We start from the raw sequence: 57478 nt of genomic DNA, 5'->3' as shown, positions 1-57478 counted from the left end.
GGACGAGATGATCGCCCGCCGTCGAACGATGCGCGAGCGATACCGTGAACTGTTCTCTGAGGTCAACGGGGTGGAGATTTTCGGAGGCACAAACGATGCAGACGACAACTGCTGGTTGACCTCTATTGTCGTCGATTCATCTGCGACAGGTTGGACTCCGGCCGAGTTGAGCACTGCACTTCTGGAAGACAACATCGAGAGTCGCCCGCTGTGGAAGCCCATGCACCTCCAGCCCGTTTTCGCAGGCGCTCGTTCGGTGACCAACGGCAATTCGGAGCAGCTGTTCAAGACCGGGCTGACCTTGCCGAGCGGGTCTGCGCTTGGCGGGGGAGAGATTGATCGTGTGCTTACGCGCGTGCGCGATTTCATGGATAGCCACCGATGAAAGCAGTGCGCGCACAGCGTCGATATGACAGCGTGAAGCGGGCGTTGGATATCATTGGCGCCGTTGTGGGGCTCACATTGTCGTCCCCGGTGCTGGCAGTCGTCGCAGTGCTGGTCGCGACGGAGCTTGGTCGCCCGGTTTTGTTCAAGCAGGAGAGACCAGGTAAAGATGGCCAAGTCTTCCTGCTGTATAAATTTCGCACGATGAAGAACATTGATGTTGCACGAGGCTTAGTTACAGACGCTCAGCGCCTGACCACGTTGGGTCGAAAGCTTCGGTCAACCAGCCTTGACGAACTCCCTACTCTGGTCAATGTACTGAGAGGAGATATGAGCATGGTCGGGCCGCGACCGTTGTTGGTGCAATATCTTGATCGCTACACACCGGCCCAAGCACGACGCCATGAAGTACGGCCCGGCATCACGGGTTTGGCGCAGTCGAGCGGGCGCAATTCCCTAAGTTGGGGCGACAAGTTCGCGTTAGACGTGCAATACGTCGACAATCGAAGCTTCGGTTTGGACATGCGGATCCTCGCGAAGACGTTTCTTCCAGTGCTCAAGCGCGACGGGATTGCGTCCGAGGGGCAGGATACGGTCGAGGAGTTCATGGGCACGCCGAACATGGACAACCAGAAAAAATGACAACGTCGTTGGTCGTGGTTGGCGCTGGCGGGTTTGGCCGCGAGACCCTTGACGTCATCGAAGCGATCAACCGTGTCGCCAAAGTGCCAGTCTTCGACCTGCTCGGAGTTGTTGATTCAGATCCCAGCTCCATAAACCTTTCAAGGCTCCGCGCGCGAAATATTACTTATCTAGGCAGTGAATCTGACTGGTTGGCGTTGGGTAATCGGCCTCAGTACCTGGTTGGTATCGGCAATCCAACGACCCGGCAACGCGTACATGAGCGCTTTGATGCCGCCGGCCTGGTCGCTGCGACCGCGATTCATCCGAACGCAACAGTTGGCTCAATGTCCCAGATCGCGGAGGGTACGGTTATTTGCAGTGGGGCCGAAATCTCAACCAATGTCAAGATCGGCAGACATGTCCACATAAACCCGAATGCCACCGTGGGGCACGACTCCATCCTGAACGAATTTGTCTCGGTGAACCCCGCCTCGACAATTTCAGGCGAAGTATCAGTCGGCGCAGGAACTTTGATCGGCGCAGGTGCCACGGTGCTTCAGGGCCTCGCAATCGGTTCCCGCGTAGTGGTCGGCGCTAGCGCCTGTGTGGTCAAAGACGTTCCCGATGGAATCACCGTCAAAGGTGTGCCCGCCAGGTGAAAGTCGTAATCGTCAGCCAGTACTATCCACCCGAGCCGGTGCCGATCCCACACGCACTGGCGCAGGAGTTGGCGGAACGCGGGCATGATGTTCGAGTCCTGACTGCATACCCGAACTATCCCGAGGGCAAGTTGATGTCGGGGTATAAGCAAAGACGAGTCCACGTCGAGAATGACGGAAACGTTCGTGTTCGCAGGATTCCTATCCACATAAGCCATTCACGCAACCCACTTGGACGCTTGCTTAACTACGGCAGCTTTGCACTTAGTTCTCTTGCCGCTGGGCGCTTCACAATAGATGCGGACGTCGTGTATGTGTACGCGACCCAGATGACCGCTGCGATTGCCCCGTCGTGGTGGTATCGACATAGGAAAACCCCGTTTGTCCTGCACGTACAGGACTTGTGGCCGGAGTCCATCACGGGCTCGTCCTTGATACATGGTGGCGGCAAACTGATCAATTGCGTTCTCACGCCATGGCTGCGGCGAATGTATAGCAGAGCCGCAGCTACTATCGCTATCGGACCCACGATGGCACGCATGCTCGCTGAGCGAGGCGCGCCTGTCGAACGGGTGCATACCGTGTACAACTGGGGCGATGAAGTGGCTGTCGATTCGTCGCGGAGATTGGAGTTGGGCGATCCCAACGATCACAAATCATTCCGGTTGATGTATGCAGGCAACGTCGGCGAACTTCAAGACCTCGAGGTAGTGCTGCGCGCTGTTGCTTTGGTGCGCGACCTCGAAGGATTCAGTTTTGAGATCGTAGGGTCCGGTGTTGCGGAACAAAACATCAAGGATCTCGCTGCCGAACTTGACCTACACAATGTTGTATTCCGGGGGAGAGTCGCCAGTGCGCAGATGGGGATGCATTACGCGCGTGCGGATTTTCAGATGGTGCCGCTCAAAGATCTCGAAATATTTGGGGCGACCATACCCTCAAAGCTACAGGCCAGCCTGGCAAATGCAGTCCCAGTGATCACCACCGTAAGTGGTGATGTGCGGGAGTTGGTGCTGGACAATCGCCTCGGACTGTACAGCCCTCCGGGCAATCCAGGGCTGCTGGCGGAGACATTCCGTACTGCGTACGCGATGTCGGATATAGACAGACGCCAGATGGCTGAGAGAGCCCGCGAGTTTTACGCTGCGAAAATGTCCATGAAAAGTGGAGTCGACAAAATTGAGAGGATATTGGCCTCTGCCGTCCGTCTCTCTAACAGAAAGAAAAGTGATGCCAGAAAGCTATGAAGGCAAGCAGATCCTCGTCACCGGAGGAACGGGGTCCTTCGGGCACACGGTGGCCGCAAAGCTCCTTTCCCAAGGCGCAGACCAGGTTCGAATCCTGAGCCGTGATGAAGCAAAGCAGGACTTCATGCGGCACGAGATGCACGACCCACGTCTGCACTTTTACGTTGGCGACGTTCGCGATTACCTCAGCGTGGAGCGGGCGACGCGCGACGTGGACTATGTCTTCCACGCAGCGGCACTGAAACAGGTTCCGTCGTGCGAGTTCTTCCCCATGGAGGCTGTGCGTACGAACATCCTCGGCAGCGAGAACGTCGTGCGCGCCGCGGAGAACTGTGGTGTGAAATCTCTCGTGTGTTTGAGTACGGACAAGGCGGTGTACCCGGTCAACGCGATGGGGATGACGAAGGCCATGATGGAGAAAGTCGCGCGTTCCCATGGGCTGAATAACCCGAACGCGACGACCAATGTTTCGTGCGTGCGGTATGGAAACGTCATGTACTCGCGCGGATCCGTCATTCCGCTGTTCATCGGGCAGTTGAAGGAGGGGAAGAACCTCACGGTTACCAACCCTGCGATGACGCGGTTCATGATGTCGCTCGCAGACTCGGTCGACCTCGTCGACTTTGCCTTCCACAACGCAGATCAGGGCGACCTTTTCATTCGCAAGGCAAGGGCATGCACGGTGGGCGATCTTGCACAGGCCGTTATCAATCTCTTCCGCTCTTCAGCCACCGTCGACGTGATCGGCACACGGCATGCCGAAAAGCTCTCAGAGGCGCTCGCGAGCCGTGAGGAGTTGGCCCGTGCTGAAGACATGGGCGACTATTTCCGCATTCGCGCTGATAATCGTGACCTGAATTACAGCACTTATGTCGATGAGGGCGACGTGACTCAGACGCAGTACAAGGACTACGACTCACACACGGTTGAGCGAATGACGGTGGGCGAGGTAGAAGACCTTTTGTTGACGTTGCCGAAGCTGCGCGCTGAGCTCGTCAGCGCGGGGCTCCCGACTACCAGGATGAGCTAGCCGATGACCGAAGTTGCCATGACCGGAGCGAACGGGTTTCTCGGTTGGCACACTCGGGCGGCGCTTCGTGAGAGCGATGCAGAGGTCCGACCCGTCAAGGTTGGTTCGGGTTTCGACCTGGCCTCAGCTGCGGCGTCAATATCCGGCACATCACGGCTGCTTCACATTGCCGGCGTCAATCGCGGCTCGGATGACGAGGTCAGGGACGGGAACGCGGGCTTCGCCGACCAGATGGCTGAGGCGCTCCGTCGCGCCTCGGAGCCTCCTGCCGTTGTGGTGTTTGCGAACTCCACGCAGGCGACCAATGGAAGCGTTTACGGAGACGCTAAGGCCGCGGCGGCCGCGACGCTGGGTGCTGCGGCGCGCGCAGTTGGCGCTGAGTTTCACGATGTGATCCTCCCGAACCTGTTTGGCGAACACGGGCGACCTTATTACAACGCGGTCACCTCTACGTTCTGTCAGCTGCTTTCCGAGGGGAAAGTGCCCACGGTGGATCACGACAAGGAGTTAACGCTCCTGCACGCTCAAGATGCTGCGGACCTACTCTTGGGTGAGGCTGACGATGAGGCGGCCTACGTTCGCGAGACAGTCAGTGGACTGCTCGGTCGCCTCGGCGAAATTGCATCCATTTATCGCCGTGGCGAAATCCCCGACGTGGCGAGCAAGTTCGACCGCGACCTGTTCAATACATACCGTTCGTACACCTTTCCTGGGCAAGCGCCCGTCCGTTTGACGCGGCATGCCGATTCACGTGGATCGTTCTTCGAGATCATTCGCTCGCACGGGGGAAGTGGCCAGTCGTCTTTTTCCACGACGTCACCGTCGATCAGCCGCGGAGACCACTTTCATCGAAGGAAGATCGAGCGTTTCACGGTCCTGGCGGGAACGGCCACGATAACGCTCCGCCGACTCTTCACAGATACCCTGTACGAGTTCGCGGTTACTGGTGATGAGCCCATGGCTGTCGACATGCCCACCATGTGGGCGCACAAGATCACGAACACAGGTTCAGACGCTCTTTTCACCTCGTTCTGGACTAACGATATTTTTGATCCTTCGGCGCCCGACACGATTGCGGAGACAGTGTAACTATGGTTGATCGACTGAAGGTGATGACCGTTGTTGGCACGCGGCCGGAGATTATCCGCCTGGCGGCGACGATCAAACGTCTCGACCGATACACCGACCATGTGCTCGTGCACACGGGCCAGAACTATGACTACGAGCTGAACGAGGTCTTCTTCGAAGACCTGGGGCTGCGTAGACCTGACCATTTCCTCAACGCAGACACCAGCTCTCTCGGGGCGGTGCTGGGTTCCATCCTGACCAAGGTCGAGGCAGTGCTGAAGGCGGAGGCGCCAGACGCGATGGTCGTGCTGGGCGACACCAATAGCTGCATCTCGGCGCTGATGGCGAAGCGGATGAAAATACCCGTGTACCACATGGAGGCGGGCAACCGATCCTTCGATGAGAACGTGCCAGAAGAGACAAACCGTCGAATGGTTGACCACATCTCTGACTACAACCTCGTCTACACGGAACACGCGCGTCGCAATTTACTGGCAGAGGGTGTGCACCCCTCGCGTATTTTGCTGACCGGCTCGCCCATGCATGAGGTACTCGAAGCAAATGCGGATGCGATCAACGCGAGCGGCATTCTTGAGCGACAGAACCTCGAAACGGGAGGCTATTTTCTCGTCAGTCTTCACCGCGAAGAGAACGTCGACAATCCCGAGCGCCTCGCCTCGGTACTTGGCGCACTGGGCCAACTTGCGGATGACTATGGCCTGCCGGTGTTGGTATCCACTCACCCCCGCACTCGTAAGCGCCTTGAAGATCAGTCGGATGAACTCAAGAACAAGCTGATCTTCCATGCGCCCTTCGGCTTCAACGATTACGTGCGCCTGCAGAAGTCGGCGAAGCTCGTGCTCTCCGACAGTGGAACCATCAGCGAAGAGTCTTCTCTCCTTGGATTTCCCGCGGTTTCGCTTCGCGATGCCATCGAGCGCCCTGAGGCGATCGACACGGGTGTCACGATAACAGCGGGGGTGGAAGCGACAAGCGTCCTGGATTCAGTCGCGATGACTCTGAGCCAGTTCGAAGCCGATGGGCCTGCCGCCATTCCGGTGGATTACCGCGGTACGGATGCTTCGCGACGGGCGGTGAGTTTTATTCGCTCGACGGTAGGAACCCACCACGCCAGAAGTAGTATTCGAAAAGTTCCACGCGCTTGATCCGCCGCGTCTTAGGTTTCGCCACAGGCCCAACGGCCCGCGCTGTTGTTGCGCGGGGTATTTCAATTCTGACGAGCTTCCTGCTGACGATTATCGTCGCCCGATTACTCGGAGCCGAGGCCGCGGGCTCATACTTCATCGCATTTACGAGCATCGCGGTCATCGCCACATTTGGTCGCTTTGGCGCAGACAACCTGGCTCTAAAGATTTGTGGTGGTGATTCTCAACGAGTACGAGCCGACTTGACTTACAGCGCGCTAGTAGCAGTGACGGCGAGTGCCGTAGGCATAGCGGTAACGCTTGTTGTAGCAGCGCTGTCGAAGTTTTCGCTGCCAGGCCTCGACTCGAGTTGGCTTCCTGTAGTCGCCGCAACAGCCATTCCGCAGGCATTTGCAGTCATCGCAGGCGCAGTGCTCCGGGTTCAGGGGCGGTTGGCCCTTGGAATCGTGGCAGAGCTCGGGTCGATCCCTGGTCTGTCGATCTTGTTCCTGCTGCTGGCCGAAGCATTGGGCTTCCTCGACCTCGCGGTTGCGCTGCTCACCCTCGCCGCTGCCTCGTGGATTACTGCGCTTTGGGCGGTGCCTGCCGCAATTTCATCTGTGCGTGCTATACCACGACAGCCGAGTACGGAACTTACGGGTGCCTTCGTCAGGTTCCTCCGCTGTCGCATTCCGCAAATGTCATCAATGATGGGCACATCGCTCCTCTTCTACGTGTTGTCGTGGGCGCCTCTGTATGCGCTTTCGTTTATGAGCACGCTCGCCAATGTTTCCTATTACACGGCGGCAGCTCGTTTAGCCAACTTGATATCGCTCGTCCCATCCCTCCAAGTGTCGTATTTAGCCCCCGTATTCGCGCAACTGTTTTGGAAGAAAGACTTGGCCGCGTTGAACGCACTGTGTGCGCATGCCACTCGCCAAGTGGGCGCATGGGCACTTTTGCCAACCGCAGCACTCTCGCTGGGAGCGCTGCCGATCACCGTTGTGTTGTATGGGCGAGATTTTCAGGGCGCTGCTGCACCCCTGGCGATACTGACCGTGGGGGCCTTCGCGGTCGCGCTCTTGGGGCAGGTCAATCAGTTGATGCTTTTGTGTGATTTGGAAGCTCTTGCCCTGATTTTAAGCGCTGCCCTACTAGTGTTCTGGGTGAGCGCGGGCGCATGGATGGCTTTGCAGTTCGGTGCGGTCGGAGTGGCGTGGTTTGGAGCGGCAGCGAACGCTGTCTATGCGCTCGCGGCGGCTCGGCTATTGAGAACTCGAAGTGGAATTCGTTCTCACTTCACGTTCTCGCGATTAGCGTAATGCGAGCGAATCAGCCTTAACAGGTGGAATGCCAGAAGCCGTAGGGGCCCGCTCGGGCCGCGTGGAACGTTCAAGCCCGACGCCTGCCGACGCGACTACCACGGTCCCTACGTTCACCATTACTGCGCGATCGCTTCACCGCCACGCCGCGGTAAAAACCCAAGAGTAACGTCGGATAGGCGCTTGAACTAGCGAAAGGCGCTGAATCGCATTCCAGACCAAGTCATATAGACGTGGCCCACGACTCCGGGCTTGAGAATTTCGACCGCGAAGAAAAAGACAATTGTTGGTCGCCAAACTTGCCTGCGGATGGTGTCGAGCAACGCCTTCGCGGTCGACTGCGGCCCGTTGGAACCACAGTTCGCGTAGTTGTCAAGCATCTTGACGTCTTCGTAGCAGTCGCGGACGCGCCGATGAATTCTGGCGGACTTCTCGGGCGAGAAAAATGACTGCGAGAGCGATGTAACCAAGATACAACGGCCCGCTAATAGCAAGTTGTAGGTTCTGCATCATAAAGAACAGCGATAACCACGTGTAGCCAAAGAGCGTCACTGAGAGCCAGTCACCCTGCTCGATCGCCTTGCGCCAGACAAGTGCAAGAAAGACGCCTTGGAGCGCGACCACCAGCGGCACCAGAATCCAGGGAATATCATTTGCGAGCCAGGCGAGTCCAGTGCTCCACAGGTCCGTAGCAGACCAATTGAACTTTACCAACTGGTCGGTAATGACGTAGTGATGTACGCCGAGAATTGAGTCGAACAACGGCCGTAGAGCTCCTGAATGGGAATAGCCGCCACCGAATTGCCAATGCCCGTCGAGGGCACGCCCCAAGCCTTCGTAAGACTGGCTTGCATAGGACGAGAAATACACGCTAATTGAGTCCCATAAAGTTGGAGGGCCCGTTGGGGGGCAGGAAGACACTCCTGGCGGACAGACGCTGAGCAAAGGCGCACCGCTGCGGGACAGCTTCCGTAGCGCAAATACGACGAGGTACAAGGCTGCTGCGCCAGCAAGCACGGCGATGTCTTTCCACGAAAAGTAAAGCCTGCGGCGCATTCTTGAGACTAGCCAAGAGCAGATGACGAGGACTGCTGCGGAAATTACTTGGAAGTCTCGACCGACGAGAATTCCTGAAGTGACGGGGACAGCAATGGCGGCAAGAAAGAGAAGTAAGTGCTTTCGCCTCTCGAACCAACTCAGCGCCAGAAACGGAATCGCGCACATAGTAAACGGAGTCGCGAGTACCTGTATCGCGATGAACAACAGCCGAGAATTGGTTCCTTCCGCGATCTTCTTGCTGCCCTCGCTGAAGGCCTCGCCCTGGTTGAAAAGGGCCTCGCCGATCTGCCACAGGTGGAATCCCGAGTAGATCTCGCTGAAAGGAATGAGCAGCAGGAGAGACAAGACAACCCCGATGAGGACTAATCGCGGTACGCGATCAGTTTGGGTCGGCGTGATCGAGGTAACCGCTGTGCCTTTGGCGACAAAAAAGCCGAAGACCGTCGCCAACAGAGTGCCTAAGACGAGCAGGCTAACAAACAATAGATTGTGTCTCGTGTAGGGAATTGGCCACCCAGACGCGTACATGACAAAGCTGATAGCCCACCAGGCAGAAATGAGAGCGATCGGCAACAGAAGCAGCCAATAACTCACTCGGCCTTCGAATGTGGTAACGCCTTGGGTTCGACGAATCCACGCAAATAGTCGTGCTCCGGTCGCCCACAATTTGGCTCTTACTGATGACAATCGCGTTTCCCTGACCGCTATAGCGCTGGTCGGCACTCGTTTATTATTGAGTCGAGATCAGCAATGCTAAACGCGCAGTGCTTAGGCAAGTGTGCCTTGCATTCCGAAAGCGGAGCTTAAGCCACGCTGATTGCATTGCCCTTTACGTACTGTTCGATTCTTTCGACCGCTTTATTCGTAGAAAGCTTAGTTTCATAGAATCGTCGGGCCCTTCTCTCCCAGTGCGTATAGATTCCATCATGGAAATCGGCATAAAGGGTGCGAATTGCATTTGCTACGCCAGCAGCATCGCCGACGGGCACGCTAATACCCGCGTGAGAGTTTTCCACAATTGTCCCAGCGTCCGAGGACGCTTCTACGCAGACCACTACCGGTAGACCGAGCCCACAGTACTCCACAATTTTCGAGGGAAACGAGGGAGGAGTGACGCCAGCGACTGTGATAGCTAACCCGACGTGGGCTCGCTGCAACAAAGCCCGGTAGTCGGTACGAGGAAGTGCGCCAGTGAATTCAACGCGCTTGAGATGCAGGCGTTCTGCTTCGCTTTCTAACATCATGCGCTCGGTCCCATCTCCCGCGATCGTTATGTCGATATCTTCGCCAGTATTTTGAAGCAGGGCGGCAGCGGCAAGGAGGGTATCGACTCCTCGCCCCTTGGCTAGCTGGCCCCCGAAAACGACAGTGAATCGCTCAAACTTGGCTGGGCGCTCGGTTGCCTCGTCAGACCCGGACGAAGACCAGGGCGGAATAACGATCGTCTCAGATCGCAGGTCAGGATGGTAACTCCGAAAGAATCGTTCGTTTGCGGGTGTCATTAGCGCTACGACGTCAGCTCGGCTGATCGCGATTCGCTCTAGTGCTTTTAATGGTTTTGTCGGCCAAGCGCGAGAAATACGCCCGATTTCCAGCTGGTGAATTGGAAAGAAGTCCCAGAGGATGAGCATGAGTTTTTTCGCGATCGTGTGCTTTCGCACGCGGGAAGGGAACCCCCAGCTGAAAGCGGCAATAGATGTGTAAATACACAGGTCATACGTTGAATGACGAACAAGGTTAAATCCAGCGAAGTGCAGCCCAGCCCCGGATTGTACGTATCCAAGAACTTTCTGCAGAGTGCTCGTGCGATTCTTCGTCGAGCCCACGCTCCATGCCCGCAGTCGCGGTCTAGCGGTTGGAATGCGACCCCGGGCGCGACCTCTGGTTGGCTCAAAGACGATCACGTCAACGTAATGACCCGCTGCTGCGAGCTCCCTGCTGAGATCATCCAGGAGCCAGGGGTTAGCGCCTTCGCCTGCATACATGCCAGCGACAACGAGAACTTTCACCATTAACTCCCGGACATCGGCTAAACGGCGTCGCGATCAATATTCTCCGGCGACGACGAATCTTGGCGTGACCGAGCATAGCCCGGGGTGGCTCTACGCGATCGTTGGCTTGTTCGTTGCCATCGTCGCTTGCGGGACTGGCTCGGTGAGCATGTCTGGCTGGCGAGCGAGGACATTTAGCTGTAGCGATAGTCTGGTTGCCCCGTATGGCGGCTGCAATCCGCGAGTTTGGGTAGCGCGTGAAGCGCTCAGCTTTACTCTGCTTGAATAGCCGAATGCACGTTCCCAACCATGCCCCCGGCCCACGGCACATGCGGCAGGCGCGTCGGCTCGTCACTCGGTGGTGGCTGTGGGCGATCGTGTTTGTTGTTCTCGTGGTGGGGGTCGGCGGGGCGTGGGTCGGAGTGCGGGGGTTAAAGGCGAAGTCAGAGCTCGAGTCCGCTCAGGCGCTCGTCAGCCAATTGAAAACGCAGGCGTTGAAACAGGACATCCCGGGTGCTACCAAGACGTTCAAGAAACTCGTTGCGCATTCGGAGAAGGCACACGAACTGACGAGCGACCCTATCTGGCGAGTTGCGGAGTTCGTGCCGACACTCGGGCACAACCTCACGGTGGTTCGAGAACTCGCCGATGTGACGAATGACGTGGTTGTCCATGCGGTTGGCCCTCTCATCCGGGTCGCTTCGGCGGTGACGCCGGCGTCGCTCGCGCCCAAGGATGGGGCGATCAACCTCAAGCCGATTCAGAATGCAATCGCACCGTTGAAAACCGCGAACAAGGCAATAAAGTCTGCGGCCACGGCGGTCGACAACATCGATACTGCGGGGACAATCAGCCAGCTGTCCGCAGCTAAAGAAAAGCTGAGCACGCTGCTGGATTCTGTCGCACCACTCATGCAGACTGCGCAGACCGTGCTGCCACTTGTTCCCCCTGCGATGGGCTCCGACGGGCCGCGTACTTACGTCGTGATGTTCCAAAACAATGCGGAGGCCAGGGCACTTGGCGGCACGGCGCTTTCCTTTGCATCGATCACGATAGACAAGGGCAAGATCTCGCCACCGGTGACAGTGCCCGCGGGCTTGCTTAATTTCCCGATGTACAACTCATCGGTGATTCCCGTGCCAGACGGGGTCTCCGAGGTATATCTCGACGCTTTTGGAACGTTTATTGCAAACGCAACTGTGCGCCCCAGCTTTGTCTCGGCGGCAGCGATCACCAGCGCCATGTGGAAAGACAAGTTCGGTGCAGTACCCGATGGCATCATCTCAGTTGATCCCGTCGCACTGAGCTACTTCCTGCGGGCAACGGGGCCGATCCCTTTGACTAGCGGTGACGTTCTCACCGACAAGACCCTCGTTCCATTGCTGCTCAACGAGGTCTACCAGCGTTACAACTCAGGCAACGTTGAAAAGGACAATGTGGCGCAGAATGCCATCTACAGTGAGGCGGTTTCAGCGACCTTTGCACACCTCTCCGGCGGCAAGTTCGACGCCAAGGCGCTTATCGGCGCGATGGTGCAGGGTTGGTCGGAACAGCGCCTGCTGTTCTGGAGCTCGCACAAAGATGAGCAGGCGCAGTTTGCCAAGCTGGGACTCAATGGAGAACTCCCCAAGAGCGACAAGACCACGGATCGAGTCGGGGTGTACTTTCAAGACGCCGTCGGATCCAAAATGGATTACTACCTGAGTCAGAGCGTGCACCTCAGCCAGGCAGTCTGTCGTGCCGATGGCCGCGCGAACTATCGAGTAAGCATCGACCTGACCAATACCATCCCCGGCAATGCGGCCAAGTCGGTATCTCCGTCAATCCTCGGCAACTGGAAGCACGAAAAGTTGAAACCGGGAGAGCAGCGGATGGACGTCATCCTTTATGCCCCTCCAGGCTCGACGATCACCGGTGCGACCGTCGATGGCGCGGCCGTCAACCTCAAGAAGCTGCACGACACCGACTATCCGGTGGGCAAGCGGCAGGTCATATTTCCGCCCGGTGCGACGGCAAACGTGACCTACGACGTCATTGCTGCCAAGCCGGGAGAGAAGACGCTGGCGGCGGACGTAACTCCCATGGTGCACCCGACCGCGATCGACACGGTTCCGCTCGATTGTGCGACTGTGGCGAAGTGACACTCGTTCCAGGGCCGGGTGCGGCCACACCTCGATAGGACTGGTCACATGTTCGTAGCCATCACCAACACCCCGCGCCCGTATGCGTGGGGTTCGACATCCGCCATCGCCGGGTTGCTGGGGCACACGCCGTCGGGCGGGCCGGAGGCGGAGCTCTGGCTGGGGGCGCATCCCGGGTCACCGAGCCAGATCGTGGATCCGTCTGCGGTCGGCGGTGCTCGCACCATCGCCGAGTGGATCGAAGCCGACCCGCAGACCGCTCTCGGGCGGTTCGCGTCGAGCAAGCGACTGCCGTTCCTGCTCAAGATCCTTGCTGCCGCGCATCCGCTATCGCTGCAGGCGCACCCGAACCCGGAGCAGGCGCTCGCCGGGTTTGAGCGGGAAAACGCCCTGGGCATCCCGCTCGACGCACCGCACCGCAACTACCGCGACGCGTCGGCGAAGCCCGAGCTGATCTACGCGCTGAGCGACACCTTCGATGCCCTGTGCGGGTTCCGACCGCTCGGGGAGGTGCGCGCCCTGCTCGAGCTGCTGCTCGATCTCGACGCCGCCACCGAGGAGCCGCAGCCTCAGCCGCTCGAAGACCTTCTCGCCCAGCTCGCCTCGGATGACGCCCTCCCGCAGACCTTCGAATGGCTGATCTCGAGCGGCGCCGGTGTGCCGACGCTCGTCTCGCTGGTGATGCGCCTCGCGCCGCTCTCGGCCGAACCTTCCCTGGCGGTCGCAGCGGCGCTCGCCGCCGAGTACCCGGATGATCCCGGGATCGTGATCTCCCTGCTCCTCAACCGGGTGACGCTCGCGCGCGGTGAGGCGCTCTACCTGCCCGCGGGCAACATCCACGCCTACCTTGACGGGCTCGGCGTCGAACTCATGGCCGCCTCGGACAACGTGCTGCGCGGTGGGCTCACGCCGAAGCACATCGACGTTCCCGAATTGCTCGGCGTGCTCGACTTCACACCGGTGCCCGTGCCGTATCTGCGAGCCGAGGGCGCAGGCCCGACCACAGAGCCACAGCAGGATGCGCTGACCCCCTCCGCCTCGGATGATGGGCTGACGCCTGGTCCCGCGGCGGCTCCTGCGAGCGGCATCGAGGTGTTTCGGCCGGACGTCGCCGACTTCGTGCTAGTGCGCGTGTCGGGTGCGGACCTCGACGCGGGCTATGCGCTCACGGGGCCCGGAATCGCCATCTGCACGGCCGGCGAGCTGTGGATCGGTGGTGCGGCGTCATCCGTTGCTCTGGGACGCGGCGAGTCGGTGTACATCACGCCGGACGAGGGGCGCCTGTCATTCAGCGGCAACGGGGAACTGTTCCTCGCGACGACGGGCGAGTAGCCGCCTCCCGAGCGTGGGCGCAGGCGCTAGCCTGAGTCCATGACCTGGCTAGTGACCGGCGGCGCCGGCTATATCGGCGCACACGTGGTGCGGGCCCTGCGAGACGCGGGGATGCATCCGGTGGTTCTCGATGATCTGTCGAGCGGCCACGCGGCGTTCGTTCCGGGGGACGTGCCCTTCGTGCGCGCCTCCATCCTCGACGGCCAGGTGCTGATGGAGACGCTCGATCAGCACAGAGTGACGGGTGTCATCCACGTGGCGGGCTTCAAGTACGCCGGAGTGAGCGTGCAACGCCCGCTGCACACCTACGAGCAGAACGTGACGGGAACGGCCACCCTGCTCGCCGCGATGCAGGAGCAGGGCGTCGATCGCATGGTCTTCTCCTCGAGCGCCGCCGTGTATGGAACCCCCGACACCGACCTCGTGACCGAGGAGACGCCGAAGCGGCCAGAGTCGCCGTATGGCGAGTCGAAGCTGATCGGCGAATGGCTGCTGCGCGATCAGGCCGTGGCGGTGGGCCTGCGCCACACCTCGCTGCGCTACTTCAACGTCGTGGGATCCGGTGATCCCGCCGTCTACGACACGAGCCCGCACAACCTGTTTCCGCTCGTCTTCGACGCGCTCGTCGGCGGCCGAACGCCGCACATCAACGGCAACGACTATCCGACTCCCGATGGCACGAACGTGCGCGACTACCTGCACGTGGCCGACCTCGCGGCGTCGCACGTGGTCGCGGCGCAGCGCCTGGAGGCCGGCGACAGCCTCGAGCCCGCATACAACCTGGGCAGCGGCGACGGCGTCTCCGTCGCGGAGATCATGACCGCGATGGCCGAGGTCACCGGCATCCCCTTCACCCCCGAAATCGCACCGAGGCGCGACGGGGATCCCGCGCGAATCGTGGCCTCGGGCGAACTCGCCGCGCGCGACCTGGGCTGGCAGATGCGTCACTCGCTGCGCGAGATGGTCGAGAGCGCCTGGGATGCCAGACGGCGGGCCGAGCAGAATGCGGATGCCGACTAGGCCCCTCGAGACAGGTGTGCGCCGCCCCTGCGGCGCGCTTGCTTCGCAACAATCCGGACGCGAGGACGCATCCTCGGCGCGTCGCCAACCCTCGATGCACAGTTGAGGCTTTACGATTTGCGACTTGACGCAGGGGAACTACACCGGTGTAATTATCTCTAACGCGTTGCGCAAGTCGTACGTTTCGCGGAGGGGAGACTGTGCTATGGCGCTCAACGTTGAGGAGCCCGGAGCCTACGGGGCGAGGAGCGCGCAGGCGCGGGCGGCGCGGTTGCTCGCCGGCCAGTCGAACGAAACCGCAGGGAGGCCGCCTGTCGGCGTTCCCGATGACTGGTTCGTCGATCCGATCCGCAGGGGAGTGCCCGGAGTTCGTCGTCCGGTCGAGGATGACGATCCGCTGGCCTGGCAGAGCGACGCGCTCTGCGCCCAGACCGACCCGGAGGCCTTCTTCCCTGAGAAGGGCGGCTCCACTCGTGACGCCAAGAAGATCTGCGCCTCCTGCGAGGTGCGCGCGCAGTGCCTCGAATACGCGCTCAAGAACGACGAGCGATTCGGCATCTGGGGCGGACTCTCGGAGCGCGAGCGGCGCAAGCTGCGCAAGCGGGCCTAGGCGTCGCACGCTCGAAGGCCTCGATACGCTCGCTGCGCGAGCACTCGACCCGCGGCCATCGAGGCCGCGGACGGCAGCGTGTCACGGGAGCCTGATGGGGGAGCGAGCATAGTCTCGTAGGAATGCAACAGAGAGTCACCGCGATCATCGTCGCCCGCACGGGGGCGGCGTCTCTGGAGCGAACCCTCGCGGCGCTCGCTAAACAGACCAGGCAACCCGACACCGTGATCGCCGTCGATGCCGCTTCGAACGACGGCAGCGCCGAACTGTTCGCCGCATACGGTCCGACACAGTTCGTGACCACCGGCGCGAAGACGACGTTCGGCGAGGCGATCTCGCGGGCGCTGCACGTGGCCGCGGAAGCGGCATCCGAGAACGATCTGCTGTGGCTGCTCGGCTACGACAACGCTCCCGCCCCGGATGCGCTCGCGCAGCTGCTCGCCACCCTCGAGGTGGCGCCCTCCGTCGCCATCGCCGGACCGAAGCTCATGCGCGCTGACCAGCCGGACTTCATCGCCAGCTTCGGCGAATCGATGACCCGCTTCGGCGCATCCGTTCAATTGGTGGATGGCGAACTCGACCAGGCACAGCACGACGCGCGCAACGACGTGCTCGGCGTCGCAGCGGCCGGGATGCTCGTGCGCCGGTCGGTCTGGACCGCTCTCGGCGGCTTCGACCCGGGCCTTCCATCGATCGATGCTGGACTCGACTTCTCCGTGCGGGCGCGGCTTGCAGGGCATCGGGTTGCGCTCGTTCCCGGCGCGCGGGTGGCGAGCGCCGGCGGCCCTCAGCTTTTCGGCAGGCGGTCCGTCTCGGAGCGACGCCGGATGCGCACCGCACGCGCGGCGCAGCTGCATCGGCGTCTCGTCTATGCGCGCGGATGGACGCTCCCGCTGCACTGGCTCAGCCTGCTGCCGCTCGCCGTGCTGCGAGCGATCGGCCAGCTTCTTGCCAAACGCCCTGGCGCGGTCGGTGGAGAGTTCTCTGCCGCCCTCGCTGTGGCATTCGGCGCGACCCACGTTGGTGCCGCGCGCAGGCAGCTGCGGCGCACGCGGGCCCTCGGCTGGGGCGCCATTGCTCCGCTCCGCCTGCCCGGCCGCGAGGTTCGCGAGCGGCGGGCGCAGGCGCGCGAGGTCGCGACCGGATCCCAGGGACGCGCGGCTGAACGCGAGGCGAGGGTCGGCTTCATCTCTGGCGGCGGGCTCTGGATCGTCATCGTCGCGGGCATCCTCGGCGTCGCGGCCTACGGCACTCTGCTCGGCAACGTGGCCGTCACCGGCGGCGGGCTGCTGCCGCTCTCCACCGAACCGGGCGAACTGTGGCGCAACGTCGGCTACGGCTGGCGCGACATCGGACTCGGCTTCATGGGCCCATCCGACCCCTTCGCCTACGTGCTCGCGGTGCTCGGTTCGCTCACCTTCTGGGCGCCATCGTTCAGCATCGTGCTCGTCTACGTGCTGGCGCTCCCGATCGCGGCGATCGGCGCCTGGTTCTGCGCGCGGCGACTGACGCAGCGTCGCTGGCTCCCGGCGATCGCCGCACTGCTCTGGATGCTCGCCCCGCCGCTGCTGGGATCTCTCGCCACGGGTCACCTCGGCGCCATCCTCGCGCACCTGCTGGTGCCGTGGCTCGTGCTCTGCGCGATCAACGCCACGCGATCCTGGGCGGCGGCCGCTGGGGCGGCGCTCCTCTTCGCCGCGATCACGGCGTCCGCGCCATCGCTCGCACCGGCGCTGGTGATCGCCTGGGTGGCCTGGCTGTTCGCCCAGCCGAAGAGCGCGCACCGCCTCATCGGAATCCCCATTCCCGCCGCGTCGCTCTTTCTGCCGCTCGTGCTGCAGCAGTTCAACCGGGGTAACCCCTTCGGACTTTTCGCCGACCCCGGCGTCCCCACCGCCGTCGGTCCCGTCTCCGGCTGGCACCTCGCGCTCGCCGCGCCGGCTCCGGGCCTCGACGGCTGGCAGGGCGTCTTCGATGCGATGGGCTTCTCCGGCGCCGGCGCGCCGCTGCTCGTGGCCGTTCTGCTCGCGCCGCTCGGCGTGCTCGCGATCCTCGCCCTGTTCGTGCCGGGCTCCAGGCGCTCGATCCCGTCGATGCTCGTTGCCCTGCTCGGCTACCTGAGCGCGGTCGCGGCCGTGCACATTGTCATCACCCGCGTGGGTGCCGAGGCGACACCGGTGTGGGCGGGTGCGGCACTGAGCCTCTACTGGCTGGGACTGCTGGGCGCCGTCATGGTCGCCCTCGACGCGCTGCGCGCCATCGCGCCGCCCTTCGCGATTCTCGTGAGCCTGACCGTGGGTGCGCTCGCGGTGCCGCTGCTGAGTGCTGCGTATCTCGGAATCTCGCAACTGCGATCGAGCGGTGAGCGCCTCTTGCCGGCGTTCGTCGCGGTGGAGGCGGCAGCGCATCCGTCGATCGGAACCCTGCTCATTTCACCGCACGCCGACGACGGCATCACCGTCGATGTGCAGCGCGGAAGCGGCACCACTCTCGACGACCAGTCGACGCTTCACGCCACGGCCACGACGACGAGCAAATCGGATGCGCGCCTCGCGAGACTCGCCGGAAACCTCGCGTCCCGCAGCGGGTACAACGCCTCCGCGGACCTGCGGGATCTCGGGATCGGCTTCGTGCTCCTCTCGCGCGCGAACGGCGACGACGCCGTGCGCGAGCGCATCTCGCAGGCGCTCGACGGAAACGACCTTCTCGTACCGGTCGGAACCACAGACAGCGGATCGCTCTGGCGCACCACGGCGCCGACGAGCGCAGCGGTTGTGCACCCCAGCAACACCGATACGCCCTATGGGGCGGGCATCCTGCTCGGGCAGGGCCTCATCTTCACGGTGACACTGCTGCTCGGCATACCCACGGGCCGCCGCCGCCGCAAGCAGCGCGCAGGGGATCCGCTCAGCGAGCCGGCCACGACCTTCGATGAGGAAAACGATGACTGAGCACATCGACGGTGCCGAGGACGCGGTGACGGAGCCGGGCGCCGAGTCCGAGGTCGCGCAGCCGGCAGCGCCTCGCAGCGCTCGCGGTGCGGTGCTGGTCGGGGCGCGCATTCTCACCGGAACCATCGGGGTCGTCATCGGGGTTGCCGTCGTTGCCGCCGCGGGCTGGCTGCCGCTGCCGAGCATCGCGGTCACGCCGTCCGCCACCACGGTGACGCCGGTGCCCACGGACCAGCAGCGCGTGTGTGCCGGGCCCATCCTGCGCCTCGGAAGCGACACGGGCGAGGGTGCGACCACCGCGTCGTCGATTGGAACGCCCCGCGTGGAGTACGCGGCGAACGAGGGTGCGCCCACGGCGAACCAACTGGAGAGCACCGACAGCACCACGGGCGTCACCCCCGTGCGCATCACCCTTCCGCCGACACACTCGCCCGGGTCACGTCTGCCGCTTCTCTCCGCCAGCCAGACCCAGACCGTCGACCGTGCTGACGTGGTCGGCCTCGCCGCCGCGGAGTGCCGTGAGGCCAGCGGTGACGCCTGGCTCGTCGGCGGTGCGACCACGACCGGCCGCACCAGCATCCTCACCATGAGCAACCCCGGCCAGGTCATCGCCACCGTCGACGTCACCATCTACACCGAGAGCGGCGAGGTCACGGCCGCGGGAACGGATGGGATCGTGGTGCCGCCGGGTGGTCAGCGCGTGCTCTCGCTCGCGGGTTTCGCCCCGGGTGCGGCCGCCCCGGTCGTGCGGGTGCAGAGTCGCGGCAGCCTCGTGGTGGCGAACCTCCAGCAGTCCATCGTGCGCACGCTGGAGCCCGGCGGGGTGGATGTCATCGGCGCCGTCGCAGGGCCCACCAAGACCACCGTGATCCCCGGTATCGTGCTCGCCGATCCGGAGTCGATCGCCGCCCGGGCCAACGCACCGGGATACGACGATCTCGGCTCCGTGCTGCGCGCCTTTGTGCCAGGAAAAGAGGATGCGCACGTCAAGCTCACCATCACGCGGGAGACTCCGGCGGGGGCAGCGGCCGGGTCCGCGGCGCCCAAACCGACGAACGTGAACATGACGCTCGACGCGGGCAAGGTCAGCGAAACCTCGCTCGGGGCCTTCGATGCGGGCGTGTACACGATCACGGCCGAGTCGGATGTGCCCATCCTCGTCGCGGCTCGTGCCTCCCGCTACTCCGAGACGGCGGGCAGCGCGGCGCGTGTCGACTTCGCCTGGTTCGCGGCCGCACCGGCGCTCGAGCGGCGCGCACTCATCGCGGTCGGGGACGGCCCGTCACCCGGACTCCACCTCGCCAATCCCACCTCGCACGATGCCACCGTGACGGTGAAGCAGACCTCGACGTCGACGGGAAAGCCTGCCGCGGCCGACAATAGGCTCACCATTCCCGCGGGCGCCGCAGTCGCCATGTCCGCGCGAAACGGCGTGAGTTATGCGTTGAGCGGTTTCGATCGCCTGATGGCGTCGGTGAGCTACGGCACGGCCGACGAACTCGCGGCATTCACCGTGACGCCCACGGGTCCCGCGTCGCAGCCGATCACCGTCTACCGCAGGTAGCCTCCACCGCCGCTAGAAGTGGCGAAAGCGCTCCGGTGCGAGATCCCAGGGGTCCTTGCCGAGCAGTTCGGCAACGGCACGGAACACGCAGCTCTCGATCATCATGCGGCGGTGTAGTTCGTCTCGGTGGTGCAGGCGGGCGAGCCGCTCGATGGGCAGGCGGAACAGGATGATCCTGCGTTGCGGCGCCAGGACGAGCCAGCGATCCACCTTGCTCGCCGAACCAAGCTGGGCGGGCAGGCCGGCGACTTCGAAGCTCACGGTGGCCAGCTCATCCGGCCAGAGGTCCTTCAGATATTCGGCGGTCGAAGCGACGGTCAGCTCGAAGATGTCCGACCTCGTCTGCAGGAGCGGCAGGTAGGGCCCCGTGACCGCGGCGCGGATGCCCCTGCCGTGCCGATCGCGCCAGCCCGCGCGCACGGACTGTCCCGCCGCGCCGGCGCGGGTTCCGCGAGAGGGTCGAGCCATGTCTTAATCCTACGCCGGAGGCCGTGTCCGAGCGGGGCCGGTGCATGCGGGCGCTCGCGTGCCGGTGCTAAAGCACGCCGTCCGCCGTCTAGTCTGGAAGCAAATGGAGTCCCGGCCGTGTAGCAAAGTCGCCTGCAGCGCAGAGGCGGTGTCGACGCTCACCTACGTCTACGCCGACTCGATGGCGGTGCTCGGCCCGCTCAGCCAGAAGTCCGAGCCGCACAGCTACGACCTCTGCGCGAGGCACGCAGAGCGGATGTCGGTTCCCCAGGGCTGGCAGGTCGTTCGCCACGTGCTGCTGGGCGAGATAGATTTTGGTACATGACTTCTCCCGCGACCTCACCGATCGATCTCGCTCCATTCATCAAGGCCTATGACGTTCGCGGGCTCGTCGGGTCACAACTGACCACCGAGGTCGTCACCGCGCTCGCGGCGGCCTTCGTCGACGAGGTTGAGCTTGCGGGCAAGGATGTCGTGGTCGGCCACGACATGCGCGATTCGTCCCCGGGGTTCGCGGCAGCCTTCGCGGCGGGAGCGCAGGCGCGCGGGGCGAACGTGGTCTCGATCGGGCTGTGCTCGACGGACGAAAGCTACTTCGCATCCGGACACTTGAATGCCGCCGCGGCGATGTTCACGGCGAGCCACAACCCGGCCACCTATAACGGCATCAAGTTCAGCAGGGCCGGCGCCAGGGGCATCAGCTTCGACACCGGCCTGCACGGCATTCGCGACCGCGCCCAGGCCTTTCTCGCCGAGGGCGTGCCCGCGGCGCCTACCCCGGGTAGCTACCGTGAGACGGACGTGCTGGCCGACTACGCGGGCTACCTGTGTGCACTCGTGGATCTCTCTGGCATCCGCCCGATCAAGGTCGTCGTCGACGCGGGCAACGGCATGGGTGGGCTCACCGTGCCGGCCGTGCTCGGCGAGGCCGCGGGACTGCCGAAGCTGCCGATCGAGATCGTTCCGCTGTACTTCGACCTCGACGGGAGCTTCCCGAACCACGAGGCAAACCCGCTCGAGCCGGCGAACCTCGTCGACCTTCAGAAGGCCGTCGTCGAGCATGGCGCAGACCTCGGTCTCGCCTTCGACGGCGACGCAGACCGCTGCTTCGCGGTCGACGAGAAGGGTGACGCGGTGAACCCGTCCGCGGTTGCCGCGATCGTGGCGCTGCGGGAGATCGTGCGGGTGCGCAAGCTGCAGCCGGAGGGCGAGATCACCGTGCTGCACAACCTCATCACCTCCCGTGCCGTCGCTGAGACGATCGAGAACGCTGGTGCCATCGCCGTTCGCACCAAGGTCGGGCACTCGCTCATCAAGGACGAGATGGCCGCCACCGGCGCCATCTTCGGCGGAGAACATTCGGCGCACTACTACTTCCGCGACTTCTGGGGCGCAGACAACGGCATGCTGGCCGCGATGCACCTCCTCGCCGAGTTCGGCTCCCAGGATCAGCCGCTGTCGGTGCTGTCGAAGGAGTTCACGCCGTACGCGATGAGCGGCGAGATCAACTCCACCGTCAAGGATGTGCCTGCCGCGTACAACCGCATCGTCGAGGCCTATTCGGGCAGCGCGGACTTCGACGAGCTCGATGGCCTCACCGTCTCGAGCATCGTCTCGTCCGCGGAGCCGTGGTGGTGGTTCAACGTGCGCCCCTCGAACACCGAGCCGCTCCTGCGCCTCAACGTGGAGGCGCAGACCCCCGCGGAGATGACGCGGGTGCGCGACCGCGTGCTGGCGCTCATCCGCCAGTAGCGCGCTTAGGCGCGTTGAGTGGCGAGGTGCGAGCGTATCGAAACCGCGTGACGCCCCACTCTGCGAGAATGGGGCAATGACGACCGAGACCACCACGCTTCCGTTTAAAGTTCGCGACCTTTCCCTTGCGGAAGCCGGGCGGCACCAGTTCCGGCTCGCCGAGAACGAGATGCCCGGCCTCATGGCGCTGCGCGAGGAGTTCGGCGAGAGCAAGCCGCTCGCGGGCGCACGCATCGCGGGATCGCTGCACATGACGGTGCAGACGGGTGTGCTGATCGAGACCCTGGTTGCCCTCGGTGCGCAGGTGCGCTGGGCCAGCTGCAACATCTTCTCCACCCAGGATGAGGCTGCCGCCGCTGTTGCCGTGGGTCCGACCGGTACCGTCGACGCTCCGGCCGGCGTTCCCGTCTTCGCCTGGAAGGGCGAGACCCTCGAGGAGTACTGGTGGTGCACCTCCCAGATCTTCGACTGGTCGGCCGAGGCCGCCGCTGCCGGTGCGGACTGGATCGGCCCCAACCTGATCCTCGACGACGGCGGCGACGCCACGATGCTCGTGCACAACGGTCGTGACTTCGAAATCGCCGGTGCGGTTCCGGATGCGAAGCCCTCGGACAGCCACGAATGGGGCGTCGTGCTCGACACGCTTCGTGCCTCGCTCGCCCTGTCGTCCGACCGCTGGACGACGATCGCCGCGGAGATCAAGGGTGTTACCGAGGAGACGACAACCGGTGTCCACCGCCTGTACGAGCTGGCGAAGTCGGGCGAGCTGCAGTTCGCGGCAATCAATGTGAACGACTCTGTGACCAAGTCGAAGTTCGACAACAAGTACGGCATCCGTCATTCGCTGCCCGACGGCCTGAACCGCGCCACCGACGTTCTCATCGGCGGAAAGGTCGTCTTCGTCTGCGGTTACGGCGACGTCGGCAAGGGCGCCGCGGAGGCACTCAAGGGCCAGGGCGCGCGCGTGATCGTGAGCGAGGTCGACCCGATCAACGCCCTGCAGGCCGCGATGGACGGCTTCCAGGTCACCACGCTCGATTCCGTCATCGGAGACGTTGACATCGTCGTGACGACGACGGGAAACAAGGATGTCGTCACGCTCGATCACCTGCTCGGGCTCAAGCACCTCGCGATCGTCGCGAACGTCGGCCACTTCGACAACGAGATCGACATGGCCTCGCTCGAGGCGCTCGCAGGGGTGGAAAAGGTCGAGATCAAGCCGCAGGTGCACGAGTGGCGCCTGCCGAACGGCCGCAGCATTCTCGTGCTGTCCGAGGGTCGCCTGATGAACCTCGGCAACGCGACCGGGCACCCCTCGTTCGTCATGAGCAACTCGTTCACCAACCAGGTGCTCGCGCAGATCGAACTGTGGACGCGCGGAGACCAGTACCCCGTTGCCGTGCACGTGCTGCCCAAGCACCTGGACGAGAAGGTCGCGCGCCTGCACCTCGACGCGCTGGGCGTGAAGCTCACGACCCTCACGCCGGAGCAGGCCGCCTACATCGGTGTGAGCGTCGACGGCCCGTACAAGGTCGACCACTACCGCTACTGATGCTCGCTCGCTGAGCTTGTCGAAGCGCTCCTCGTTCGCTGAGCTTGTCGAAGCGGATGGGCCCTTCGACAGACTCAGGGGCCGAGGCGCTCCTAGCGGTCCGGGAACTGGTGCGGCAGCCCTCTCAGCACGGGTGCGAGAGTGTCGAGTCGCTGCTTCTGCAGCTGCAGGGCGCGATATTCGCGGTCGCGGCGGAGCGCCGCGACGGCGGCGAGAAACAGCTCGGGGTTCTCGTTCGGTACGGGCGAGACGTACCGCGAGACCTCGGCGGCCAGCTCCTGGCTCAGTCGGACGCGGCTGCCCGGCGTGAGCCCGGCGGCCTGTCTCAGAAACTGGGCGATCCTGCGCGCGAGGCCGTCGGGCATCCGTGCGACGTCTGCCGTTCGCGCCCACTCGGACAGCACCAGTGGCACGCCGAACACCGGTGGCGTCACCTTCGACACGCGCTCGTGCTGGCTGTACGTTCCGGCCAGCAGGTCGCCGAGCCGCTTCGAGCGCTCGTTCAGCAGCGACACGAATGCCGCGATTCCGCCCGCGGTCATGAAGAGTTCGAGCACGCCGACCAGGGCGCGGATGAACGCGTGCCGGAATCCGATGGCTCCGCCGTCGTCGCGCACGATGCGTGCACCCACCGCGAGCTTGCCGAGCGACTTTCCGTGGCTGAGCGTCTCCACCGCTGTCGGCACGACGACGGTGCAGAACGCGATCGACGCGACCGCGACGGCGGCGGCGAGCGCGTCATCCATCACGGGTGCCAGCAACGAGTACGCGCTGAACATGATGGCGAGGAACAGGGCGATATACGCGAGCAGGTCGATGATGGTGCCGGTCGCTCGCAGCACGAAGCTCGCCGGGCGCAGTTGCAGGGCGACGGCCTCGCCGGTCATCAGCTCGTCGTTCGCAAACGTTGATGCGGGCGCCAGCGCGGGCACAACCGCTTCGGGCACCGCAGGGCTTGCCATGTCTAGTATTTAAGCAGATGGACCTCGACGCATACTCCGCCGCCCACCGCGATGAGTGGGAGGAGCTTGCCCGGCTCGCGGCGAAGCGCCGCTTCAGCGGGGCCGAGGCCGACGCTCTGATCGAGCACTATCAGGCGGGGGCGACGCAGCTCTCCGCGATCACCACGACCTCGGGGCAGAGCGTGCAGGGCGATCGGTTGTCGCTCTCGTTGTCCCGGGCGCGACTGCGGTTCACCGGGGCCGGCTCGAACGTGCTGAGCCAACTGCCGCGATTCTTCGGTGCGCAACTGCCGGCGGCGCTGTATCGCATCCGCTGGTTGTCCCTCGCGGTGACCGCGGCATCCCTCGTCATCGCGGCGCTGTATTTCGTGTGGGCGCTGAACACCCCCGGGGTGCTCGCGCACCTGGGCACGGCGGCGCAACAGCAGCAGTACGCCGACCACGACTTCGTGAGCTATTACTCCGAGCATCCCTCGGCCTCGTTCTTCGGTCGCGTCTGGACCAACAACGCCTGGCTTGCAGCCGGATGCGTCGCCTTCGGCATCACGGGCGTCTACGCCCCCTACCTGCTGTTCCAAAACGCGCAGAGTCTCGGGCTTTCCGGTGCCCTGATGGCGCACAACGGACAACTCGACACCTTCTTCCTCTACATCTCCCCGCACGGCCAGCTCGAGCTGTACTCGGTCTTCACGGCGGGGGCGGCGGGGCTCGCGATCTTCTGGTCGTGGATCGCCCCGGGCGCCCGAACGCGGGCGCAGGCGCTCGCGGAGGGCGGCCGGGCGCTCATCACCGTGGCGATCGGCCTCATCCTGTCGCTTCTGGTCTCGGGCGTGATCGAGGGCTTTGTCACGGGGCAGCCGTGGCCGTGGCCGGTGAAGATCGGCATCGGTACGCTCGCGATCGCGGGATTCCTGTTCTACCAGTGGGTCGTCGGCCGCTGGGCCGCGCGCGCGGGGGAGACCGGCGACCTCGAGGAGTTCGATCGCGGGGCGACGCGGCTCATCGCCGCATAGGCATTATTTTGAGCTGTTCACGATAACAGCTAGCATGGGGACATGCAGCCAGCACTCGAGAGGGAGCTTCATGGCGCCGGGCTTCGCGTCACGGCGGGCCGCATAGCGCTGCTCGAGGCACTGCGGTCCCGACCCCACAGCGATGCGGAAACCCTGTTCCAGGCGCTGCGCGAAACTCTTCCGGGCACCTCGATCCAGTCGGTGCACAACGTGCTCGGCGACCTCACCGAGGCGGGCATCATCCGTCGCATCGAACCCGCAGGCTCACCCGCCCGCTACGAGCGCCGCGTCGGCGACAACCATCACCACGTCGTATGCACGTCCTGCGGCGAGATCGCGGATGTCGAGTGCGTTGTGGGCCACGCGCCGTGCCTCACTCCCTCCGACAGTTCCGGTTTCACAGTGGAACTCGCCGAAGTCACCTTTTGGGGCCTGTGCCCCGCCTGCCAGATGTCATCAGTCCAGAACACCAAGGAGAAAAAGTGACCGAACCAACCACCACCCAGAGCGGTGCGCCCGTCGCCAGCGACGCCCACTCTCTCACCACCGGCCCGGATGGCGTCACCGCCCTCCACGACCGCTACCTGGTCGAGAAGCTCGCATCCTTCAATCGCGAGCGCGTGCCGGAGCGCAACCCGCACGCCAAGGGTGGCGGAGCATTCGGTGAGTTCGAAGTGACGGAGGACGTGTCGAAGTACACGCGGGCGGCGGTCTTCCAGCCGGGCGCGAAGAGCGAGATGCTGCTGCGCTTCTCCTCCGTGGCCGGCGAGCAGGGTTCTCCCGACACCTGGCGCGACGTGCGCGGCTACGCGCTGCGCTTCTACACGACCGAGGGCAACTACGACATCGTCGGAAACAACACCCCGGTGTTCTTCATCCGCGACGGCATCAAGTTCCCCGACTTCATCCACTCGCAGAAGCGCCTCGGCGCATCCGGTCTTCGCGACGCGGACATGCAGTGGGACTTCTGGACCCTGTCGCCGGAGTCGGCGCACCAGGTCACCTACGTGATGGGCGACCGCGGCCTGCCGCGCTCGTGGCGGCACCTCAACGGCTACGGTTCGCACACCTACCAGTGGATCAACGCCGAGGGCGAGCGGTTCTGGGTGAAGTACCACTTCAAGTCCCGTCAGGGCGTCGAGTTGATGGAGGCCGCCGAGGCCGAGGCGCTCGCCGGGTCCGACTCGGACTACTACCGCCGCGACCTCTTCGAGGCGATCGAGCGCGGGGAATACCCAACCTGGGATGTCTACGTGCAGATCATGTCGTACGAGGAAGGGAAGACCTACCGCTTCAACCCCTTCGACATCACCAAGGTGTTGCCGCACGCCGACTTCCCGCTCATCAAGGTCGGCCACTACACGCTCAATCGCAACCCGCAGAACTTCTTCGCGGAGATCGAGCAGGCCGCGTTCGCCCCGTCGAACCTGGTGCCCGGCATCGACATCAGCCCGGACAAGATGCTCATGGCACGCATGTTCGCGTACCCGGATGCCCAGCGTGCCCGCATCGGCACGAACTACAACCAGCTGCCGGTGAACACGCCCCACGTCGCGAAGGTCACGACGTACCAGCACGAGGGCAACATGCAGTTCTCGTACAACGACGCCTCGGCGCGCGTGTACACGCCGAACTCCTACGGTGGACCGGCGGCGGATCCGGCTCTCGCCGGCACGGGCGGCTGGGAGACCGATGGCGAACTGGTTCGTGCGGCGCAGACGCTCCGCTCCGCCGACGACGACTTCGGACAGGCCGGCACGCTGTACCGCGACGTCTTCAGCGAGGAGTCGAAGGCTCGCTTCCTGCAGACGCTCACCGGGCAGTACAAGGGCCTGACCGTCGACCGTATCAAGGAGCGCTTCCTCTGGTACTGGACCCAGGTGGACGCGGGCCTCGGTGACAAGCTGCGCGCCGAGATCGCCAAGCCGACCGAGACCCCCAACGAGGCAGCCGACCCGGTGGGCGTCGGCCACTAGTCACGGCATCCGCAAGCGGCCGACCTCTCGGGGCCGGCCGCTTCGTGGTTACCGGCAGAGGGCGGGCGGCGTGGTCGCGCCGGTCAGAGGCGGCCGGCGGCCTTGAGCGCGATGTAGCGGTCGGCGAGAGCGGGCGGCAGGGCCTGCGGGGCGCCCGTCACCACATCCGCACCGAGCTGACGGATGGCGGCAGCCACGCGCGCCGTATCGAGCATGGCGCGCTCGGCAGCCGCCGCACGGTACACGCTGTCGCGATCGGTGCGGTCGCGACTGGCTTCGAGCACGGTCGGATCGGTGACCGACGACACAACCACGGTGTGCCGTTTCGTGAGCTGCGGCAGCACGGAGAGCAGCTCGCGCGACGCCCCGGCGGCATCGATCGAGGTCATGAGCACGACGAGAGCGCGCTGGCTGGTCACGGAGCGCACGAGCTCGGGCACGACGGTCCAGTCCATCTCGAGAAGCTCCGCGTCGATGGGCGCCATCGTGTTGACCATGCGAGAGAGCAGCTCCGGCCCGCTCGCACCCTGCACCCGGCCCCGCGTTCTGCGGTCGTAGATCACGAGATCGACGCGATCCCCGGCGCGGGAGGCCAGCGCCGCGAGCAGCAGGGATGCCTCGAATGCGGTGTCGAGGCGCGGCTCGTTGTCGATGCGCGCAGCAGACGTGCGCCCGCTGTCGATCACGATGACGACGCGACGGTCTCGCTCCGGGCGCCAGGTGCGCACCACGAGGTCCTGTCTGCGGGCGGTGGCCCTCCAGTCGATCGAGCGCACGTCATCCCCGCGCACGTATTCGCGCAGCGAGTCGAACTCGGTGCCCTGCCCGCGGATCTGCACGCTCGTGCGCCCGTCGAGTTCGCGCAGCCTCGCGAGCCTCGAGGGCAGGTGCTTGCGCGAGTTGAACGGCGGCAGCACCCGGATGGCGCCCGGCGCCTGAATGGTCGCCTGCCTCGCCGCGAGCCCGAGCGGACCGAACGAACGAATGGTGACGCTCGCCGCCCTGCGCTCGCCGCGCCGGAACGGGGTCAGTGAGATTCGCACCGCCCGACGCTCACCGGCGGGAAGCACGATTCTGGCGCGCGTCGGCGCCGCTCCCGCCGAGGGCTGCCAGCCGTCGCGCACGGTGCCGGCCACGCGCCTGCGCCCCGTGTTCACGAGGAACAGCGTCGCCGGCACCATCTCGCCAAGCCGCACCCGGTCGGGCAGTTCGCGGCTGAGCCGCACTCCTCGCGGTGACCCCGCGAGCACGGCGTCGAGGATGCCGAGCAGGAGCGCCAGCGCAAGCCAGAGTCCCAGCACCGCGGGGTCGCCGAGCACCACGATCGGCACGACGCCGAGCGCGACGAGGAGGACGAACCATCCGGAGACCGCCATCAGTGAACCCGGCCCACCTTAGATCGGCACCTGCACCTGCTGCAGGATGGACCGCAGGATGGCGTCGGCAGACACTCCCTCGAGCTCGGCCTCCGGTCGCAGCTGGATGCGGTGCCGCCACACCGGCAGCACCATCTCCTGCACGTGGTCCGGGGTGATCGCGTCGAAGCCGGTGAGCCACGCCCAGGCCTTCGTGGCGGTGAGCAGGGCGGTCGATCCGCGGGGGCTGACGCCGAGCTTCACCGAGGGACTCTGTCGCGTGGCGCGCGCCAGGTCCACGACGTAGGCGAGCACATCCGCGCTCGCCGCGACCTCGGCGACCTCGGCCTGGGCCGCGGCGATACCGGCCGCATCGAGCACGGGCGTCACTCCGGCCGCTGCGAGGTCGCGCGGGTTGAAGCCGGCGGCGCTGCGGGTGAGCACCTCGATCTCGTTCTCCCGCTCCGGGATGTCGAGCACGAGCTTGAGGAGGAAGCGGTCGAGTTGCGCCTCGGGCAGCTGGTATGTGCCCTCGTACTCGATCGGGTTCTGGGTCGCGGCAACCATGAATGGCACGGGCAGCATCCTGCTCTCGCCGTCGACGCTCACCTGACGTTCCTCCATCGCCTCGAGCAGCGCGGACTGCGTCTTCGGTGGTGTGCGGTTGATCTCGTCTGCGAGCATCAGGTTCGTGAACACCGGGCCGGCGCGGAAGTCGAACTCGCCGGATTTCGCGTCGTAGACGAGCGAGCCCGTGACGTCACCGGGCATGAGGTCGGGGGTGAACTGCACGCGCTTCGTCTCGAGCTGCAGCGCGCGGCTGAGCGTTCGCACGAGCAGCGTCTTGGCGACCCCCGGAACTCCCTCGAGAAGCACGTGCCCGCCGGAGAGGAGGGCGATGATGAGGCCCGTGACGGCGCCATCCTGACCGACGACGGCCTTGCCGACCTCGCTGCGCACGCGGGCGAACGAGTCACGGATGGATGCTGCCTGGTCTGTCATGCGTTCATTCTCCCTGTTCGTACTGAGGTTCTGTTCTCGGCGGCTAGCCCGCCACGGCAGCGGCCACGGCCCGCTCCAGTTCGAGCAGTTCGTCCGACAGCCGGATGAGGTCCCCGTCATGCGCAGGCACGGCGTCGACGAGCAGCGGGGCGATTCTGCTGCGGTCCCGCCCTGTCACCGCGCACACCCGGTCGATCACCTCGGTCGTGGACGCCGCCCGCGGCATCCCGCACAGCCGAGCCAGCCGGCCGATCGTCCCGATCCGCAGGGCATCCAGGGCGCGCAGCCTGGTCGAGTTCCGCTGGTAGAGCCGCGCCCTGCCCTCCATGGTCTCGTTCGCGCGCACGGTCACCGGCAGGTTCTCGATCACGAGCGGCCCGAGTCTGCGGCCGCGCCAGAACGCCGCCGCGATCGCGGTGATGATGAGTAGCAGGGCCACCGAACTGACCCACGGTGGCGTGAGCTCCGCGATCGTCGGCAGGCCGCTTACCGCGACATCGTCGATGGAGGGCAGGTACCAGACCAGGGTCGAGGTCGAGCCGAGCAGGTTCAGCGCCAGCGCCGCGTTTCCCTTGCTCGGCACGGTCTCGTTTGCGAGCACCTGATCGGCGCCGAGAATCGTGAGCCGCTGACCGCCGGACTCGAGGCTGATGAGCGAATGGATGCCCTTGCCGCTCGGGAAGCAGCCCACAGCGTCTGAGGCACCGCCGACGATCCGGTAGCCGTTGCCGCCGCCGGAGATCGCGCCGGCCTTGACCGCCGCGGGCAGTGCGCATCGGGCCTTCAGCGTGCCGCTCTTCGCCGCACCGGCCTGCGCGACGGACGGGGCGAGCGTCCGCAGCTGGGAGAAGTTGGGGGTGACGACCACCATCTTCTCGCCGAGGGAGGCGAGCGAGCGCAGCTGGCGGGCATCCAGTCGAGAGTCCGGATCGTAGAGCAGCACGGTCGCGTCCGGGTGCGACGTCAGCAGGGCGCGCGTGGTCTTCAGCGTCTCGGTCGGCACGACGTTCACTCCGTGCTGCTTCAGCACCTCAGCCACGGCCCTGCTGCCGGGCGGTGCCGCATTCGTGGGGGAGAGCGGGGTGCCTGTGGGCGCGGCCGATCCGCGAATCACCAGCGTGACCACGGCGAGGAGCACGACGAAGACGACGGCCAGAATCCAGAAGAGGTATCGCTTCGTGGCGGCGCGCACCGTGGGAGTCGAGACGACGGCCGATGGCGTCGAGACGGATGTCGTGGCCGTCACGTGAGCGAACCCGCCCCGCCCGCTGCCGCACCCGCGGTCTCGAGCTCCGGCCGCGCGCTGCGAAGCTCGGTCTCGAGCCCCGCGAGCTCGCGGTAGGTCTCCTCGGTGCCGGTGCGGCCGAGGTAGCGCACCTCGTCGAAGGCGCTCGCGGCGCCGGCGAGCCTCGCCGCGAGCGCGGGGAAGGTGACGCCAGCCCTCGTCGCGAAGTCACGCGCGGTGGTGCCCGGGCTCGCCGTCACGACCGTGCGTTCGGCGAGTCCCCGCGCGATGGAACGGAACAGCTCTTCGATCGCGAGGGTCCAGTCGCGGGCCGCGGCAGCCGCATCCGCCGAAGCCCGGATCGCCCTGGCGCTGCGGTCGTCGTCGTCACCGAAGAGGGCGCCGGTCACCGCGCTGCGGCGATTGCGTCGAGGCGCACCGAAGATCAGGAACGCGGCCACCACGGCCGCAGCAACCACGATGACGACGATGAGCATGACGGGCAGGCTCGCGCCGCCGCTCCCGAACTGCAGGGAGTTCAGCCAGTGCCAGAACGCAGCGGACAGCCGGTCGAACCAGGTGGGTTGGGCGGCCTGGTACGCGGGCTTCGCGAGCTCGGCGACGATCCACCTCCTGGCCTCCTCCGCACCCGGATCCACGGGGACGTCTGAGACCTGCGGAACGGTGACTCCGAGGAGGGCGATCATGTCCAGGGCGACTCACTCGACGGCGGGATCGGGGCGGACGTGGGCGCGGGCCACTGCGGCGCGGGCGCACTGTATGCGGCGGTGCCCCCAGCGGGCTCGGCCTGCGCCTTCGCGTGGTGCAGGTAAGGGTTGCCGAGCCCGGTGGTGCCAGACTGTCTCGCCTCGACGAAACGGGCGAGGTCGAGGTCCAAAGCCTCCTTGCGCATCCGCAGGTCTATGTAGATGAGGGCGGCGGTCGCGGACTGGATGACGGACCCGATGGCTCCGAACAGCACGCTCACCACGATCAGCACGCCGTACAGCACGAGCGCACCAGCGATCGACGTTGCCGGATTCTGCCCGTTCGGGTCGGCAAGGCTGATGACCATGCCGGAGAGGAAGGAGATGGGTGTGGTGACGATCTGGGTCGCGATGCCGATGATCGCCGCAACGAGCAGCTCGATGCCGAAGGTCTTCCAGAAGGCCCTGCGGGTGAGCGCCCACGACCGCGCCACGGCCGTTCTGAGGCCAACGCGCTCCGCCATGAGCACGCTCGGCACGAGCGAGAGCTTCGTGCTCAACCAGACCCAGATGATCACGAAGCCGATGCCGCCGGCCGCGCCGAACAGCACCGCAAAGATCGCCCCGGCCACTCCACCGATGAGCGAGAGGGCGACGACGATCCCGACGATCAGGCCGACCGCGATTCCCGCGGCGAGCAAGACGAGCAGCGTCCAGCCGATGACGGCCCAGATGCGCCCCTTCGCCATCCTGAGCAGTGTTCCGAGGCTCGGCTTCTCCCCGAGGGCGGCGCGCATCACGTCGAGCACAATCACGCCCTGCAGCAGTGCGGATGCGGCGAGCGAGAGCAGCACGGGAACGATCGCTGACAGCGCGATGGCCGCTACGCTGCCCGCGGCAATGTCGTCGCGATTGGCAGTGCTGGCGGTGTCGAGCCTCGAGAGGGTCAGGAAGGTGACGAGTCCGATGATCCCAACCGTGATGACCGACACGCCGCCCTGCACGAGCAGCGCCGCACCGAAGGTCGCCTTGGGATTGTGGCGCATCGTCTTGAATGCCGCGCCGAGGAGGGTGCCGAAGTCAAGCGGGCGCAGCGGGATGAGGCCGGGCTTCGGCGGGGGCGCCCAGCCGACGCTCGGCTGTGCGGTGGGAGCACCGGCCTCGGCCTGCGTGCCGAACGGGGGCGGCGGCGCGGGATAGCCGGAGTGGTCCTGGCCGGCGGAGGGAGCAGCGGGCGATTGCCACTGCGGGCTGTCGTTCACGAGCAATCCCCTCGGAGTTGAAGCATCGCGCGACCGCGCGCACGCGATTATCGTTTCACACTCGACTACTCTTGTGCCAAAAGCATCCTGAACCCGGTGGATGCCGAACGAAGACGGGACGATGAGCGCGCGCATCCTGGTAGTCGACGACGACACCGCTCTCGCTGAGATGATCGGCATCGTGCTGCGCAGCGAGGGTTTCGAGCCGTCGTTCTGCGCCGACGGCAGCGAGGCGATGCAGCTCTTCCGTGACACGAAGCCCGAGCTCGTGCTGCTCGACCTCATGCTCCCGGGCAAGGACGGCATCGAGGTGTGCGCCGAGATCCGCGCGGAGTCCGGCGTGCCCATCATCATGCTCACGGCGAAGTCCGACACGACGGATGTGGTGCGCGGCCTCGAAAGCGGAGCAGACGACTACGTCGTCAAGCCCTTCAATCCCAAGGAACTCGTCGCCCGCATCCGCACCCGTCTGCGCCCGACGCCCGACGCTTCTGCCGGAGAGCTGCACGTGGGAGACCTCGTGCTCGATGTTGCGGGCCACGAGGTCAAGCGCGGCTCCGCGAAGATCAACCTCACGCCGCTCGAGTTCGAGCTGCTGCTCGCCCTCGCCCTCAAGCCGCAACAGGTGTTCACCCGCGAGATGCTTCTCGAGAAGGTGTGGGGTTACCACTACAAGGCAGACACGAGGCTGGTGAATGTGCACGTGCAGCGGCTGCGTGCCAAGGTCGAGCAGGACCCAGACAACCCGCGCATCGTGATGACCGTTCGGGGCGTCGGCTATCGTGCAGGTTCCGCCACTTAGCCGCCAGGCCAGCATCGGTGGCCTCAACTGGCGGTTGTATCGCAGGCGCCTCGCACGGTTCTGGCGCAGTTCGCTCCAGTTCCGCACCGTCGCGATCACCGTCGTGCTCTCCGGGCTCGCCGTGATCATCATCGGCTCGTACATGTCGATCAGCATCGGTGACAACCTCTACAAGACCAGGCTCGCCCAGGTGCAGACCGAGTCGAACAACGCCACGGCGATCGCGCAGCAGTCCTTCGACAACGCGCAGGCCACCGGCGACCAGGCCGTCGAGCTCGACGGCGTGGGGCTCTCGGTCAAGTCGAGCGTGCTGAGCACCGTGCGCAGCCCCGGCAGCACTTCGATGGGCCTCCTGCGCATCCCGGGCCAGCAGACCGACCGCATCATGACCACCATCACGAGCCCGACGTTCCCGACCGATCTCGTCAGCCAGGACATCCGGGATGCCGTGGAGGCAGGCAAGGGCAAGCACGTGTACACGCAGTCGGTCACGCTGAAAGACGGGGCGCCCGGCCTCGTTGCCGGTTCACTCATCGACGTGCCGTCGGCCGGGCTCTACGAACTCTTCCTCGTCTACGACCTCGCCGACGCGCAGGTCACACTAAATTTCGTGCAGAGCACCCTGGCGATCGGCGGTCTCGCGCTCGTGCTGCTCATCGGCGCGGTCACCTACATCGTCGTGCGCCTGGTCGTTGGGCCGATCCGCGTCGCCGCCGAGGCCAGCGAGAAGCTCGCGGCCGGGCAGCTCGAGCAGCGCATCCCCGAGCATGGCCAGGATGTCATCGCGACCCTCGCGCGCTCGTTCAACGGCATGGCGGACAGCCTGCAGAAACAGATCAGTCAGCTTGCAGAACTCTCCCGCGTGCAGCAGCGATTCGTCTCGGATGTCTCGCACGAGCTGCGAACGCCGCTCACCACCATCCGCCTCGCGGGTGACGTGCTGTACGACCAGCGCGAGGACTTCGCGCCGTCGACGGCGCGAACGGCCGAGCTACTGCACACGCAGGTGATGCGTTTCGAGGTGCTGCTCGCCGACCTGCTCGAGATCAGCCGCTACGACGCCGGTGCCGTCGAGCTCGAACTCGAGCCGATCAATCTCGTGCGCCTCGTGGAGGATGCCGTGGACTCGATGCAGGCCGTGGCCGAGGAGCGCGGATCCGATTTGCAGGTGGACGCCCCCGGTGGCTACTTCGAGGCCGAGGTCGACGCGCGCCGCATCCGCCGCATCCTGCGCAACCTCCTCGGCAACGCGATCGAGCACGGTGAGGGCCGCCCGGTCGTGGTCACCGTCGACAGCAACGAAAGCGCGATCGCCATCGCCGTGCGCGACTTCGGCGTCGGCATCCGCCCCGGCGACGTCGAGCGGGTCTTCGACCGGTTCTGGCGCGCCGACCCGTCGAGGAGGCGCACGATCGGCGGTACCGGCCTCGGACTCGCCATTGCGCTCGAGGACGCCGCCCTGCACGATGGCGACCTGGAGGTCTGGTCCCGGTTCGGCGAGGGCAGCTGCTTCAGGCTCACCCTCCCGAGGGAGCGCGGCAAGAGGATCGTGAGTTCTCCGATCGAATTCCCGGATGACTCGGAACCGGTCGGGAGGCATGATGACTGATCACCGTTCCCGGCTCCGTCGCCGCGTGCTGCTCGCCGTCGCGGTGGGCCTGTCCACGGTCACGCTCTCGGCCTGTGCCGGCATCCCGTCGTCGGGACCCGTCGACGTCGGCATCAGCGTCGAGGCGACCGGCATCGACGATGGCGCGATCCTCATCCCCGAGGGGCCGGTGCGCGGAGCGAAGCCGGCACAGATCCTGCAGGGCTTCATCGCGGCCTTCGCCGGCTCGCAGAACAACTACGGCGTCGCCAGGCAGTTCCTGGGCGGCGACTTCAAGTCCGACTGGGATCCGCGCAAGAGCGTGCTCGTGCGCACGGGAAGCACGCGCAGCGAGTCGACGGGCACCGATCGCATGAGCTACACGATCAACACCGTCGCGGATGTCGACGCGGCCGGCTCGTACACCCGATCGCCCGAGCCGCAGCCGCAGGTGCTGAACTACAGCTTCGCGAAGGAAAAGGGTCAGTGGCGCATCGTCGAAGGCCCGCAGGGAATCGTGCTCCCGGAGAGCACCTTCGGCTCCGTGTTCAGCGAGCAGACGCTGTACTTCCTCGACCCGACGGGGCAACGCCTCGTTCCCGATCGTCGCTGGTTCCCGATTGGCGCCCAGCCGGTTCGCATCGTCTCGGCGCTGCTCTCCGGTCCGCCGACCGCACTGCGCGGAGCCGTCTATTCGGCGTTCCCCGACGGCACCAAGCTCTCCTCGCCGCTCGTGCCCGTGCAGGATGGCATCGCAGCGATCGACCTCAGCCCCGAGGCGCTCAGCTCGAAGTCGACGGAGCGCCAGCTCATGAAGCTCCAGCTGCTCGCGAGCCTCCGGGGCGTCACCAACATCACGGGCGTCGCGATCTCCGTCGGAGATTCGCCCCTGGCCATCCCCTCGCCGAGCGGCACAACGCCGCCGTCGGAGCCGCAGGTGGATCCGCGTCCGCTCGTGCGGCAGAAAGACGGTTTCGGCTTCTTCGAGAACGGCAAGATCGCGCCGATTCCCTCGCTCAGCCAGAAGGTCATTGCGCTCTCCCCGAAGGCGGTGACCCTCGCCTCTGACGGCACGGTCGCGGCGGTGCTCTCGGGCTCGGGCGTCTCCAGGGTGTCGACCAGTTCCGCGACCGTCACGCTCGACCCGCGGCCCGGTCTCATCGCGCCGTCGCTCGATGAGGACGGCTACGTGTGGAGCGTTCCGGGGTCGGATCCGAACGCCATCCTCGTGTTCGACCCGAACGGTAAGTCGCACACGCTGAACCCCGCGCTGCCGACCGGCACCGAGATCGTCTCACTCGCCGTCTCACGCGACGGCGCGAGGCTCTCGATGTATCTGTCGACGGATGCCGGCCCCAGGCTCATCGTCTCCGGCATCGTGCGCAGCAGCGACCAGAACCAGTTGCCGGTCTCACTTGTCGCCGAGCCGGTGCTCGACGTGACGGCGGATTCCGACACGGCCGTCGACGCGACCTGGGCCGACGGGCTCTCGGTTGCCACGCTCAGCGTGCAGGACGGGCGCCCGAGCGTCGTGCTCTACCAGCTCGGCGGTCCACGGGTCTCTCTCGGGCATCCGGATGGCGCGAAGCAGATCGTCGGCGGCAATGGCGGCACCTCGGGCCTTCGAGTGCTCGGGCCGGACGGCTCCATCCAGGCCCTGCGGGGAAGCGGCTGGATCGGCTCGGGCGTACAGGCGGAGTTCATAGCGACCCAGCGCTAGTCGCCGAGCGGCCTCGCCTCCACAGCCGTGCCGCAGCCGCAGTCGTGCACCGGTCGGGCGGCGTCCGCGTCTCGTCGTCGCGCCACGCGACAGGATCACCGCATGCATGTGGTCCTGCGTACTTCGCTCGTGGCCGCGCTCGCCGTCGCCCGCGATCCGGTTCTGGATGCGCTCGCCGTCCTGCTGCCCGTCGAGTGTGCCGGATGCGGCGCCCCGGATCGCGCGCTCTGCCCGGCCTGCCGCACCGCGCTCTCGCCCCGCGTCACGCGGCGCGAGCTTCGCGACGGAACCGTCGTCTTCGCCGCGCTCGGTTACGACGGCGTCGTTCGCCAGTCGATCCTCGCCCTCAAGCGCAACGGCAGAACGGATGTCGCCCGCGCGCTCGCGGTTCCGCTCGCCGCCGCGGTCGCAGCCGCCCTGCGCGACACCACGCACCAGGCGGTCGAGCTCGCTCCCGTTGCGCCCGCTCGCGCGGCCTTCCGCCGCCGGGGGTACGACCCGCTCGCCCTGCTCCTGAAGCGCGCCCGACTTCGTCCCTCTGGTCCACTGCGCTGGGTGCACGACCATGCCCAGCAGAAGTCACTGGATCGCGCCGAGCGTGAGTCGAACCTCGTCGGGGCGATGGGAGCGAGGGGCGCGCTCGACGGCAGAGCGTTCATCCTCGTCGACGACATCGTGACCACCGGAGCCACCCTTCGGGAGGCGTCCAGGGCGATCACGGCGGCGGGCGGGGAGGTGCTGTGCGCGGTCGCCCTCGCCAACACGGCGAGCCGCATCGACGACTTTGATTGTTCCCGGCGCAAACTCGTGACTTCCCCAGACGACGGGGCTACGGTGGGCAAAAGAGGCGCACTGGTCATACCTGGTTCCGCCGGGGTGACGCGTCACGGTAGCAGGGAGGACGCCATGGATATTTCCATCAACGGTCGCAACCTGGGGATCACAGACAGATTCCGGGACTATGCAACGGAGAAAGCCGAGAAGATAGCCCACCTCGCAGACAAGGCACTCGCCTTCGAAGTCAAGGTAAGTCGGCATGCCGAAAAGAACGGCTCGAGCGGCGACGATCGGGTCGAACTCATGGTGATCGGGCCGGGTCCGCTTGTGCGCGCCGAGTCGACCGGCTCCGATAAGTACGTTGCATTCGACCTCGCCCTCGACAAGCTCGTCGAGCGCGTGCGCCGGATGAAGGACCGCCAGAAGGTGCACCGCGGCAAGCGCCGCCCCACCTCCTTGCGCGAGGCGAGCGCCGACGGATTCAGCGTCATCGACATCCAGCCGGCCACTCCGGAGACGATGGAAAAGGTGCGCACCGGATCGATCGAAGTGATCGACAACGCGACCGCGGATGCCGAGGAAGACGACTGGAGTCCCGTCGTCATCCGCAAGAAGGTGTTCCCTGCCGCTCCGATGACGGTGGACGACGCGCTCTATTACATGGAGCTCGTGGGTCACGACTTCTACCTGTTCATTGATGCGGAGACCGACCGCCCGAGCGTCGTCTACCGCCGCAAGGGCTGGGACTACGGCGTCATCGGGCTCGACACGGAGGCGGATGAGGTGCCGGCCGCGGCGAGGGCGCGCAACCGCTGATCCACATTTCCGCCGAGCGTGCCCGGTGACGCCGGGCGTGCCTGTTCCACTGGGCACGCCTGGCGCTCACGGGCACGCTCGGCGCTTTTTCGCGGCGCCGGCCGACGAACGGTGCCCAGCGGACGGCCGACTAGGCTTGCTAACATTACGAACTGCTCACGGTCGCGCCGTTTTCTGGCAGCCAGACAGAGCAACCTAGACACAGCGCAATTGGAGTAATCGGTGGCCAACGTTCTCGAACGAGTGCTTCGCGTCGGCGAAGGGCGAACCCTTCGCAGGCTGCAGCGGTACGCGGCGGCAGTGAATCACCTCGAAGAAGACTTCAAGGAACTCACCGACGAGCAACTGCGCAATGAGACCACGGAGCTGCGCGAGCGCTACGCGAACGGCGAGTCTCTGGATGACCTGCTCCCGGAAGCGTTCGCGGCGGTCCGCGAGGCATCCGTTCGCACCCTCGGCCTCAGGCACTTCGACGTGCAGCTCATGGGCGGCGCGGCCCTTCACCTCGGCAACATCGCGGAGATGAAGACCGGTGAGGGCAAGACCCTCGTCGCGACCCTCGCCTCCTACCTGAACGCCATCCCCTCGCGCGGCGTGCACATCATCACCGTCAACGACTACCTTGCGAGCTACCAGTCCGAGCTCATGGGCCGCATCTTCCGCGCCCTCGGCATGTCGGTCGGCTGCATCCTCTCTGGTCAGGACCCGCAGGAACGCCGCGAGCAGTACGAGGCGGACATCACCTACGGCACGAACAACGAGTTCGGCTTCGACTACCTGCGCGACAACATGGCCTGGCAGGCGAGTGACATGGTGCAGCGCGGTCACAACTTCGCGATCGTCGACGAGGTCGACTCGATCCTCATCGACGAGGCTCGCACCCCGCTCATCATCTCGGGCCCCGCGTCCGGTGAGGCCAACCGCTGGTTCAACGAGTTCGCGTCCCTCGCGAAGCGCCTCGTGCCCGAGGTCGACTACGAGGTCGACGAGAAGAAGCGCACCGTCGGCGTGCTCGAGCCCGGCATCGAAAAGGTCGAGGACTACCTCGGCATCGACAATCTGTACGAGTCGGCGAACACCCCGCTCATCTCCTTCCTCAACAACGCCATCAAGGCGAGCGCCCTGTTCAAGAAAGACAAGGACTACGTTGTGATGAACGGCGAGGTGCTCATCGTCGACGAGCACACCGGCCGCATCCTCATGGGTCGTCGCTACAACGAGGGCATCCACCAGGCCATCGAGGCCAAGGAGGGTGTCGCGGTCAAGGCCGAGAACCAGACCCTTGCCACCGTCACCCTGCAGAACTACTTCCGCCTCTACAAGAAGCTCTCCGGCATGACCGGAACGGCCGAGACCGAGGCCTCGGAGTTCATGAGCACCTACAAGCTGGGCGTCGTTCCGATCCCGACGAACATGCCGATGCGCCGGATGGACAAGCCCGACCTCGTCTACAAGAACGAGGAGTCGAAGTTCAACCAGGTGGTCGAAGATATCGTGCGTCGCCACGAGAAGGGCCAGCCCGTGCTGGTCGGCACGACGAGCGTCGAGAAGAGCGAATACCTCTCCAAGCTCCTGGCCAAGCGCGGAGTGAAGCACGAGGTGCTGAACGCGAAGAACCACGCTCGCGAGGCCGCGATCGTGGCGCAGGCGGGCCGTCTCGGCTCCGTCACCGTCGCCACCAACATGGCCGGTCGAGGCACCGACGTCATGCTCGGCGGCAACGCCGAGTTCCTCGCTGTGGCCGAACTGAACAGCCGCGGGCTCAGCCCGGTCGAGACCCCAGAGGAGTACGAGGCCGAGTGGGACTCGGTCTTCGCGAGGGTCAAGGCCACCGTCGCCGAGGAGGCCGCGAAGGTCGTCGAGGTCGGTGGGCTGTACGTGCTCGGCACCGAGCGCCACGAATCCCGCCGCATCGACAACCAGCTGCGCGGTCGTTCCGGCCGCCAGGGCGACCCGGGCGAGAGCCGCTTCTACCTGTCGCTCGCCGACGACCTGATGCGCCTGTTCAACTCGGCGGCGGCCGAGTCGCTCATGGGCCGTGGCAATGTGCCAGACGATCTCGCGATCGAGTCGCGCGTCGTGAGCCGCGCCATCCGCAGTGCGCAGTCGCAGGTGGAGGCGCGCAACGCCGAGATCCGCAAGAACGTGCTGAAGTACGACGATGTTCTCAACCGTCAGCGCGAGGCGATCTACGGTGACCGGCGTCACATCCTCGAGGGCGACGATCTGCAGGAGCGCACCGAGAAGTTCCTCGAAGACGTCATCAACGAGGTCATCGACCTGCACAGCGCGGAGGGCCACTCCGACGATTGGGACCTCGACGCGCTGTGGGCCGAGCTCAAGACGCTCTACCCGATCTCGATCACGATCGACGAGCTGTACACCGAGGCCGGTTCGCGCAATAACATCACGCGTGAGTTCCTCGGTGACGAAATTCTGTCGGATGCCAAGCTGCAGTACCAGCGCCGCACCGAGCAGCTGGGCGAGCCCGCCATGCGCGAGCTCGAGCGTCGCGTCGTGCTGTCGGTTATCGACCGTCGTTGGCGCGATCACCTCTACGAGATGGACTACCTGAAGGACGGCATCGGCCTGCGCGCTATGGCCCAGCGTGACCCTCTCGTCGAGTACCAGCGCGAGGGCTTCGCGCTCTACCAGTCGATGATGGGGCAGATTCGCGAGGAGTCCGTCGGCTTCCTGTTCAACCTCGAGGTCGAGGTGACCGGTGGCGGCGCCACGGCCGCGGTGCCGAGCGTCGCGGCGAAGGGCCTCGACGGCTCCTCCGAGCAGCGCCTGAGCTACTCCGCACCGACGGTGGATGGCGAGGTCGAGGTGCGCAACCAGCGCGGGCAGCTGGATGCGGCATCCACGGCCAGGGCGCAGCGGGAGCAGGCCGCGGCGGCCGCCGCCGTCGACCAGGGTCAGAACCCTGGCCAGCAGGCAGCACCTCAGCGCGGCGCCTTCGGGCAGCCCACTGGCGGCAACGCTTCCGCGCCGATGAACCGTGCCGAGCGCCGTGCGCAGGAGAAGCGCGGTCGCTGACCTCGTCGCTCACTGAGCCTGGGCCCACGCCGCCGGTCCCGCACGATTCGAAGAATCGGGCGGCAGTGCCGGTGGGGATCGAAGCGCCATCCGAAGAAGCGCCGACGGGAATTCAGAGCACGTTGATCGCGGTAGCGCGCCAGCGCTTGTCCATGCCCTCGAGCCTCAGCGCGACGGCGCGTGATCGCGCGCGGCTGTGCACGATCACAACCGCTTCAATCGCTCCATCGCGAGGCTCGCTGATAATGGTCGAACCGATCGTGAAGGTCGGGCGAATGGGCGCGCGCTGCCCCCTCGCCTGTCGGGCGCGCGCCGACAGCACGACGCGCTTGAGCAGGTGGCGGTACACATCGTCGGTTACCCAGCGCGAGATCTGCTCGAGGTCTCTCGCGCCGGCGAGCACCTCGATGACGCAGCGCGTCAGGTTCTCCAGCAGGGGAGCGGGGTTGGGCAGTGCGGAGCGTTCCGCCTGCTGATGGCCGAAGAAATCATCCGAGTCAAACCTGGCCCTGATGGCCTTGCTGGGGAGTGTCTGATCGACCGAGGTGCTGGTGGCGGCACTGCTCATCTGCTGGCTCCGAACTGTGGTTCAGTATGGAAGGCCTACCCCCGTTCGGGTGTCGTGCCCGAAGAAACTAAAGCAGCAAACAGAGGGTTCTGTCCACGCCCCAACTTGGGGCTGTGGATAACCCTGCCGCGATGTTCGCCCGACTGGGTACCTTCGCTCCATGCGCTGGGACAACCTCTTCGACGACCTCGAAAGCCAGCTCGAACACGAGCTGACTGCCGATGAAGTCGATCTGCGCGCGGAGGAGGAGCGACTGCGACTCGCCCGCATCTCGCTGCGCGAGAGGATCGTGACGCTCCACGAGGGGGCATCCTCGCCGCCGTCCAGCACACTACGGGTGCAGCTCGTGGACGGGAGCACCCTCACCGTTCGCCCACTTTCCTTCGGCAAAGACTGGTTCTCGGCCGAGCTGATCGAGGAGTCGAGGCGGCCAGGCCGGTGCATCGTGCCGATCTCGGCGATCGCCGCGCTGCTGCTCGATCGCTCCGAGGTGCAGCGCAGCCTCGAAGCTCCACCGTTCAGCGCCCATTCGCTGTCGGCTCGGCTCGGCCTCGGCTTCGCACTGCGAGACCTCTGCAGGCGCAGGTCGTCAGTCGAACTGCACCTCAGCGTGGGCCTCGTTCACGGCACGATCGACCGGGTCGGCCGGGATCACCTCGATCTCGCCGTGCATGAGCCGGGGTCGGTCAGGCGCGAGGCTGAGGTGAGCCACTACCGCGTGGTTCCCTTCGATCAACTGTTGCTCGTGCGCATGTAGCCCTCGGCTCTGCGCCCGACTGCAGCGAGGCTACTAGCGCTGGCCGTTGTGCTGGGCGGTGCCGAACAGTTCGGGAAGGTCGGCGTACTCTGACTGGTTCCACAGGCTCAAGCGCCGTGCCTCTTCGTACTTCGCCTCGATGTACGACTCGAGCATGCTGCGCTCCACCCTCCAGTGGCCGCTTCCGCCCACCTTGATGGCGGGCAACTCGCCCGAACGCACGAGCGCGTAGGCCTGACTGGCAGAGACGTTCAGGATGTCCGCCGCGTCGGCAAGCGTAAGAAATCGGCCAACGGTTCCTGCGGACTCAGTCTCGTTCATCCCTCGATTATGGGCGAGCAGAGCGGTGCGGGACGGGCCTGTGGATAACTTTTTCGCGCACCCCGGCAAGTGGCGACTATGGAACGAGCATCCACGAGCACGAGTCTGGAGTCCACGGATGAAGTCCAGCAGTAACGCCGCCCAGAAAGCGCGCGGTCCGAGATCGTTCTGGTTCGACCCGCGATTCGGTATCGGCATCGCTCTTGTCGTCCTCTCCGTTCTCGGGGTGGTCGGCATCGTGACGTCGGCAGACAGTAGCGTGCGGGTGCTGGCCGCCCGTTCGACGCTCTCGCCAGGGGACAGAATCCATTCCTCGGATCTCGTGGCGACGAGCGTGCGCCTCGGTGACCTCGACGGCAAGTATCTTCGCGCATCCGACGTGCCGTCCGCGGGACTCATGGTGACGAGAGCGGTCTCTGGCGGCGAACTGGTGCCGGCCTCGGCGGTGGGTGCGAGCGCAGGAAGTCGCGTCGCCTCCGTGGTTGTCGCCGTGCAGGGTACCCTGCCGAAGTCGGTGCAGGCGGGGTCGGTCGTTGATCTCTGGGCGGCCGCGCAGACCGAGAATCGCAGCTTCGGTCCGCCGACCGTACTCGCATCGTCGGCCACGGTCGTGCGAGTGATCGTCTCTGACGGCGTCATCTCGGGCAAGAACGGCGGTTCCGTCGAACTCCTCGTGCCGCGGTCGAAACTCGCCGGGGTGCTCGAAGCGGTAGCCAATGAGAACGCGATTTCACTCGTACCGACCGGCATTCCGGTGAAGGGATGAGCGCGTCGAGGATCGCACTCGCCCTCCCGCTCGAGGTCGAAGACCGGGTCGCCGGTGAACTGGCCAGGAACGGCTACACGATCGTCGGCCGGTGCAGTAGCGCCGACGAGCTCGCGTCGGTACTGGCCATCACGGGTGCCGAGCTCGCGCTCGTTTCGGCAGGGTCCCGCTACCTCAATGACAGGCTGCTGGCCGAGAGCGATGCCGCGGGCACACGGCTCGTGGCGATGGTCGCATCGGATATCGAACGCAGGAACGCGGCATCCGTCGGCCTGCACGAGGTGCTGAGCGTGTCGGCCCAATGGAGCGAGATCGAGGCTGCGCTTCTCGGGACCCGCGTGATCGCGCCGAGCTCTGCCGACCCGGCGAGCCCGCTCGAGCAGCGCGGGCCAGGCGGGCACGTCATCGCCGTATGGGGTCCCGCTGGCTCCCCCGGTCGCACGACGCTTGCGATCAACATTGCCGCAGAGATCGCCGCATCGGGCTACTCGGTCGCGCTCGCCGACGTCGACACCCACAGCGGCTCCGTCGCGCCCGCGCTGGGGCTGCTGGATGAGGCGCCCGGCTTCGCGGCGGCCTGTCGCCTTGCCGGCGCCGACAGCCTCACTCAGCAGGAGCTCGAGCGAATCGGCCAGCGCTACCTCTCCGCCCATGGCAGCTTCTGGGTGCTCACCGGAATCGGGCGCGCCAGTCGCTGGCCAGAGCTCTCCGCTGAGCGCGTGGTGTCGACGGTGCGCGAGTGCCGCGGCTGGGTCGATTACACCGTTCTCGACACCGGTTTCAGCCTCGAGAACGACGAGGAGATCTCGAGCGACCTGTTCGCACCGCGCCGCAACGCCGCCACCATCGCCGCGCTTCGCGAGGCAGACACCGTCGTTGCGGTCGGTTCTGCCGATCCGGTGGGGTTGTCACGGTTCTTGCGTGCGCACGTCGATCTTGTCGAGACTCTCGACAGCGATCGCGTCACCGTCGTCATGAACAAGATCCGTGCGAGCGCCATCGGTCTCAACCCCTCAGGTCAGGTCGCGCAGACCCTGCAGCGATTCGGTGGCATCGCCGACCCGGTGCTACTGCCGCATGATCAACCAGCCCTAGACGCCGCGGTCCTGAGCGGCAAGACTCTTCTGGATGTTGCGGGCAGGTCACCGACCAGGGTCGCCATTGCGGGACTCGTGAACTCCCGCCTCGTTCCGGCCAGACCGACCGAGCAGAAGTCGCGGCTCAGGCGTCGCCGCTTTGCGCCGGCGCCGGCACCCTGAGCCGGCGGCCGGTGCCGAACGCCGCACGCTCTCTCCGAACCAGGATCAGGCAGGCCGCCCCCGTAAGCTTGCAGGATGTCTACCCTCAGTGACCTCGTCCTCGCGCAGGGGCGCTCGGACGAAGCGGACGTCGAATGGCTGCACCTGCTCGTCGGTGACTGGCAACTGCTCGCCGACCTCGCCTTCGCCGATATCGTGCTGTGGGTACCCACGCGCGACGACAGCTTCGTGGCCGTCGCACACGCGCGACCGTCGAGCTCCGCGACCCTGTTCTACCGCGACTTCGTGGGGCAGGGCATTAAGCCGGAGTGGAGAAAGCAGGTCACCGAGGCCTTCGAGAGCGGCACCATTGTCGATTCGGCCGCACCCGACTGGTACGAGGAGACACCGACCAGGGTGCGCGCCGTACCCGTTCTCCGCAGGCTCAGCGCATCCGGGGCCGAGACCAGCGGCCATCCGATTGCCGTCATCACGAGGCACACCAACCTGAGCGAGGCGCGCATGCCGAGCCGTCAGGAACTCACGTTCAACGAGTGCGCGAACGACCTGTTCGCGATGATCGCCTCCGCAGACTTTCCCGACCTGGGCGCGCCGACCGGACCGAGGCGTGGTGCACCACGCGCATCCGACGGCCTCATTCGCCTCGACGTTGACGGCGTAGTCACCTTCGCGAGCCCGAACGGGCTCTCCGCCTTCAACCGGATGGGCTTCGCCGGCGAACTTGAGGGGGAGTCCCTCGCCGAGGTGACGACCGACCTGCTCAAGGGCCGGGTGAGCGTGGACGAGTCGCTGCCTCTCGTCGTCACCGGGCGCGCGCCGTGGCGCACCGACATCGAGTCGCGCGGCGTCACGGTGTCTCTCCGCGCCATCCCGATCCGCGACCACGGCGAGCGCGTCGGTGCGGTCGTACTCTGCCGCGACGTGTCCGAGCTTCGGCACCAGGAACGCGAGCTCATCACCAAGGATGCGACCATCCGCGAGATCCACCACCGGGTCAAGAACAACCTGCAGACCGTCGCCTCGCTCCTCAGGATCCAGGCGCGCCGATCGCACTCCGACGAGGCGCGGGAATCGCTGAACCAGGCCATGCGCCGAGTTGCGGCGATCGCCGTCGTGCACGACACGCTCAGCGAGGGGCTCAGCCAGATCGTCGACTTCGACGTTGTGTTCGATCGCGTGCTGAAACTCATCGCCGAGGTCGCTTCCACGCACAACACGAAGGTGCACCCCAAGTTCTCCGGAAGCTTCGGCGCGCTCCCGAGCGAGTATGCGACGCCGCTCTCGCTCGCGCTGACGGAGCTCGTCACCAACGCCGTCGAGCACGGCCTCGCGGGTCGCGAGGGCAACGTGGAGATCACGGCGCTGCGCACCGACGAGACGCTGAGCGTTCAGGTGCGGGACAACGGCAGCGGTCTACCCGAGGGCAAGGTGGGCTCGGGGCTCGGAACGCAGATCGTGCGCACCCTGATTCAGGGCGAGCTGGGCGGCACGATCGACTGGCACACGATGATGGGCAGCGGCACCGAGGTGACGATCGAGATTCCGCTCGGCTGGCTCACGAAGAGCTAAGGGTGCGTCGTCGGCAATGGAGCCGAAGGCTCCGCCCACGACGACTAGGCCATGCAGGCGCCATAAAGCGCGGGTCGTGAAAAAGGCTTAGGAGGCGCGGCGGGCGCGAGCGGCGCGACGCTTGAGGGCGCGGCGCTCATCCTCGCTGAGTCCGCCCCAGACGCCGGAATCCTGGCTGGTTTCGAGCGCGTACTGCAGGCACTGCTCGGTCACGCTGCACCGAGCGCAGACGGCCTTGGCCTTCTCGATCTGGTCGACGGCGGGGCCGGTGTTTCCCACCGGGAAGAACAGCTCAGGGTCGGCCGTGAGACAAGCAGCTTTGTCGCGCCAGTCCATGTATGGGTGCTCCTTCAGTGGTTGCGCAGCACTAAAGTCCGCGCAGAAATAAACCTGTGAGGCATAAGCCTTCGGGGAATTGAGAGGATGAGTTCGGGATCGGCCCACGACCGTGGGGGCGCTGATCAACCTCCATTAGAATCTCATATCGGTTGTAGCAAATCAATAGTTTCGTATGGGATGTCTCTGTGAGTGAACAACAATCCGCGGGCAATCGCGCCAGAGCGGATGAGCCGCGCCACGGTAGACCGTCCCTTCTGCTGGTGCTCTCCGGCCTGCTGTTTCTGGAGTGCGCGCTGCTCGCCGCGGCCAGTGTCTACCTGCTCGTGGAGCTGCTGACGGCGCAGCCGGACTCCTATGCGAGCGCCGTCGCGATCCTCGTGCTGACGATCGCTGCTGCCGTCTGGCTCGGTGTCACGGCGAGCTCGACACTTCGAGGTCGCCCGTGGATCCGCGGAGCGGCCACGGTGTGGCAACTGCTGCAGATCGCGGTGGCGATCGGAAGCTTCCAGGGTCTGTTCGCCAGGGCGGATGTCGGCTGGTTCCTGCTGGTGCCGGCGCTCGCTGCGCTCGTGCTGCTGTTCGCGCCCTCCGTGGTCGCCGCAACGACCCGTCCCGAGCGTTAGGCGCCCGAGTCACTCTTCTCGCACACTCTTCGCGCGCGCCCTGCGATTGAGGTCCACCTCGTGTGCCAGCGATGACGGTAGTCAGCGTGCCGAAAGCGGTGCGGCCGCCGAGGCGTAACTCCTGCAGATTCGGCAGTCAGCATCCGCTCGTCACGATCTCGCCCGATCTTGCGTCGTGGTCGAGCGGCCTCTCGCGATTCTGCAGGAGTTATGCGCGGGACGTCGAAGACGGGACGCAAGCCGGGCCGAATCGCGCGAACGCGAGCGTTGCAGCGCCATGACCAAGCGGATGTGAGTGCGGCCCGTCATGACCGAGTGGCATAACTCAGGCAGGAGGAACGCGATCCCGATCGGTGCGTCGGGAGTGCGCGGTGGTCAAACGGTGCCTCGCCGTTCTGCAGGAGTTACGAAGTGGACGGGGGCGCCGAGGCCCCACGAGCGTCGGGACTAGTCGAGGCCGAGCTTCTTGCGCAGTGATGCGACGTGGCCGGTGGCCTTGACGTTGTAGAGCGCGAGCTCGACGCGGCCGTCCTCGCCCACGACGAAGGTCGATCGCAGGGTGCCCGTGATGATCTTTCCGTACAGCGACTTCTCGCCGTATGCGCCATAGGCGTTGTGCACGGTCAGGTCTTCGTCACCGAGCAGCGGGAAGTTCAGGCCCTGCTCGTCTCGGAACTTCTGCAGCGCATCCGCCTTGTCCTTCGAGACACCGAGCACCTGGTAGCCGGCCGACTTCAGCGAGTTGATGTTGTCGCGGAAGTCGCAGGCCTCCTTTGTGCAGCCCGGCGTCGATGCGGCGGGGTAGAAGTAGACGATGACCTTGTGGCCCGTGAAGTCCGCGAGCGAGACCGGATGCCCGTCCTGGTCGGGCAGGGTGAAGGCGGGAGCGACGTCGCCGGCTTCGAGTCTCGTGGCGGTGCCTGGCATGGTTCTCCTTGCGGTCATTAAGGCGTTTCTCTCATGCTAATCTTGTTCGTCGGCGCCCCGTTAGGCGGGGCAGACCGCGCACCTCTAGCTCAATTGGCAGAGCAACTGACTCTTAATCAGTGGGTTCCGGGTTCAAGTCCCGGGGGGTGCACCACAACGCTCGTAGCACCTCAGCCGATCACGAAGAGCGCAACCGCCAGGGCCAGACCGAGCGCACACACGATGTAGCGCAGGATGTCGGCGTTGAGCCGCCGGGCGAGCCAGCCGCCGACGACGCCGCCGACCGCGGAACTGGGCAGCAGAACGAGCACCCACCACCAGTTGACCTGGCTGGAGAACGCATACACGGCGACCCCGGTGAGGATGATCACGAGCGATAGCACGTTCTTCAGTCCGTTGATGCGCTGGAAGTTTTCGCGGATCGTGGCGCCCAGGAACGCCAGAAGCAGCACGCCGACCCCGGCGCTGAAGTACGAGCCGTACACAGAGCCGAGGAAGACGCCGCCCGCGGGCAACGGGGACGTCGCGCGCCCGACATCCGGGGTTGCCGCCGGCGCGAGGCGCCGCTGAAGCCACGGTTGGGCGAGGAGCAGCAGCGACGAGAACAGCACGAGGTAGGGGATCACCAACTGGAACACCGCGCTCGGGGTGGTGAGCAGAATGATGGCCCCCGCCGCCGCGCCGAGCACGGTGGCGATGATGAGCACGGGCAGACGTCGTCGCTCCTCAAGTATCTCTTTGCGATACGCGAATGCACCGCCGATGTAGCCCGGTGTGAGGCCGATGAGCGAGGTGATGTTGGCGGACACGGGCGGAAGCCCGCACGCGAGGAGGGCCGGGTAGACGAGCAGCGTGCCGCCGCCCGCGAGGGTGTTCACGGCGCCCGCGAGGAGGCCCGCGACGGCCACCAGTGCCACCAATTCCATGGAGGGTCGTGCTCCTTATACTCGCTCGCACTCGTGAAGGAAAGCTCTGGATTCGAGGCTACACCGGGGCGTATTGTCACTCCGAAGCCATGGTGTGCGCTCGGGTAGCGCACCACCGTTGCCCTCGGAAGTGCCGCAGGGTGCACGGGCTTCGGAGAGGCCAACGTTGTCCACTACAGAAATTCCCACTCGAGGTCCGGCCAGACCGGCCCCGTACGTGGTGTCCGGGGTGCTCCTGCTGATCGGCATCACGATGCCGCTGATTGTGCCGATGTACGCGCGAGCGACGCCGGCTCTTTTCGACATCCCGTTCTTCTACTGGTACCAAATGTTGTGGGTGTTCATTGACGCATTCCTGCTCTGGATCATTTACCTCATCATCATGCGCGAGGACCGGCGGCGCCGAGATGCCGTGAAGCCGGGCGGCGCATATGCCGCGTCCGACCGCCCCACCGCGAACGGGGAGGGCGGACGATGATCTCGAGTTCTGTGGCGCTCGCAGCCCCCACGAAACCGGTGGACGGGGTGGCGCTGACCGTCGTCATCGTCATTTTCGTCGTCGTCGCTGTTCTCGGATTCCTGGCGGCGCGATGGCGCGTCAAGCCGGCAGAACGCGGACTCAAGACGCTGGATGAGTGGGGCCTCGGCGGCCGGGGCTTCGGCAGCTGGATCACCTGGTTCCTCCTCGGTGGCGACCTCTACACGGCATATACCTTCATCGCCGTGCCCGCCGCGATGTGGGGAACCGGAGCGGTAACGGGATTCTTCGCCGTGCCGTACACGGTCGTGCTGTACCCGATCGTGTTCCTGCTGATGGCGCGCCTCTGGTCGGTCTCGCACCGGCACGGCTTCGTCACGCCGGCGGACTTCGTGGGCGGCCGCTACGGGAGCAAGTCGCTCTCCACCGTGATCGCGATCACCGGAATCGTGGCGACGATGCCGTACATCGCGCTGCAGCTCGTGGGTCTCAAGGCGGTTCTCGAGGTGCTGGGGCTCGGCAGCGCGACCAACGCGTTCATGGCCGACCTGCCGCTCATCATCGCCTTCGTCGTGCTGGCCGCGTACACCTACACCGCGGGACTTCGCGCGCCGGCATCCATTGCCATCGTCAAGGACCTGCTGATCTACATCGCGGTCATCGTTGCTATCGTCTGGCTTCCCGCCCACTTCGGCGGCTGGGGAGCGATCTTCGACTCGGCGAGCTCGAAGATGGCGGCGACGAACCCCGTGACGAAGAACCCGATCGGCTCGATCATCCCTGGGGCCACGAGCTTCAACGCCTACTGGACGCTCGCGCTCGGTTCGGCGATGGCCCTGTTCATGTATCCGCACTCGATCACCGGTGTGCTGGCGACCAAGAGCCGCAACACGATCCGACGCAACGCCGTCGTGCTGCCGCTCTACTCGCTCATGCTCGGCTTCCTCGCGCTGCTCGGCTACGTGGCGATCAAGGCGGGAACGGTGCCGGTCGGCGTCGACGGCAAGATCAACCCGCAGTTGATCGTGCCGCAGCTGTTCCTCGACAACTTCCCGTCGTGGTTCGCCGGAGTCGCGCTCGCAGCGATCGCGGTCGGCGCGCTCGTGCCTGCGGCGATCATGTCGATCGCGGCGTCCAACCTGTTCACCCGTAACATCTACCGCGACCTGTTCAAGCCGAACGCGACGCCGGCGGAGGAGGCGAAGGTCTCCAAGGTCACCTCCCTCGTGGTGAAGGTCGGTGCGCTCGCCTTCGTCTTGCTGATGGATCAGTCAGCGGCGATCAACATGCAGCTGCTCGGCGGCATCTGGATCCTGCAGACGTTCCCGTCGATCGTGGCGGGGCTGTACACGCGCTGGTTCCACCGCACGGCACTGCTCATCGGCTGGGCTGTGGGCATCCTCTACGGCACCTGGGCGGCGTACAGCGTCGTCAATCCGGCGACACACGCGCACTTCGGGGGCTCGATCGCCAAGATCCCGTTCACGGAGATTCCGGTGTACATCGCGGTGACCGCGTTCGTGATCAACGCGATCGTCTCGGTGGTGCTCACGATCATCTTCAAGGCCGTCAAGGTGAAGGATGGCGTCGACATCACGACTGCCGCGGACTACGGAGCCGATGAGACGGATCCGAAGGTCGCGGACCTCGAGAACAAGGTGTCGTGGACGGATCCGAGCACTGACACCCCGACCGTGTAGCGGGATGACCAGGACGCGCTAGCCGAGGGGTGGAGCCTTCGGCGTGCGCGGCTTGGTCGCCGGCTTACGGGGAGCCGTCGGCGCGGCGAGCGGCTTGGTTGCGGCCGTCTTGCCCGCCGGCACCTCGCCCGTGGCCGGTGAGGCGGGTGACTTCGAACGAGTTGTGACCGGTTTTGTTGCCGCGGGCTTCGTGACGTCGGGCGTGACCGCCGGCTTCGCAACTGCTGGCTTCGCAACGGTCGGCTTCGTGACATCGGGCTTCACGGCCTCAGGCCTCACGGCTTCAGGCGTCGTGACGGGCGGAGTGGAGGTCGTCGGGGCAGCCGCAGCGGGCGCTGTTGACGAGGCGGCGGCGGGCGTCGTGCTCCCCGTCGCCGTGCCGGCCGAAGCGGTGGTGCTCGCACGAGCGGCACTCGGCTTGGTCGTGGGCGCGGCCGCGCCGGTCACCTCGCCGCCGACAGGAGGCGTCGCCGGAGCATGTCCGGCCGGTGCGACTGGCCGGGGCGGCTCGTGCTGTGCAACGTAGAGCTGCGCGGCGCGGGTGGCAACGAGCAGGAAGCGCACGAGCAGGAAGATCAGCCCGACGAGTACAACGAGCATGAGTAGGGCGAAGAGGCCGGACATGAAGCTGCCGATGATGCCGAAGAGAGGGTGTTCCCATCCGTAGCCAAAGTTGAACATGTCAGTTCTCCAATTCGTGGGACGAGCCATCCGCGTTCTTGATGACAGTGCCGGCGGCTATGGCGACCGTGAGGCCCCAGCTGATCCACATGAGTGCGAGACGCCAGTCGCGCGGACCCTTGCGGGTCGCCTGCACGGTGCTCAGACCACCGAAAATTGCGCTCAGCATGGTGCCGCTGAAAATGAACTTTCTCATCGGTAACTCCATCCGTCGTTCCCTTCAACCGTACAGTCCGCGGTCCTGAGGCATCCACCGGGCGTTCAGGAATACAGTGAACTGTCGGCTTGATGGAATGGACACGGTGCGCTCGGCAATCCTCGGCGTCGTACTGCTGCTCGTCGGCGCGCTCGCTATAGCCCTCGGCATCCTTCCCGCCTCCGAGGCGCTCGGCGTCGGCGCCCGAGTGTGGCCGATTCTGCTTTTCGTGCTCGCGATCACGGTGGTGACCGAGCTCGCGGCAGAAGCGGGACTGTTCGTGACGGTCGCCGAGCGCACCGCGTCCTGGGGCCGCGGGCGCGGCTGGTTGCTCTGGCTTCTTGTGCTCGTGCTCTCGGTGGTCAGCACGGTGTTTCTCTCGCTCGATACAACCGCCGTACTGCTGACCCCGGTCGTTATCCTGCTGGCCAGGCACGTCGGGCTCTCGCCGCTGCCGTTCGCGCTGACCACCGTGTGGATGGCCAACACGGCATCTCTGCTGCTGCCCGTGTCCAATCTCACGAATCTCTTGGCGGTGCACGAGCTGCCAGCAATGACGCCGCTCGGCTTCGCGGTGCTGATGGTCGCCCCAGCGCTCGTGGCCGTGGTTGTTCCCGCCCTGCTGCTCTTCCTGATCTATCGCCGGCAGCTGACTGTGCGGTACGAGCGCGCCGAGACGACGCCGACGGATGACCGGGTGCTGCTGGTTGCCAGCGGTGCGACGGTCGTCATCCTGGTTCCGCTACTCGTCTCGGGGATTCCGGTGTGGATGCCCGCACTCGCCGCTGCCGCGCTGCTCGGTGCGTTTTTCGCGGCGCGGCGACCTCGCGTACTGCGATTCTCCCTCGTGCCGTGGCAGTTGCTCCTGCTCGCATCCGGACTCTTCATCGTGGTGGAGGCCGCGCATTCGCTTGGCCTTGCAGCGGTGCTCGCGGCCGTCTCGGGCACGGGCGACACGCCGCTCGAGCTGCTGCGACTCTCCGCAAGCGGCGCGCTCGGCTCCAACCTCGTCAACAACCTCCCCGCCTACCTCGCCCTGGAACCCGTCGCCGGCGACCCGCTGCGCATCGCGGCCCTGCTGATCGGTGTCAACGCCGGCCCGCTCATCACGCCGTGGGCGTCGCTCGCGACCCTGCTCTGGCACGACCGCCTGAAGTCCCTCGGCGTCGAGATCTCCTGGGGTCGCTACGTGCTCCTCGGCCTGATCGCGGCCCCGCTGACGGTTGCGGCCTCGACTCTGGCGCTCGCGTTCGCGCATCCGTTCGCCTAATCTTTGACGCCGGGAAGTCGAGCCGAAGGCGGGGGCGTGGTGGGCCTCTATGGGCGGAGCCTTCGGCTCGGGTTCCCGGCGCCCGCACCGGGGTTTGCTGCGAGAATGCTGCGAAACTGACCGATCGGACAGTTTCTGACCGATCGGTCAGTTACCGTGGAGGTCATGTCCACCTTCGACGACCTTCGGGCGATCGCCCTCACCGAGTTCGCCAACAGCGGCTACGCGGGCACGTCCCTGCACCGGGTGGCCGAACTCGCGGGCGTCTCGAAGTCGAATGTGCTCTATCACTTCGCCTCCAAGGAGGCCCTGCTCGAGGCGGCCATCGGCCCGGCGATCGAGCGGATGGGCGTCATCCTCGGCTCGGTTCTGACAGAGCCGCTCACGGCGGAATCCCGCGACGAGTTCATCGTGGCCTTCGTCGACTTCCTGCTCGAGCACCGGCAGGAAGTGCACATGTTCATCAATCAGGGCAGGTCGCTCGAAGACGTGCCCGTCGTCAACCGTGCAAACGAACTCGTCGTGCAGCTGGCGAACTACTTCTCCTCCGCCGCGGTGAGCACGGAAGACACCATGCGCTTCGGAATCGCCCTCGGTGGCGCCGCCTACATGCTCGTCTCCCAGTCGGCGTTTCGGATTTCGCCCCCGCCGATCGATGAGACCAGGGCCGCTCTCATCACGATCGTCAGGGAGCTTCTCGCACCGATCACCGTTCTACCGGCCCGCCGGGTCGCAACACCACAGGAGTAAAGCGTGGCCACCCTTCTCTACCGGCTCGGCCGGTTCGCCTATCGTCGCGCGTGGACCGTCATCGGGGTCTGGTTCGTGCTGTTCGTCGCGATCCTCGGCGGCGGATTCGCGCTCGGCGGGCAGACTCAGGAGTCGTTCGCGATCCCCGGCACGCAATCGCAGAACGCCCTTGACCGGCTCGAGGCCGTGTTCCCCTCGGTCGCCGGTGCCAGCGCGCAGGCCGTTTACGAGGTACCGGCAGGGGCATCCGTCAATGACGCCGCCTACAAGTCGGCCATCGAGAAGATGGCGACCACGATCGAGAAGATTCCCGGCGTCGAGGCCGTCGTCTCGCCCTTCAACAAGTACGCGGGCAAGGCGATCACGAGTGACGAGCGGATGGCGCGCACGCAGGTCCAGTTCTCCGGCGACTCCTCGCACGTCAAGCCGGCCACGCTCGATCGGCTGAAAGAGACCGCGGCGGCCGCCAGGGATGCCGGCATCACGGTCGACTTCGGAGGTCAGGTCTTCCAGGACCGCAGCTTCGGCATCACCGTGACCGAGGTGTTCGGCGTCGTCTTCGCCGGGGTCGTGCTGCTCATCACCTTCGGTTCGCTCGTCTCCGCGGGCATGCCACTCCTGAGCGCGCTCGTGGGTGTGGGCATCGTCATCGGCGGCATCACGACGGTTTCGGCGTTCGTGCCGGTCTCGAGCACCGCGCCGATGCTCGCGCTCATGATCGGTCTCGCCGTGGGCATCGACTACGCGCTCTTCATTCTGTCGCGGCATCGCACCCAGCTGGCCAGGGGACAGGAGCCTGAGGAGTCTGCTGCCACCGCGGTCGGCACCGCGGGCAGCGCGGTCGTTTTCGCCGGCGTCACCGTGATCATCGCCCTGCTCGGACTGCTCGTCGTCGGCATCCCGTTCCTCAGCGTCATGGGTGTCGGCGCCGCCTTCGCTGTGCTCGTCGCGATCGGTGTCGCCACCACCCTGCTGCCCGCCCTCCTCGGCCTGGCGAAGGGGAGGCTCGCGCCAAAGCCCGGCTCCCGTGCCGCCCGCAGGGCGACCGCGCACGAGGAGGGAAGCCGGCCCACCATGGGGCTGCGCTGGGTGAAGGGCGTGATGCGGCATCCGATTCTCGCCAGCATCGTCGTGGTAGGCGTGCTCGGTACGCTCGCCATTCCCGCGCTCAGCCTCGACCTGAACCTTCCGGATGGCGGGTCTGAGCCGGTCGGTTCTACCCAACGGCAGGCCTACGACCAGATCACCAAGGGCTTTGGGCCCGGCTACAACGGGCCGCTCGTCGTCGCCGTCGACATCACGCAGACGACCGACATCCAGGCCGACCTCGACTCGATCGGCAAGCGCCTCAGCACGCTCGACGACGTGAGCTACGTCAGCCAGGGCCTGCCCGACGCGGGCCTCGACACCGCGATCATCCAGGTCATCCCCAGCAGTGCTCCGGATGCGGTGGAGACCAAAGCGCTCGTCGAGAACATCCGAGAGCTGGCACCCTCGATCGAGAAGCAGTTCGACACTCCGATCTCGGTCACGGGAGCCACGGCGGTCGGCATCGACATCTCCAATCGCCTCACCGACGCCCTCATCCCCTTCGGTCTCATCGTCGTCGGGCTCTCGGTGCTGCTGCTCATGATGGTGTTCCGCTCGGTGCTCGTGCCCGTCAAGGCCGCGATCGGCTTCCTGCTCTCGGTCGTCGCCTCGTTCGGCGTGGTCGTCGCGATCTTCCAGTGGGGCTGGCTCGCCGACATCGTCGGCGTCGCGAATCCCGGCCCCATCCTGAGCTTCATGCCGATCCTGCTCATGGCGGTGCTGTTTGGCCTCGCGATGGACTACGAGGTGTTCCTCGTCTCGGGCATGCGCGAGGAGTTCGTGAAGACCGGCGACGCGAAGTTCGCCGTCTCGCACGGCTTCGCGAGTGGCGCCAGGGTCGTCACCGCGGCGGCGCTCATCATGTTCTTCGTCTTCTTCGCCTTCGTGCCCGAGGGCTCGGGCATGATCAAGCCGATCGCGCTGGGACTCGCGACAGGCATCGCTTTCGACGCGTTCCTCGTGCGGATGACGCTCGTGCCGGCGATCATGACGCTGCTCGGCACAGCAGCGTGGTGGATGCCGAAGTGGCTTAGCCGCCTCCTGCCCGACATGGACATCGAAGGCGAGAAGCTGCGCGAACACCAGAGTGCCGTGC

51 protein-coding genes and 1 tRNA gene (2 of these 52 cut by a window edge) are annotated in these 57478 nt (G+C 65.5%); 36 read left to right on the top strand and 16 right to left on the bottom strand.

What is annotated here, in order from left to right:
• The 8 genes in view from ABUA37_RS12155 to ABUA37_RS12120 are tightly spaced (at most 3 nt apart) and all read left to right on the top strand, a layout consistent with a single transcriptional unit that may run on beyond the window.
• Positions 1-385, top strand: the end of a protein-coding gene (locus tag ABUA37_RS12155; RefSeq protein WP_349899470.1) for a DegT/DnrJ/EryC1/StrS family aminotransferase. Its footprint begins 734 nt before the window's first position; the window shows 385 of its 1119 coding nt (coding positions 735-1119); its start codon lies beyond the left edge, outside the window; the stop codon is at positions 383-385.
• Positions 382-1026 carry a sugar transferase gene (locus tag ABUA37_RS12150; protein WP_349899469.1) on the top strand — a complete coding sequence of 215 codons (645 nt, stop codon included), beginning with the start codon at positions 382-384 and terminating at the stop codon, positions 1024-1026. Before ABUA37_RS12155 ends, ABUA37_RS12150 begins: the two co-directional genes overlap by 4 nt.
• Positions 1023-1667, top strand: coding sequence for an acetyltransferase (locus tag ABUA37_RS12145; RefSeq protein ID WP_349899468.1), 645 nt, complete (start codon positions 1023-1025; stop codon positions 1665-1667). Before ABUA37_RS12150 ends, ABUA37_RS12145 begins: the two co-directional genes overlap by 4 nt.
• Positions 1664-2914 (top strand): glycosyltransferase family 4 protein, encoded by a 1251-nt coding sequence (locus tag ABUA37_RS12140; RefSeq protein WP_349899467.1) that lies wholly within the window; start codon positions 1664-1666, stop codon positions 2912-2914. The genes ABUA37_RS12145 and ABUA37_RS12140 overlap by 4 nt, the downstream gene beginning before the upstream one ends.
• Positions 2898-3944, top strand: a complete 1047-nt coding sequence (locus ABUA37_RS12135) for a polysaccharide biosynthesis protein (protein ID WP_349899466.1) — start codon at positions 2898-2900, stop codon at positions 3942-3944. Before ABUA37_RS12140 ends, ABUA37_RS12135 begins: the two co-directional genes overlap by 17 nt.
• A gap of 3 nt (positions 3945-3947) precedes the next feature.
• On the top strand, positions 3948-5033 hold the full coding sequence (locus ABUA37_RS12130) for a polysaccharide biosynthesis C-terminal domain-containing protein (RefSeq protein ID WP_349899465.1): 1086 nt from the start codon (positions 3948-3950) through the stop codon (positions 5031-5033).
• A gap of 2 nt (positions 5034-5035) precedes the next feature.
• A complete protein-coding gene (gene wecB / locus ABUA37_RS12125; RefSeq protein ID WP_349899464.1) occupies positions 5036-6178 on the top strand; it encodes a non-hydrolyzing UDP-N-acetylglucosamine 2-epimerase in 1143 nt (380 codons plus the stop codon).
• Positions 6175-7479, top strand: coding sequence for an MATE family efflux transporter (locus ABUA37_RS12120; protein ID WP_349899463.1), 1305 nt, complete (start codon positions 6175-6177; stop codon positions 7477-7479). Before wecB ends, ABUA37_RS12120 begins: the two co-directional genes overlap by 4 nt.
• Positions 7480-7851: 372 nt before the next feature.
• Here ABUA37_RS12120 and ABUA37_RS12115 read toward each other — a convergent pair whose 3' ends face one another.
• Positions 7852-8988, bottom strand: a complete 1137-nt coding sequence (locus ABUA37_RS12115; RefSeq protein ID WP_349899462.1) for a hypothetical protein — start codon at positions 8986-8988, stop codon at positions 7852-7854.
• A 353-nt stretch (positions 8989-9341) separates the two neighbouring features.
• Positions 9342-10199 (bottom strand): glycosyltransferase, encoded by an 858-nt coding sequence (locus ABUA37_RS12110; RefSeq protein ID WP_349899461.1) that lies wholly within the window; start codon positions 10197-10199, stop codon positions 9342-9344.
• A gap of 623 nt (positions 10200-10822) precedes the next feature.
• Between ABUA37_RS12110 and ABUA37_RS12105 the strand changes: the two genes are divergently transcribed.
• From ABUA37_RS12105 to ABUA37_RS12080, 6 genes are all read left to right on the top strand, one after another.
• Entirely contained in the window at positions 10823-12670 is a 1848-nt protein-coding gene (locus ABUA37_RS12105; protein WP_349899460.1) for a DUF4012 domain-containing protein, read from the top strand.
• Positions 12671-12718: 48 nt separating this feature from the next.
• Complete coding sequence (gene manA / locus ABUA37_RS12100) at positions 12719-14002, top strand: mannose-6-phosphate isomerase, class I (RefSeq protein ID WP_349899459.1); 1284 nt, start codon at positions 12719-12721, stop codon at positions 14000-14002.
• Between the two features lie 39 nt (positions 14003-14041).
• Entirely contained in the window at positions 14042-15022 is a 981-nt protein-coding gene (gene galE, locus ABUA37_RS12095) for a UDP-glucose 4-epimerase GalE (RefSeq protein WP_349899458.1), read from the top strand.
• 271 nt (positions 15023-15293) lie between these two features.
• Positions 15294-15632 (top strand): WhiB family transcriptional regulator, encoded by a 339-nt coding sequence (locus tag ABUA37_RS12090; protein ID WP_349899868.1) that lies wholly within the window; start codon positions 15294-15296, stop codon positions 15630-15632.
• A gap of 122 nt (positions 15633-15754) precedes the next feature.
• Positions 15755-18583 (top strand): glycosyltransferase family 2 protein, encoded by a 2829-nt coding sequence (locus ABUA37_RS12085; RefSeq protein ID WP_349899457.1) that lies wholly within the window; start codon positions 15755-15757, stop codon positions 18581-18583.
• Positions 18576-20147, top strand: coding sequence for a DUF5719 family protein (locus ABUA37_RS12080; protein WP_349899456.1), 1572 nt, complete (start codon positions 18576-18578; stop codon positions 20145-20147). The genes ABUA37_RS12085 and ABUA37_RS12080 overlap by 8 nt, the downstream gene beginning before the upstream one ends.
• A 12-nt stretch (positions 20148-20159) precedes the next feature.
• On the opposite strand, the gene ABUA37_RS12075 is transcribed toward ABUA37_RS12080, so the two are convergent.
• The gene (locus ABUA37_RS12075; protein WP_349899455.1) at positions 20160-20615 is read right to left on the bottom strand and encodes a metallopeptidase family protein; all 456 of its coding nucleotides are present in this window, start codon (positions 20613-20615) and stop codon (positions 20160-20162) included.
• Between the two features lie 103 nt (positions 20616-20718).
• Here ABUA37_RS12075 and ABUA37_RS12070 point away from each other — a divergent pair, with 103 nt between their 5' ends.
• The 3 genes from ABUA37_RS12070 (at position 20719) to ahcY (ending at position 23919) form a co-directional block, all read left to right on the top strand.
• Entirely contained in the window at positions 20719-20940 is a 222-nt protein-coding gene (locus ABUA37_RS12070; protein ID WP_349899454.1) for a DUF3499 family protein, read from the top strand.
• Entirely contained in the window at positions 20937-22367 is a 1431-nt protein-coding gene (locus ABUA37_RS12065; protein WP_349899453.1) for a phosphomannomutase/phosphoglucomutase, read from the top strand. The genes ABUA37_RS12070 and ABUA37_RS12065 overlap by 4 nt, the downstream gene beginning before the upstream one ends.
• A gap of 76 nt (positions 22368-22443) precedes the next feature.
• Positions 22444-23919 carry an adenosylhomocysteinase gene (gene ahcY / locus ABUA37_RS12060; protein WP_349899452.1) on the top strand — a complete coding sequence of 492 codons (1476 nt, stop codon included), beginning with the start codon at positions 22444-22446 and terminating at the stop codon, positions 23917-23919.
• A 92-nt stretch (positions 23920-24011) separates the two neighbouring features.
• On the opposite strand, the gene ABUA37_RS12055 is transcribed toward ahcY, so the two are convergent.
• Entirely contained in the window at positions 24012-24881 is an 870-nt protein-coding gene (locus ABUA37_RS12055; protein ID WP_349899451.1) for an RDD family protein, read from the bottom strand.
• A gap of 17 nt (positions 24882-24898) precedes the next feature.
• Between ABUA37_RS12055 and ABUA37_RS12050 the strand changes: the two genes are divergently transcribed.
• The 3 genes from ABUA37_RS12050 to ABUA37_RS12040 are packed head-to-tail and all read left to right on the top strand — an operon-like array spanning position 24899 to position 27870.
• Complete coding sequence (locus tag ABUA37_RS12050) at positions 24899-25894, top strand: stage II sporulation protein M (protein ID WP_349899450.1); 996 nt, start codon at positions 24899-24901, stop codon at positions 25892-25894.
• A 42-nt stretch (positions 25895-25936) separates the two neighbouring features.
• Positions 25937-26380, top strand: a complete 444-nt coding sequence (locus ABUA37_RS12045; protein WP_349899449.1) for a Fur family transcriptional regulator — start codon at positions 25937-25939, stop codon at positions 26378-26380.
• Complete coding sequence (locus ABUA37_RS12040) at positions 26377-27870, top strand: catalase (protein ID WP_349899448.1); 1494 nt, start codon at positions 26377-26379, stop codon at positions 27868-27870. Before ABUA37_RS12045 ends, ABUA37_RS12040 begins: the two co-directional genes overlap by 4 nt.
• An 83-nt stretch (positions 27871-27953) precedes the next feature.
• Here ABUA37_RS12040 and ABUA37_RS12035 read toward each other — a convergent pair whose 3' ends face one another.
• From ABUA37_RS12035 to ABUA37_RS12015, 5 genes are read right to left on the bottom strand one after another with little or no spacing between them, the layout of a single operon-like run.
• Entirely contained in the window at positions 27954-29246 is a 1293-nt protein-coding gene (locus ABUA37_RS12035) for a DUF58 domain-containing protein (RefSeq protein ID WP_349899447.1), read from the bottom strand.
• 18 nt (positions 29247-29264) lie between these two features.
• Positions 29265-30227: an AAA family ATPase gene (locus ABUA37_RS12030; RefSeq protein ID WP_349899446.1), complete on the bottom strand. Its 963-nt coding sequence runs from the start codon at positions 30225-30227 to the stop codon at positions 29265-29267.
• 43 nt (positions 30228-30270) lie between these two features.
• Positions 30271-31473 (bottom strand): DUF4350 domain-containing protein, encoded by a 1203-nt coding sequence (locus ABUA37_RS12025; RefSeq protein WP_349899445.1) that lies wholly within the window; start codon positions 31471-31473, stop codon positions 30271-30273.
• Positions 31470-32159 (bottom strand): DUF4129 domain-containing protein, encoded by a 690-nt coding sequence (locus tag ABUA37_RS12020; RefSeq protein WP_349899444.1) that lies wholly within the window; start codon positions 32157-32159, stop codon positions 31470-31472. Before ABUA37_RS12020 ends, ABUA37_RS12025 begins: the two co-directional genes overlap by 4 nt.
• On the bottom strand, positions 32156-33421 hold the full coding sequence (locus ABUA37_RS12015; protein WP_349899443.1) for a hypothetical protein: 1266 nt from the start codon (positions 33419-33421) through the stop codon (positions 32156-32158). Before ABUA37_RS12015 ends, ABUA37_RS12020 begins: the two co-directional genes overlap by 4 nt.
• A 121-nt stretch (positions 33422-33542) precedes the next feature.
• Between ABUA37_RS12015 and mtrA the strand changes: the two genes are divergently transcribed.
• From mtrA to secA, 5 genes are all read left to right on the top strand, one after another.
• The gene (gene mtrA, locus ABUA37_RS12010; RefSeq protein ID WP_349899442.1) at positions 33543-34223 is read left to right on the top strand and encodes an MtrAB system response regulator MtrA; all 681 of its coding nucleotides are present in this window, start codon (positions 33543-33545) and stop codon (positions 34221-34223) included.
• Complete coding sequence (gene mtrB / locus ABUA37_RS12005) at positions 34204-35832, top strand: MtrAB system histidine kinase MtrB (RefSeq protein ID WP_349899441.1); 1629 nt, start codon at positions 34204-34206, stop codon at positions 35830-35832. Before mtrA ends, mtrB begins: the two co-directional genes overlap by 20 nt.
• Positions 35825-37531 carry an LpqB family beta-propeller domain-containing protein gene (locus ABUA37_RS12000; protein WP_349899440.1) on the top strand — a complete coding sequence of 569 codons (1707 nt, stop codon included), beginning with the start codon at positions 35825-35827 and terminating at the stop codon, positions 37529-37531. Before mtrB ends, ABUA37_RS12000 begins: the two co-directional genes overlap by 8 nt.
• 102 nt (positions 37532-37633) lie before the next feature.
• Entirely contained in the window at positions 37634-39124 is a 1491-nt protein-coding gene (hpf, locus tag ABUA37_RS11995; protein ID WP_349899439.1) for a ribosome hibernation-promoting factor, HPF/YfiA family, read from the top strand.
• A gap of 222 nt (positions 39125-39346) precedes the next feature.
• A complete protein-coding gene (gene secA, locus ABUA37_RS11990; RefSeq protein WP_349899438.1) occupies positions 39347-42163 on the top strand; it encodes a preprotein translocase subunit SecA in 2817 nt (938 codons plus the stop codon).
• Between the two features lie 112 nt (positions 42164-42275).
• On the opposite strand, the gene ABUA37_RS11985 is transcribed toward secA, so the two are convergent.
• A complete protein-coding gene (locus tag ABUA37_RS11985) occupies positions 42276-42731 on the bottom strand; it encodes an Rv3235 family protein (RefSeq protein ID WP_349899437.1) in 456 nt (151 codons plus the stop codon).
• Between the two features lie 160 nt (positions 42732-42891).
• Between ABUA37_RS11985 and ABUA37_RS11980 the strand changes: the two genes are divergently transcribed.
• Positions 42892-43488, top strand: a complete 597-nt coding sequence (locus ABUA37_RS11980) for a hypothetical protein (protein WP_349899436.1) — start codon at positions 42892-42894, stop codon at positions 43486-43488.
• A 33-nt stretch (positions 43489-43521) separates the two neighbouring features.
• On the opposite strand, the gene ABUA37_RS11975 is transcribed toward ABUA37_RS11980, so the two are convergent.
• Positions 43522-43809 (bottom strand): helix-turn-helix domain-containing protein, encoded by a 288-nt coding sequence (locus ABUA37_RS11975; protein WP_349899435.1) that lies wholly within the window; start codon positions 43807-43809, stop codon positions 43522-43524.
• A 118-nt stretch (positions 43810-43927) separates the two neighbouring features.
• Here ABUA37_RS11975 and ABUA37_RS11970 point away from each other — a divergent pair, with 118 nt between their 5' ends.
• The 3 genes from ABUA37_RS11970 to ABUA37_RS11960 all read left to right on the top strand — a co-directional run bounded on the left by ABUA37_RS11970 (position 43928) and on the right by ABUA37_RS11960 (position 47403).
• The gene (locus ABUA37_RS11970; protein ID WP_349899434.1) at positions 43928-44575 is read left to right on the top strand and encodes a hypothetical protein; all 648 of its coding nucleotides are present in this window, start codon (positions 43928-43930) and stop codon (positions 44573-44575) included.
• Positions 44572-45834 carry an AAA family ATPase gene (locus ABUA37_RS11965; RefSeq protein ID WP_349899433.1) on the top strand — a complete coding sequence of 421 codons (1263 nt, stop codon included), beginning with the start codon at positions 44572-44574 and terminating at the stop codon, positions 45832-45834. Before ABUA37_RS11970 ends, ABUA37_RS11965 begins: the two co-directional genes overlap by 4 nt.
• 75 nt (positions 45835-45909) lie before the next feature.
• Positions 45910-47403: a sensor histidine kinase gene (locus tag ABUA37_RS11960; RefSeq protein ID WP_349899432.1), complete on the top strand. Its 1494-nt coding sequence runs from the start codon at positions 45910-45912 to the stop codon at positions 47401-47403.
• Between the two features lie 87 nt (positions 47404-47490).
• Here ABUA37_RS11960 and ABUA37_RS11955 read toward each other — a convergent pair whose 3' ends face one another.
• Positions 47491-47739, bottom strand: coding sequence for a WhiB family transcriptional regulator (locus tag ABUA37_RS11955; RefSeq protein ID WP_349899431.1), 249 nt, complete (start codon positions 47737-47739; stop codon positions 47491-47493).
• A 188-nt stretch (positions 47740-47927) separates the two neighbouring features.
• Between ABUA37_RS11955 and ABUA37_RS11950 the strand changes: the two genes are divergently transcribed.
• On the top strand, positions 47928-48365 hold the full coding sequence (locus tag ABUA37_RS11950; RefSeq protein ID WP_349899430.1) for a hypothetical protein: 438 nt from the start codon (positions 47928-47930) through the stop codon (positions 48363-48365).
• A gap of 447 nt (positions 48366-48812) precedes the next feature.
• Here the strand turns inward: ABUA37_RS11950 and bcp are convergent, their stop codons facing one another.
• Positions 48813-49292 carry a thioredoxin-dependent thiol peroxidase gene (gene bcp, locus ABUA37_RS11945; RefSeq protein WP_349899429.1) on the bottom strand — a complete coding sequence of 160 codons (480 nt, stop codon included), beginning with the start codon at positions 49290-49292 and terminating at the stop codon, positions 48813-48815.
• Positions 49293-49370: 78 nt separating this feature from the next.
• Here bcp and ABUA37_RS11940 point away from each other — a divergent pair.
• A tRNA-Lys gene (locus ABUA37_RS11940) sits at positions 49371-49446 on the top strand.
• Between the two features lie 16 nt (positions 49447-49462).
• Here the strand turns inward: ABUA37_RS11940 and ABUA37_RS11935 are convergent.
• The gene (locus tag ABUA37_RS11935; RefSeq protein ID WP_349899428.1) at positions 49463-50218 is read right to left on the bottom strand and encodes a sulfite exporter TauE/SafE family protein; all 756 of its coding nucleotides are present in this window, start codon (positions 50216-50218) and stop codon (positions 49463-49465) included.
• Between the two features lie 166 nt (positions 50219-50384).
• Between ABUA37_RS11935 and ABUA37_RS11930 the strand changes: the two genes are divergently transcribed.
• Together ABUA37_RS11930 and mctP are read left to right on the top strand one after the other, a co-directional pair.
• Positions 50385-50696 carry a DUF3311 domain-containing protein gene (locus ABUA37_RS11930; RefSeq protein WP_349899427.1) on the top strand — a complete coding sequence of 104 codons (312 nt, stop codon included), beginning with the start codon at positions 50385-50387 and terminating at the stop codon, positions 50694-50696.
• Complete coding sequence (mctP, locus tag ABUA37_RS11925; protein ID WP_349899426.1) at positions 50693-52396, top strand: monocarboxylate uptake permease MctP; 1704 nt, start codon at positions 50693-50695, stop codon at positions 52394-52396. Before ABUA37_RS11930 ends, mctP begins: the two co-directional genes overlap by 4 nt.
• Before the next feature lie 18 nt (positions 52397-52414).
• Here the strand turns inward: mctP and ABUA37_RS11920 are convergent, their stop codons facing one another.
• Both ABUA37_RS11920 and ABUA37_RS11915 read right to left on the bottom strand, forming a co-directional pair.
• Positions 52415-53077, bottom strand: a complete 663-nt coding sequence (locus ABUA37_RS11920) for a hypothetical protein (RefSeq protein WP_349899425.1) — start codon at positions 53075-53077, stop codon at positions 52415-52417.
• Between the two features lies 1 nt (position 53078).
• Positions 53079-53273 (bottom strand): hypothetical protein, encoded by a 195-nt coding sequence (locus tag ABUA37_RS11915; protein WP_349899424.1) that lies wholly within the window; start codon positions 53271-53273, stop codon positions 53079-53081.
• 106 nt (positions 53274-53379) lie between these two features.
• On the opposite strand from ABUA37_RS11915, the gene ABUA37_RS11910 reads away from it, so the two are divergent.
• The 3 genes from ABUA37_RS11910 to ABUA37_RS11900 form a co-directional block, all read left to right on the top strand.
• Entirely contained in the window at positions 53380-54543 is a 1164-nt protein-coding gene (locus ABUA37_RS11910) for an SLC13 family permease (protein ID WP_349899867.1), read from the top strand.
• 165 nt (positions 54544-54708) lie between these two features.
• Entirely contained in the window at positions 54709-55293 is a 585-nt protein-coding gene (locus ABUA37_RS11905) for a TetR/AcrR family transcriptional regulator (protein ID WP_349899423.1), read from the top strand.
• A 3-nt stretch (positions 55294-55296) separates the two neighbouring features.
• Positions 55297-57478 carry the 5' portion of an MMPL family transporter gene (locus ABUA37_RS11900; protein ID WP_349899422.1) on the top strand. The gene runs 719 nt beyond the window's last position, so only the first 2182 of its 2901 coding nucleotides appear in the window; the start codon lies at positions 55297-55299; the stop codon falls past the right edge of the window.

The organism is Parafrigoribacterium soli (genome assembly GCF_040227235.1).
GTDB lineage: Bacteria > Actinomycetota > Actinomycetes > Actinomycetales > Microbacteriaceae > Parafrigoribacterium_A > Parafrigoribacterium_A soli.
This window is presented reverse-complemented; position numbering and strand designations above follow the sequence as displayed.

Bases quoted from the DNA above. Each gene is read 5' to 3' on its own strand.
- ABUA37_RS12150 (WP_349899469.1), top strand. From the start codon at position 382: ATGAAAGCAGTGCGCGCACAGCGTCGATATGACAGCGTGAAGCGGGCG.
- ABUA37_RS12145 (WP_349899468.1), top strand. From the start codon at position 1,023: ATGACAACGTCGTTGGTCGTGGTTGGCGCTGGCGGGTTTGGCCGCGAG.
- ABUA37_RS12135 (WP_349899466.1), top strand. From the start codon at position 2,898: ATGCCAGAAAGCTATGAAGGCAAGCAGATCCTCGTCACCGGAGGAACG.
- ABUA37_RS12130 (WP_349899465.1), top strand. From the start codon at position 3,948: ATGACCGAAGTTGCCATGACCGGAGCGAACGGGTTTCTCGGTTGGCAC.
- wecB (WP_349899464.1), top strand. From the start codon at position 5,036: ATGGTTGATCGACTGAAGGTGATGACCGTTGTTGGCACGCGGCCGGAG.
- ABUA37_RS12105 (WP_349899460.1), top strand. From the start codon at position 10,823: ATGCACGTTCCCAACCATGCCCCCGGCCCACGGCACATGCGGCAGGCG.
- manA (WP_349899459.1), top strand. From the start codon at position 12,719: ATGTTCGTAGCCATCACCAACACCCCGCGCCCGTATGCGTGGGGTTCG.
- galE (WP_349899458.1), top strand. From the start codon at position 14,042: ATGACCTGGCTAGTGACCGGCGGCGCCGGCTATATCGGCGCACACGTG.
- ABUA37_RS12085 (WP_349899457.1), top strand. From the start codon at position 15,755: ATGCAACAGAGAGTCACCGCGATCATCGTCGCCCGCACGGGGGCGGCG.
- ABUA37_RS12080 (WP_349899456.1), top strand. From the start codon at position 18,576: ATGACTGAGCACATCGACGGTGCCGAGGACGCGGTGACGGAGCCGGGC.
- ABUA37_RS12075 (WP_349899455.1), bottom strand. From the start codon at position 20,615: ATGGCTCGACCCTCTCGCGGAACCCGCGCCGGCGCGGCGGGACAGTCC.
- ABUA37_RS12070 (WP_349899454.1), top strand. From the start codon at position 20,719: ATGGAGTCCCGGCCGTGTAGCAAAGTCGCCTGCAGCGCAGAGGCGGTG.
- ABUA37_RS12065 (WP_349899453.1), top strand. From the start codon at position 20,937: ATGACTTCTCCCGCGACCTCACCGATCGATCTCGCTCCATTCATCAAG.
- ahcY (WP_349899452.1), top strand. From the start codon at position 22,444: ATGACGACCGAGACCACCACGCTTCCGTTTAAAGTTCGCGACCTTTCC.
- ABUA37_RS12055 (WP_349899451.1), bottom strand. From the start codon at position 24,881: ATGGCAAGCCCTGCGGTGCCCGAAGCGGTTGTGCCCGCGCTGGCGCCC.
- ABUA37_RS12050 (WP_349899450.1), top strand. From the start codon at position 24,899: ATGGACCTCGACGCATACTCCGCCGCCCACCGCGATGAGTGGGAGGAG.
- ABUA37_RS12045 (WP_349899449.1), top strand. From the start codon at position 25,937: ATGCAGCCAGCACTCGAGAGGGAGCTTCATGGCGCCGGGCTTCGCGTC.
- ABUA37_RS12035 (WP_349899447.1), bottom strand. From the start codon at position 29,246: ATGGCGGTCTCCGGATGGTTCGTCCTCCTCGTCGCGCTCGGCGTCGTG.
- ABUA37_RS12030 (WP_349899446.1), bottom strand. From the start codon at position 30,227: ATGACAGACCAGGCAGCATCCATCCGTGACTCGTTCGCCCGCGTGCGC.
- ABUA37_RS12020 (WP_349899444.1), bottom strand. From the start codon at position 32,159: ATGATCGCCCTCCTCGGAGTCACCGTTCCGCAGGTCTCAGACGTCCCC.
- mtrA (WP_349899442.1), top strand. From the start codon at position 33,543: ATGAGCGCGCGCATCCTGGTAGTCGACGACGACACCGCTCTCGCTGAG.
- ABUA37_RS12000 (WP_349899440.1), top strand. From the start codon at position 35,825: ATGACTGATCACCGTTCCCGGCTCCGTCGCCGCGTGCTGCTCGCCGTC.
- hpf (WP_349899439.1), top strand. From the start codon at position 37,634: ATGCATGTGGTCCTGCGTACTTCGCTCGTGGCCGCGCTCGCCGTCGCC.
- ABUA37_RS11985 (WP_349899437.1), bottom strand. From the start codon at position 42,731: ATGAGCAGTGCCGCCACCAGCACCTCGGTCGATCAGACACTCCCCAGC.
- ABUA37_RS11980 (WP_349899436.1), top strand. From the start codon at position 42,892: ATGCGCTGGGACAACCTCTTCGACGACCTCGAAAGCCAGCTCGAACAC.
- ABUA37_RS11975 (WP_349899435.1), bottom strand. From the start codon at position 43,809: ATGAACGAGACTGAGTCCGCAGGAACCGTTGGCCGATTTCTTACGCTT.
- ABUA37_RS11970 (WP_349899434.1), top strand. From the start codon at position 43,928: ATGAAGTCCAGCAGTAACGCCGCCCAGAAAGCGCGCGGTCCGAGATCG.
- ABUA37_RS11965 (WP_349899433.1), top strand. From the start codon at position 44,572: ATGAGCGCGTCGAGGATCGCACTCGCCCTCCCGCTCGAGGTCGAAGAC.
- ABUA37_RS11960 (WP_349899432.1), top strand. From the start codon at position 45,910: ATGTCTACCCTCAGTGACCTCGTCCTCGCGCAGGGGCGCTCGGACGAA.
- ABUA37_RS11955 (WP_349899431.1), bottom strand. From the start codon at position 47,739: ATGGACTGGCGCGACAAAGCTGCTTGTCTCACGGCCGACCCTGAGCTG.
- bcp (WP_349899429.1), bottom strand. From the start codon at position 49,292: ATGCCAGGCACCGCCACGAGACTCGAAGCCGGCGACGTCGCTCCCGCC.
- ABUA37_RS11935 (WP_349899428.1), bottom strand. From the start codon at position 50,218: ATGGAATTGGTGGCACTGGTGGCCGTCGCGGGCCTCCTCGCGGGCGCC.
- mctP (WP_349899426.1), top strand. From the start codon at position 50,693: ATGATCTCGAGTTCTGTGGCGCTCGCAGCCCCCACGAAACCGGTGGAC.
- ABUA37_RS11920 (WP_349899425.1), bottom strand. From the start codon at position 53,077: ATGTTCAACTTTGGCTACGGATGGGAACACCCTCTCTTCGGCATCATC.
- ABUA37_RS11915 (WP_349899424.1), bottom strand. From the start codon at position 53,273: ATGAGAAAGTTCATTTTCAGCGGCACCATGCTGAGCGCAATTTTCGGT.
- ABUA37_RS11905 (WP_349899423.1), top strand. From the start codon at position 54,709: ATGTCCACCTTCGACGACCTTCGGGCGATCGCCCTCACCGAGTTCGCC.